39 protein-coding genes are annotated in these 45,079 nt (G+C 70.4%); 23 read left to right on the top strand and 16 right to left on the bottom strand.

Features of this window, described 5'->3' with window-relative positions:
- The first annotated feature begins 8 nt into the window (after positions 1 to 8).
- From FE633_RS39370 to FE633_RS39390, 5 genes are all read left to right on the top strand, one after another.
- The gene (locus FE633_RS39370) at positions 9 to 605 is read left to right on the top strand and encodes a hypothetical protein (RefSeq protein ID WP_138049970.1); all 597 of its coding nucleotides are present in this window, start codon (positions 9 to 11) and stop codon (positions 603 to 605) included.
- Between the two features lie 51 nt (positions 606 to 656).
- Positions 657 to 842 carry a hypothetical protein gene (locus FE633_RS39375; RefSeq protein ID WP_138049971.1) on the top strand — a complete coding sequence of 62 codons (186 nt, stop codon included), beginning with the start codon at positions 657 to 659 and terminating at the stop codon, positions 840 to 842.
- Positions 843 to 963: 121 nt separating this feature from the next.
- Complete coding sequence (locus FE633_RS39380; RefSeq protein ID WP_138049972.1) at positions 964 to 1,449, top strand: BlaI/MecI/CopY family transcriptional regulator; 486 nt, start codon at positions 964 to 966, stop codon at positions 1,447 to 1,449.
- Positions 1,450 to 1,460: 11 nt separating this feature from the next.
- Positions 1,461 to 2,000, top strand: coding sequence for an amino-acid N-acetyltransferase (locus FE633_RS39385; protein ID WP_138049973.1), 540 nt, complete (start codon positions 1,461 to 1,463; stop codon positions 1,998 to 2,000).
- Positions 2,001 to 2,237: 237 nt separating this feature from the next.
- Complete coding sequence (locus FE633_RS39390) at positions 2,238 to 2,573, top strand: histone-like nucleoid-structuring protein Lsr2 (protein ID WP_119101409.1); 336 nt, start codon at positions 2,238 to 2,240, stop codon at positions 2,571 to 2,573.
- Here the strand turns inward: FE633_RS39390 and FE633_RS39395 are convergent.
- Positions 2,552 to 3,202, bottom strand: a complete 651-nt coding sequence (locus FE633_RS39395; protein ID WP_138049974.1) for an SCO3374 family protein — start codon at positions 3,200 to 3,202, stop codon at positions 2,552 to 2,554. The two genes, FE633_RS39390 and FE633_RS39395, sit on opposite strands and share 22 nt — an antisense overlap.
- Positions 3,203 to 3,632: 430 nt before the next feature.
- Between FE633_RS39395 and FE633_RS39405 the strand changes: the two genes are divergently transcribed.
- Complete coding sequence (locus tag FE633_RS39405; protein WP_138049975.1) at positions 3,633 to 6,158, top strand: ATP-dependent Clp protease ATP-binding subunit; 2,526 nt, start codon at positions 3,633 to 3,635, stop codon at positions 6,156 to 6,158.
- An 87-nt stretch (positions 6,159 to 6,245) separates the two neighbouring features.
- Here the strand turns inward: FE633_RS39405 and FE633_RS39410 are convergent, their stop codons facing one another.
- The gene (locus FE633_RS39410; protein WP_171060305.1) at positions 6,246 to 6,884 is read right to left on the bottom strand and encodes an HAD family acid phosphatase; all 639 of its coding nucleotides are present in this window, start codon (positions 6,882 to 6,884) and stop codon (positions 6,246 to 6,248) included.
- Positions 6,885 to 7,100: 216 nt separating this feature from the next.
- Between FE633_RS39410 and FE633_RS39415 the strand changes: the two genes are divergently transcribed.
- The gene (locus FE633_RS39415; protein ID WP_246114034.1) at positions 7,101 to 7,736 is read left to right on the top strand and encodes a maleylpyruvate isomerase N-terminal domain-containing protein; all 636 of its coding nucleotides are present in this window, start codon (positions 7,101 to 7,103) and stop codon (positions 7,734 to 7,736) included.
- A 20-nt stretch (positions 7,737 to 7,756) separates the two neighbouring features.
- Here the strand turns inward: FE633_RS39415 and FE633_RS39420 are convergent, their stop codons facing one another.
- Complete coding sequence (locus tag FE633_RS39420; RefSeq protein WP_138049978.1) at positions 7,757 to 10,321, bottom strand: NACHT domain-containing protein; 2,565 nt, start codon at positions 10,319 to 10,321, stop codon at positions 7,757 to 7,759.
- Between the two features lie 50 nt (positions 10,322 to 10,371).
- Positions 10,372 to 12,933, bottom strand: a complete 2,562-nt coding sequence (locus FE633_RS39425; RefSeq protein WP_138049979.1) for an NACHT domain-containing protein — start codon at positions 12,931 to 12,933, stop codon at positions 10,372 to 10,374.
- 460 nt (positions 12,934 to 13,393) lie between these two features.
- On the opposite strand from FE633_RS39425, the gene FE633_RS39430 reads away from it, so the two are divergent.
- Positions 13,394 to 14,116 carry a M23 family metallopeptidase gene (locus tag FE633_RS39430; protein ID WP_138049980.1) on the top strand — a complete coding sequence of 241 codons (723 nt, stop codon included), beginning with the start codon at positions 13,394 to 13,396 and terminating at the stop codon, positions 14,114 to 14,116.
- 43 nt (positions 14,117 to 14,159) lie between these two features.
- Here FE633_RS39430 and FE633_RS39435 read toward each other — a convergent pair whose 3' ends face one another.
- Positions 14,160 to 14,738 carry a TetR/AcrR family transcriptional regulator gene (locus FE633_RS39435; RefSeq protein WP_138049981.1) on the bottom strand — a complete coding sequence of 193 codons (579 nt, stop codon included), beginning with the start codon at positions 14,736 to 14,738 and terminating at the stop codon, positions 14,160 to 14,162.
- Between the two features lie 163 nt (positions 14,739 to 14,901).
- On the opposite strand from FE633_RS39435, the gene FE633_RS39440 reads away from it, so the two are divergent.
- Positions 14,902 to 16,518 (top strand): MDR family MFS transporter, encoded by a 1,617-nt coding sequence (locus FE633_RS39440; RefSeq protein ID WP_138049982.1) that lies wholly within the window; start codon positions 14,902 to 14,904, stop codon positions 16,516 to 16,518.
- 269 nt (positions 16,519 to 16,787) lie between these two features.
- On the opposite strand, the gene cseC is transcribed toward FE633_RS39440, so the two are convergent.
- The 5 genes from cseC to FE633_RS39465 all read right to left on the bottom strand — a co-directional run bounded on the left by cseC (position 16,788) and on the right by FE633_RS39465 (position 21,431).
- A complete protein-coding gene (gene cseC / locus FE633_RS39445; protein ID WP_138049983.1) occupies positions 16,788 to 18,239 on the bottom strand; it encodes a two-component system sensor histidine kinase CseC in 1,452 nt (483 codons plus the stop codon).
- A 5-nt stretch (positions 18,240 to 18,244) separates the two neighbouring features.
- Entirely contained in the window at positions 18,245 to 18,964 is a 720-nt protein-coding gene (gene cseB / locus FE633_RS39450) for a two-component system response regulator CseB (protein ID WP_138049984.1), read from the bottom strand.
- Positions 18,965 to 19,043: 79 nt separating this feature from the next.
- Positions 19,044 to 19,658 carry a hypothetical protein gene (locus FE633_RS39455; protein ID WP_138049985.1) on the bottom strand — a complete coding sequence of 205 codons (615 nt, stop codon included), beginning with the start codon at positions 19,656 to 19,658 and terminating at the stop codon, positions 19,044 to 19,046.
- Between the two features lie 29 nt (positions 19,659 to 19,687).
- Positions 19,688 to 20,239 (bottom strand): SigE family RNA polymerase sigma factor, encoded by a 552-nt coding sequence (locus FE633_RS39460; protein WP_138049986.1) that lies wholly within the window; start codon positions 20,237 to 20,239, stop codon positions 19,688 to 19,690.
- 280 nt (positions 20,240 to 20,519) lie between these two features.
- Positions 20,520 to 21,431 carry an HhH-GPD family protein gene (locus FE633_RS39465; RefSeq protein WP_119101394.1) on the bottom strand — a complete coding sequence of 304 codons (912 nt, stop codon included), beginning with the start codon at positions 21,429 to 21,431 and terminating at the stop codon, positions 20,520 to 20,522.
- A gap of 394 nt (positions 21,432 to 21,825) precedes the next feature.
- Between FE633_RS39465 and FE633_RS39470 the strand changes: the two genes are divergently transcribed.
- Positions 21,826 to 23,457 (top strand): sensor histidine kinase, encoded by a 1,632-nt coding sequence (locus FE633_RS39470; RefSeq protein ID WP_138049987.1) that lies wholly within the window; start codon positions 21,826 to 21,828, stop codon positions 23,455 to 23,457.
- Positions 23,458 to 23,462: 5 nt separating this feature from the next.
- Positions 23,463 to 24,131 carry a response regulator transcription factor gene (locus tag FE633_RS39475; RefSeq protein WP_138050006.1) on the top strand — a complete coding sequence of 223 codons (669 nt, stop codon included), beginning with the start codon at positions 23,463 to 23,465 and terminating at the stop codon, positions 24,129 to 24,131.
- 18 nt (positions 24,132 to 24,149) lie between these two features.
- Here the strand turns inward: FE633_RS39475 and FE633_RS39480 are convergent, their stop codons facing one another.
- The gene (locus FE633_RS39480) at positions 24,150 to 24,791 is read right to left on the bottom strand and encodes a phosphatase PAP2 family protein (protein WP_138049988.1); all 642 of its coding nucleotides are present in this window, start codon (positions 24,789 to 24,791) and stop codon (positions 24,150 to 24,152) included.
- 175 nt (positions 24,792 to 24,966) lie between these two features.
- On the opposite strand from FE633_RS39480, the gene FE633_RS39485 reads away from it, so the two are divergent.
- A complete protein-coding gene (locus FE633_RS39485) occupies positions 24,967 to 25,782 on the top strand; it encodes a hypothetical protein (protein WP_138049989.1) in 816 nt (271 codons plus the stop codon).
- Positions 25,783 to 25,881: 99 nt separating this feature from the next.
- Here the strand turns inward: FE633_RS39485 and disA are convergent, their stop codons facing one another.
- Together disA and radA are read right to left on the bottom strand one after the other, a co-directional pair.
- Complete coding sequence (gene disA / locus FE633_RS39490; protein WP_138049990.1) at positions 25,882 to 27,006, bottom strand: DNA integrity scanning diadenylate cyclase DisA; 1,125 nt, start codon at positions 27,004 to 27,006, stop codon at positions 25,882 to 25,884.
- A gap of 81 nt (positions 27,007 to 27,087) precedes the next feature.
- Entirely contained in the window at positions 27,088 to 28,497 is a 1,410-nt protein-coding gene (gene radA, locus FE633_RS39495) for a DNA repair protein RadA (RefSeq protein WP_138049991.1), read from the bottom strand.
- A gap of 220 nt (positions 28,498 to 28,717) precedes the next feature.
- On the opposite strand from radA, the gene FE633_RS39500 reads away from it, so the two are divergent.
- Positions 28,718 to 30,487 carry a BACON domain-containing protein gene (locus FE633_RS39500; RefSeq protein ID WP_138049992.1) on the top strand — a complete coding sequence of 590 codons (1,770 nt, stop codon included), beginning with the start codon at positions 28,718 to 28,720 and terminating at the stop codon, positions 30,485 to 30,487.
- Positions 30,488 to 30,551: 64 nt separating this feature from the next.
- Here FE633_RS39500 and FE633_RS39505 read toward each other — a convergent pair whose 3' ends face one another.
- Entirely contained in the window at positions 30,552 to 31,445 is an 894-nt protein-coding gene (locus FE633_RS39505; RefSeq protein WP_138049993.1) for a DUF3109 family protein, read from the bottom strand.
- 71 nt (positions 31,446 to 31,516) lie between these two features.
- On the opposite strand from FE633_RS39505, the gene FE633_RS39510 reads away from it, so the two are divergent.
- From FE633_RS39510 to FE633_RS39530, 5 genes are all read left to right on the top strand, one after another.
- A complete protein-coding gene (locus tag FE633_RS39510) occupies positions 31,517 to 32,527 on the top strand; it encodes a Ppx/GppA family phosphatase (protein WP_171060306.1) in 1,011 nt (336 codons plus the stop codon).
- A 138-nt stretch (positions 32,528 to 32,665) separates the two neighbouring features.
- Entirely contained in the window at positions 32,666 to 33,490 is an 825-nt protein-coding gene (locus FE633_RS39515; RefSeq protein WP_138049994.1) for a sugar phosphate isomerase/epimerase family protein, read from the top strand.
- Positions 33,487 to 34,101, top strand: a complete 615-nt coding sequence (locus tag FE633_RS39520) for a TetR/AcrR family transcriptional regulator (RefSeq protein ID WP_138049995.1) — start codon at positions 33,487 to 33,489, stop codon at positions 34,099 to 34,101. The genes FE633_RS39515 and FE633_RS39520 overlap by 4 nt, the downstream gene beginning before the upstream one ends.
- Positions 34,102 to 34,290: 189 nt before the next feature.
- Positions 34,291 to 36,144: a dihydroxy-acid dehydratase gene (ilvD, locus tag FE633_RS39525; protein ID WP_138049996.1), complete on the top strand. Its 1,854-nt coding sequence runs from the start codon at positions 34,291 to 34,293 to the stop codon at positions 36,142 to 36,144.
- A 217-nt stretch (positions 36,145 to 36,361) separates the two neighbouring features.
- The gene (locus FE633_RS39530; RefSeq protein ID WP_138049997.1) at positions 36,362 to 36,673 is read left to right on the top strand and encodes an SH3 domain-containing protein; all 312 of its coding nucleotides are present in this window, start codon (positions 36,362 to 36,364) and stop codon (positions 36,671 to 36,673) included.
- Between the two features lie 42 nt (positions 36,674 to 36,715).
- Here FE633_RS39530 and FE633_RS39535 read toward each other — a convergent pair whose 3' ends face one another.
- Entirely contained in the window at positions 36,716 to 38,977 is a 2,262-nt protein-coding gene (locus tag FE633_RS39535) for a serine/threonine-protein kinase (RefSeq protein ID WP_138049998.1), read from the bottom strand.
- A 125-nt stretch (positions 38,978 to 39,102) separates the two neighbouring features.
- Here FE633_RS39535 and FE633_RS39540 point away from each other — a divergent pair, with 125 nt between their 5' ends.
- From FE633_RS39540 to proC, 5 genes are all read left to right on the top strand, one after another.
- Entirely contained in the window at positions 39,103 to 39,657 is a 555-nt protein-coding gene (locus FE633_RS39540) for an EamA/RhaT family transporter (RefSeq protein WP_171060307.1), read from the top strand.
- A gap of 29 nt (positions 39,658 to 39,686) precedes the next feature.
- On the top strand, positions 39,687 to 40,460 hold the full coding sequence (locus tag FE633_RS39545) for a class I SAM-dependent methyltransferase (protein ID WP_138049999.1): 774 nt from the start codon (positions 39,687 to 39,689) through the stop codon (positions 40,458 to 40,460).
- Between the two features lie 347 nt (positions 40,461 to 40,807).
- Complete coding sequence (locus FE633_RS39550) at positions 40,808 to 41,617, top strand: ABC transporter ATP-binding protein (RefSeq protein WP_138050000.1); 810 nt, start codon at positions 40,808 to 40,810, stop codon at positions 41,615 to 41,617.
- A gap of 47 nt (positions 41,618 to 41,664) precedes the next feature.
- Entirely contained in the window at positions 41,665 to 42,435 is a 771-nt protein-coding gene (locus FE633_RS39555) for an ABC transporter permease (RefSeq protein ID WP_171060308.1), read from the top strand.
- 118 nt (positions 42,436 to 42,553) lie between these two features.
- Positions 42,554 to 43,366, top strand: a complete 813-nt coding sequence (gene proC / locus FE633_RS39560) for a pyrroline-5-carboxylate reductase (protein WP_138050002.1) — start codon at positions 42,554 to 42,556, stop codon at positions 43,364 to 43,366.
- A gap of 91 nt (positions 43,367 to 43,457) precedes the next feature.
- Here the strand turns inward: proC and trpS are convergent, their stop codons facing one another.
- Positions 43,458 to 44,456, bottom strand: a complete 999-nt coding sequence (gene trpS, locus FE633_RS39565) for a tryptophan--tRNA ligase (protein WP_138050003.1) — start codon at positions 44,454 to 44,456, stop codon at positions 43,458 to 43,460.
- Positions 44,457 to 45,079 lie beyond the last annotated feature (623 nt).

Genomic DNA, 45,079 nt, shown 5'->3' on the forward strand with positions numbered 1-45,079 from the left:
GCGGCGGCATGGCGTTCGGCGCGGAGGAGCTGCGTGTGCTCCGCCGTGCGCTCGCTCTCGCCCTCCATCCCAGCCCCGCTTCGGCCGAGGACGTCCAGGACTGCCTCCGCCTGGCCGAGTCCGTCGACGAGGCGGCCCGCGAGGGCGCCCGGCTGCGCGCCTTCCTGCTGGCCGACCTCGCCCGCTATCGGGCCGCACTGCCCGGCGCCGTCACGGGGTATCTGACGCTTCTGGAGGAGGCGCTCAGCGACGGGTACCGCCCCACCCAAGACGACCTCGCCGCGCTGCGCGCCCTGCGCGGCAATCCCGCGGCCGCCACCCTCCTGAACCGTTGCCGCGCCCCCGCGGAACGCCCCCGCCTGACCGCCCTCCCCGGCGGCCTCGCCCCCAGCGGCCCTCAAGGCGCGTGCGCCGCGACCGAGGAGCCGGAGGAGAAGCCGGCGAAAAAGCCTGCCCCGCGGCCCCAGCCGAAGCCCAAGCCGCAACCCGAGCCCAAGCCGTCACAGCCGCACCGCCCCATCCCCACCCCGGGCGAGGTATTCCCGCCCAAGCGGAAGCCCCCCGCCCCGCCGGCCAAACCCTCGGAGCAGCTCGTGGCCGGATAGGCCACCGCCCCCGATCCGCCCGCCGCGCCGCGCCTGGCTACTCTGGAGCGCATGGACTACGTCTCCGCGCTCGTGCCCCCCGTCGTGATGGCTGTGTTCTTCATCGGTCTGATCGTGACGATCGTGAAGAGCCAGGGCGGCGCCAACAAGGCCAAGGAGGACGCGGTCGTCGACGCCGCCCTCGCCCGCGCCGAGCAGGCCCGCCCGGGTTCCGGCGAGCGCGACCGCGACGCCTGAAACCCCGCGCCACGGCGTACGACTCATCCGCGTTCCGAGTCGTGCGCCCTTTTTGTTGCCATCCGTCACGAAAGCCACGTTCATCACGTAATTAGTGGCAGCTACCACTATGGTTTGAGTTGTGCCTCGGCCATTGGGAGAACTCGAAGACGCGGTCATGACGCGGGTGTGGAAGTGGAACCGCCCGGTGACCGTTCGAGAAGTCCTGGAAGATCTTCAGCAGGAACGGTCCATCGCGTACACCACGGTGATGACCGTTTTGGACAATCTCCATCAGAAGGGCTGGGTACGCCGCGAGGCGGAAGGCCGGGCCTATCGATATGAGGCGGTCTCCACCCGCGCCGCCTACGCGGCCGCACTCATGAACGAGGCCTGGTCGCAGAGCGACAACCAGGCCGCCGCTCTCGTCGCCTTCTTCGGCATGATGTCCCCGGAACAGCGCGAAGCGCTGCGCGATGCCGTTCGCATGGTACAAGGCCCCGAAACCTCGACCAGCGAGAACGCCCCGGCCGAAACCGCCGCCGCCGAAACCGCTGCCGGCGAATCCGCCGGCGAGAACGCCGTCCACGAGAACCCCGCCGCCGCCAAGGGGCGCACCGGGCGATAGCGTCCGGGGTCATGCCAGCAGAGCAGCCCGAAGTCACCACTAAAGCCCTCACCGTCCGCCGGGCCAGGACCAGTGATGTCCCGGCGGTACGCGGCCTCCTTGACGCGTACGTCCGCGGCGGCATCCTGCTCGACAAAGCGACGGTGACGCTTTACGAGGACATCCAGGAGTTCTGGGTCGCGGAACGTGATGCCGGCTCAAGTACTGAGGTCGTCGGCTGTGGCGCACTGCATGTGATGTGGGAAGACCTCGCGGAAGTCCGCACTCTCGCGGTGAACCCCACGCTCAAGGGCGCCGGCGTCGGCCATCACTTGCTGGAGAAGTTGCTGGAGACCGCCCGCTGGCTCGGCGTTCGCCGGGTATTCTGCCTGACCTTCGAAGTCGACTTCTTCGCGAAGCACGGCTTCGTCGAGATCGGTGAGACACCCGTTGACAGGGATGTCTACGCGGAGCTACTCCGTTCCTATGACGAGGGCGTGGCGGAGTTCCTCGGTCTCGAACGAGTGAAACCGAACACCTTGGGCAACAGCCGGATGCTTCTGCATCTGTGATCGCCGACGGGTAATACGGCGGACACCCTTGCCCAGGGGGCCTATGTCCGAAACGCGCACGTTTCCGGTCTTCCCGGCTCCCCTCGGTCTCTCCCGGTCTCTGTCAGGGGTTTGTGTTTTTCCAGCAAAAGCGGTTTGCTTTCCGACGTACTGCAGTACTGCATATAACAGGGGACGTGAAACAGCGGCACCCGCCGCGGACCCTCGGCCCTGAAGATATCGATGAAAGGAAATCCGGTGGCACAGAAGGTTCAGGTCCTTCTTGTCGACGACCTCGACGGCGGCGAGGCGGACGAGACCGTGACGTTCGCGCTGGACGGCAAGACGTACGAGATCGATCTCACGACCGCTAATGCGGACAAGCTCCGTGGTCTTCTCGAGCCGTACCTGAAGGGCGGTCGTCGAACCGGAGGCCGTGCTTCGGGGGGTCGTGGAAAGGCGCGCGCCGCTTCCGGTGGCAGTCAGGACACCGCGCAGATCCGTGCCTGGGCGAAGGAGAACGGTTACGAGGTCAATGACCGCGGCCGTGTTCCGGCGTCCATTCGCGAGGCCTACGAGAAGGCCAACGCCTGAGCGGCTGTCTGCCGCAGGCGGATGCGATGGCACTGCGTTGCCATCGTGTTCACGAGTCGTACGAGTTCGGGGGCGCCCCCACCGCCCCCGCCGAGCGCCGACAGGGTCGGCAACGCAGGCTCCACCTCGCAGCAGGTCCCGGGGGGTCGCAACCACACGGCGGCCCCCTGCGAGCTGTCCACGGCGGGGTTCCGGGCACCACGCGGAGGCAGCGGCGCCTCGATGCGCCCGCCCGCGCCGATCGCCCGGAGGTCCAGCGAGAGGGACCCCCACTCCAGCCAGTCGAGCAGCCCCGGCAGCTCGTCCGCGCTTCCCGCGGCCACCAGCAGCCACATCCGGTCCGCCCGTACGGCCACCGGAGAGCCCGGCCCCAGATGCCGCAGCGCCGCGTAACCCGCCTCCGCGGGCACGTCCAGGACGTCGAAGCGCAGCCCTGTCAGCAGCTCGACCGGTGGTCCGGGCACTGTCGGCCAGCCCAGTTCGTTCTCGTACCACTGCCGCACCGGCGACTGCTGTCCCGGGGCACCGGCGTCGAGTGGTCGGCGAGGAAGAGGAAGGGGTACGACGGCAGATGCGTGTGGCGCGCGGCGTCCCGATGAGGGGCAGTGGCCGGCAGACGGGTGGGACATGCCAGGAGCAACTGCCCGTGGAGCGTTCGAGTTACGCTGGGTGCCATTTCGTACGCACAGAGTGCCGGAAATGGGGGCGCTCGGAGGCGTTCGGCGGCGCAAGGATGTTCGCCCATAGCGGAGGGAACCGGTGCACGCGGCATGGAGTGTCAGTGCGTACGGGTAAGACATCCCTAGTGAGAGGGGCGACACGCAACGTCTGGGCATCTCACGTTCGCCATCGGCGTACAGATGGTGAGGGTATCTGCCTGGCCTGCGGGAACATCGTCTCCCACCATCGGGTTGGAGCAGATGTCGGCGTTCGCGGTCAGGAGGCCATGGACGGTGTCGGCAGTTGGAATGAGCGGTCCCCGCTTGCGGGACTAAGCTGCGGAAGGACAGGGAGGGGAGCGTCCCCTTACTGCCTGACCGCTCTGAGGAGCGATTAACGATGTTCGAGAGGTTCACCGACCGCGCGCGGCGGGTTGTCGTCCTGGCTCAGGAAGAAGCCCGGATGCTCAACCACAACTACATCGGCACCGAGCACATCCTCCTGGGCCTGATCCACGAGGGTGAGGGTGTCGCCGCTAAGGCCCTGGAGAGCCTCGGGATTTCGCTCGAGGCGGTCCGCCAGCAGGTGGAGGAGATCATCGGGCAGGGGCAGCAGGCCCCGTCCGGGCACATCCCCTTCACCCCCCGTGCCAAGAAGGTCCTGGAGCTGTCGCTCCGCGAGGCCCTTCAGCTGGGCCACAACTACATCGGCACGGAGCACATCCTGCTCGGCCTGATCCGGGAGGGCGAGGGCGTCGCCGCCCAGGTCCTGGTCAAGCTGGGCGCAGACCTCAACCGGGTGCGGCAGCAGGTCATCCAGCTGCTCTCCGGTTACCAGGGCAAGGAGACCGCCGCCGCCGGTGGTCCCGCCGAGGGGACTCCCTCGACGTCCCTGGTCCTGGATCAGTTCGGCCGGAACCTCACGCAGGCCGCTCGTGAGTCCAAGCTCGACCCGGTCATCGGGCGCGAGAAGGAGATCGAGCGGGTCATGCAGGTGCTGTCCCGCCGTACGAAGAACAACCCCGTGCTCATCGGCGAGCCCGGCGTCGGCAAGACCGCCGTCGTCGAGGGCCTGGCGCAGGCCATCGTCAAGGGCGAGGTGCCCGAGACCCTCAAGGACAAGCACCTCTACACCCTGGACCTGGGCGCGCTGGTCGCCGGCTCCCGCTACCGCGGTGACTTCGAGGAGCGCCTGAAGAAGGTGCTCAAGGAGATCCGCACCCGCGGCGACATCATCCTGTTCATCGACGAGCTGCACACGCTGGTCGGTGCGGGTGCCGCCGAGGGCGCCATCGACGCCGCTTCGATCCTGAAGCCGATGCTGGCGCGCGGTGAGCTGCAGACCATCGGCGCCACCACGCTCGACGAGTACCGCAAGCACCTGGAGAAGGACGCGGCCCTGGAGCGCCGCTTCCAGCCCATCCAGGTCGCGGAGCCGTCGCTGCCGCACACCATCGAGATCCTCAAGGGTCTGCGTGACCGGTACGAGGCGCACCACCGCGTCTCCATCACCGACGAGGCCCTCGTCCAGGCCGCGACGCTGGCCGACCGGTACATCTCGGACCGCTTCCTGCCGGACAAGGCGATCGACCTGATCGACGAGGCCGGCTCCCGGATGCGCATCCGCCGGATGACCGCGCCGCCGGACCTCCGCGAGTTCGACGAGAAGATCGCGGGCGTGCGCCGCGACAAGGAGTCCGCGATCGATTCGCAGGACTTCGAGAAGGCCGCGTCCCTCCGCGACAAGGAGAAGCAGCTCCTGGCCGCCAAGGCCAAGCGGGAGAAGGAGTGGAAGGCCGGCGACATGGACGTCGTCGCCGAGGTCGACGGCGAGCTGATCGCCGAGGTCCTCGCGACCGCCACCGGCATCCCGGTCTTCAAGCTGACGGAGGAGGAGTCCTCGCGTCTGCTGCGCATGGAGGACGAGCTCCACAAGCGGGTCATCGGCCAGAAGGACGCCGTCAAGGCGCTCTCGAAGGCGATCCGTCGTACGCGTGCGGGCCTCAAGGACCCGAAGCGGCCGGGTGGTTCGTTCATCTTCGCCGGCCCGTCCGGTGTCGGTAAGACCGAGCTGTCCAAGGCGCTCGCCGAGTTCCTCTTCGGTGACGAGGACGCGCTGATCTCCCTCGACATGTCGGAGTTCAGCGAGAAGCACACCGTCTCGCGTCTCTTCGGTTCGCCTCCCGGATACGTGGGCTACGAAGAGGGCGGTCAGCTGACCGAGAAGGTCCGCCGCAAGCCGTTCTCCGTCGTCCTGTTCGACGAGGTCGAGAAGGCTCACCCGGACATCTTCAACTCGCTGCTGCAGATCCTGGAGGACGGTCGCCTGACCGACTCCCAGGGCCGGGTCGTGGACTTCAAGAACACGGTCATCATCATGACGACCAACCTCGGCACGCGTGACATCTCCAAGGGCTTCAACCTCGGCTTCGCCGCCGCGGGTGACACGAAGTCCAACTACGAGCGGATGAAGAACAAGGTCTCGGACGAGCTGAAGCAGCACTTCCGCCCCGAGTTCCTCAACCGTGTGGACGACGTCGTCGTCTTCCCGCAGCTCACCCAGGACGACATCCTCCGGATCGTCGACCTGATGATCAGCAAGGTCGACGAGCGACTCAAGGACCGGGACATGGGCATCGAGCTCTCCCAGTCCGCGAAGGAGCTGCTGGCCAAGAAGGGTTACGACCCGGTGCTCGGCGCGCGTCCGCTGCGTCGCACGATCCAGCGCGAGGTCGAGGACTCCCTGTCGGAGAAGATCCTCTTCGGCGAGCTGCGTCCCGGCCACATCGTGGTCGTCGACACGGAGGGCGAGGGCGAGACCAAGGTCTTCACCTTCCGGGGCGAGGAGAAGTCGGCACTGCCGGACGTCCCGCCGATCGAGCAGGCCGCAGGCGGGGCTGGTCCCAACCTGAGCAAGGAGGCGTAGCCTCCGGGCCACGCTGTGACGACGGGGCCGGTGCCTTTGGGCACCGGCCCCGTCCGCGTGTCCGGTGGACGTCAGTAGGCCAGTGCGTCAGGACAGCTGGCCGTCGTAGTCCGGCAGCTTGTACGTCTTCTCTGCGTGCCCGCCCGAGAGGTCGGTGGCGCTGTTGCCGATGTTCGCGATGATCGTGTAGCCCTTGGCCTCGATCTCGGCGCGCTTGGCGGTCTTGTACTCGGCGACGTCCCTGAAGAGGTCGCCCAGGCTGCGGACGTAGAGCCCGGACACCTTGTAGCCGACGTGCTTGAGGTTGTAATCGGTCGCCGAGTAGATGATGCCCGGGCGCGCGGTCACGAAGAAGATCGCGACGCCGTGCTCCTGGGCGTACTTGGCCACTTCGAGCACGGGAGCGTTGGCGGGGCTCGGGTAGCTGAAGCCGAAGTCGGTCTCCAGCGTGGTGTTGTCGATGTCGAAGACGATCGCCTGCTTCTCGCCCGCTCCGGCGCCGGCGATGCGCTGCTTGAGGTACGGGAACGCCTGGTCCATGACCGCCTGGCAGTCCTTCTGCCAGGTGTCGTAGTCGACGTCCGCCGCCGCGGCGTTGGTGGTGGCCGTGGCCACGGCCGGAGCGGCGGCCGGTGCCGCGGCCGCGGCAGGAGTCACCAGCGCCGCGGTGACGGCCGTGGCGGCGGCCGTCACACCGATGAAGCGCTGCCAGCTGCTTCCTGTCATGGGGGGTTCCTCTCGCGTCGGAACACTGAGGGAGATGGGGTCGCGCTGCATCGTCACGGGCCTGTGAGGCCACAGGGGAGCGGGGACGTTACCGAGGGGTAACTGTAAGGCGCCCAAGTGGGGTTGGGCTAGAGAGCGCTCACGGTCTTACGGCGTCGATCGCGTGCTGGACCACACGGGCCGCATACTTGGGGCGGTCGATCATGGGGGGGGCTGATGAGTCTCAAGGACGCGTATCTGGACGTTGCGGCTCAGGCGGTCACGTTGCTGGGTGCGCCCGAAGTCGGGGCGTTGTGGGAGGAGTCCAGCGCGCTGGCGGAGATGACCGTCGGCGGTTTGGCTGGTCACCTCGCGTACCAGGTCTTCAGTGTGAGCCCCGCTCTGCGGGAGCCGACAACCGACGCGGCGCCGATCCCGCTGCTTGAGCACTACGCGCGTGCCGCGTGGATCGATGCGCCGCTCGACGGCGAGGTCAACGCCGGCATTCGGGCGAAAGGTGAGGGGATCGCCTCCGAGGGTGCTCAGGCCTTGTGTGCGCGGGCCCGCGCCATGCTCGCCGAGCAGGAGGCCGCCCTCCCGGCGTTCCGGGATGACTGGGTCGTGTTCATGCCCCAGACAGGTTGGGCGCTGAGCCTCGACGACTTCCTCGTGACGCGGATGATGGAGCTGGCCGTTCACACGGACGACCTGGCCGTCAGCGTGGGAATCGCCGCGCCGGAACTCCCGGCCGCCGCGTTCGATCCCGTGCTCACGCTGCTGGCCCGACTCGCCGCCCGTCGGCATGGCCAGGCCGCGTTACTGCGAGCCCTGGCCCGGACGGAGCGCGCACCTTCGGCGATCAACGCCCTCTGATCCACACTCCGTGCTTGGGCCTACGCCGTGATCCTCACCCCCTCCGGCACGTTCCGTACCCGCGGCAGGCGGGGGTTGACGCGGAGGACGCGGAGGTGGGGGAAGCGGGAGAGCCAGGACATGTCCGGGTCGGTCGGTTCGGCGTTGAGCCAGAGGTGGGTGAGCTGGGTGTGGTCCAGGCCGTCCATGAGTTCGGCGTTGGGCATGATGCCGGCCAGCTGGACACGGGGGCGGCCGCCGAGGTTGCGCAGGGCCGCGAGTTCGGCGGTGTCGGAGACGGGGAAGTACAGGCCGTCCGGATCCAGATGGGCGATGATCTCCCGCGCGTACCGCTCCGTGTCGAAGTGCCGCCAGGGCCGGGCGAGTTCCGTGCGTATCGCGAGGGAGGAGCGCCCGCGCAGGCGGGACAGGTAGTCGATGGCGGCGTCGTCCTGGACGCGGGTGGCCGTGATGGCGAGGAGCAGGGCCTGCTGGTCGTCCGGCACCTGCTCGGGGTCCGGGAGGAGCTCCAGGACGATGGGCCCCACCCAGCCCAGACCGCGGGCGGCGAGCTCGGTCGTGGGGCGGACGAGGTTCTTCGTACGGTCGTGGACCAGCCGCTGGACCGACGGGTCGAGCTCGGTGACATGGTCCAGGCAGGCCGCGGCCATCAGCCGCCGGTGGTTCACCTGGGGCCTGCGCAGCCTGGGCGCGGCGGACAGCAGGAGTTCCAGGAAGTCGCCGCACTCGTCGGGGCGGGCCTGGGCGGCGGCCATGCGGATGACCTCCTCCCACTCGGGCTGGTGGGCGTGGTCGACGAGGGTGCGCAGGCGGCCCCGGGCCACGATCTCCTTGGCGGCCAGATAGTCCTGGAACGTGCGGTGGATGAAGTCCACCGAAAGGCCCGCCTGTTCACGCAGCAGCCCGGTGCGGTGCAGCAGATGGCGGAAGATCTTCTCGCCGTCGCCCTCAGCGCGCGCGGCGGGGATGGCGGGCAGCGCGCCGTCCAGTATGGCGACCGCCCTGCGGCACGGCATTTCCGAGACGCCGTCCTCCACCATGGCGTGCGCGAGTTTCTGCAGCAGCCGCTCCCGGGGTTCCTGCTGCAGGCGCACGTCGTCCGCGTACAGCACGTCCCGCTCGGGGTCGCGGCGTTGCAGCAGCATCTCCAGGGCCGCTTCGTACAGCTCCTTGCGGCCTTGGGGGAGGGAGCCGGAGCGGTCCCTGTTGAGCGCGCAGATCAGGCCGCACATCAGGGGGTTGGTGGCGAGCTGGCGCAGCTCGCGGGAGATCCGTACGGAGTGCAGCAGCCGCTGTTCGTACTCCTTCAGCTCGTCCCGGTCCCGCTGCTCCCGGCAGTGCTCGTCGCTCATCGCCGCCGAGTGCCAGTCCCGGATGAACCGGGTCACCTGGTCCCGGGACATCGGCGCGAGCGACAGTTCCACGAACCCCTCGTCCGAGAGGCGCTCGTCCGTGAGCCAGCCGTCCGCCACCGCGGAGGGGCGGGAGGTGACCAGGCATCCGTTTCCGGAGAATATGCGCAGCAGGCGTCGGAGCTGGTCGCGCAGCTTGCCGCGCGTCTCTTCCGGGGCCTCGTCGATCCCGTCGACGAGAAGCAGGGCACGGCCCGCGAGCAGCGTCCGTACGACCCACCCCTCGGGCGCCCGGTCGGCGAGCGGATGACGGATGGCGTGCAGGAAGTCGTCGGGCGCGGGAAAACCCTCGCGGGCGAAACGGCGTACGGGCAGGACGAAGGGCACCCGCGCCCCCTCGCGGGCGGCGGCCACGGCGAGCCACTGGACGAGGGTGGTCTTTCCGGAGCCCGCGACGCCGCGCAGCAGGACCCGCTCGTGCCCCTCCAGCGCCCGGTCCGCGAGGAGCACGGTCCGCTGCTCGGCCGTGTCCCCGCGGCCGCTGCTCTCCTCGGCCTCCAGGCTGAGATAGGTGTCCTCCAGGAGCCAGCGGTCCGGCGCGTTCGGGAAGTCGACGCCGACGATGGTCAGCCAGCCGTGCTGACGCACGACCTCCTCGACGTAGGCGGCCTCGAAGTCCGCGTCCTGCTGGGAGCGTTCGGGCTGGAGTGCCGCCGCCTCGGTGTCGTTGAGGTCGACGAGCTGGCGGATGCGGCTGCAGCGCTCCGGCAGATGGCGCTGGATGTGCGGGGAACGCCGGATGAAGTGGTGCAGGACGTGCAGGCATATGTTCACGAGCAGTGCGTCGTGGAACCAGGCGGCGTCGGGGGACAGGTCCCGGTCCGCGCCCTGGACGGCCCCGCGCAGGCGCCGCGCGTAGTCCTGCGGACCGAGGCGTACGGCGTCCACGTCGGTGAGGTCGAGTTCGCCGATGGCGAGGAGGGTGCAGGCCAGGACGTCGACCACTGCGGGCAGTTCGGCCGTGGGGGTGGTGTGCGTCTCGGCGGCGAGCTGGATGAACTCGGCGGCTGTGCGGTGGACTTCGTCCGGGTGTGCGGGGGCTTCGGGGCCGCGCCAGGTGGTGAAGGCGGCGATCAGCTCGGGGAGGGTCGGCAGTTGCCTTGGCGTGGTGCGGAAGAGCCGTTGTACGAGGGGTGCGGCGAGGGGGGAGGGAATGCGGACAACGGGCTCCATGGGCATCTGCGTCCCTGGTGGTGGGGCTGTTGTGGAGAGTCAAGGGTAGGTCAACTTGGCCTGGACTGAGGGGTGATGAGTTCGATCCAGGCGGGGATCTGCTGTTCCACGGCCGTGCTCACCCCTGTCTCCACATAGACGTCCACGAGGCTCGGGAAGGCCGCGAGCCAGGCGAGCCCTTCCACCGGATGGGGTGCTTGCAGGGAGAGATGGGCGAGTCGCTCGGGCACGATGAGTTCGGTCAGGTCCTCGACCCGGTAGGTGCCCCGGACCCGTATGTCCTCCCAGCCGCCGATGGAACGGAGCGTGCGGAGGTCCTCGGCATCCCGTACGAAGACCTGACGCTGCTGGGGCAGGTGCGCGAGGATGTCGCGCGCGTAGAGCTCGCGGTCGAAGCGCTGCCAGGCCGCTGCCAGGGTCTTCTGGACCGCCTCGGCCGGATGGTCCCGGAAGCGGGCCAGGAAGTGCAGTGCGCTCTCGCTGCCCAGGCGGGCCGCCGCCTCGACCACCCGGTACGCCGTCGTCTTGCTGTTGATGTCCTCCGGGCCCGGCAGGAGCGCGAGCAACAGATCGCCCCCGGCCAGTGCCAGCCTGTCGGCCTCCGCGAGCGACTGCGGCGGAACGAGTGACCCCACCCCCTCCTCCACCTGCGCCCGCACCGCCGGCTCCACCTCCGCCGCATACCGCAGCCCCGCCGCGGCGAGCAGTTTCCCGCGTGGCGTGTCCTGCCCCACCAGCCGACGCAGCATCTGCTCGGCCTCCTTCGGCCGCGCGTGCGCGATGGCCAGCAGGATGACGTCCTCCCACTCGTCATCCTCCGAGTGGTTCACCAGCAGGTCGAAGTCCAGCTCCTGCACGGCCAGCCGTGCCCCGAGATAGTCCTGGAAGGTCCGGTGGAGGAAGTCCACCCGCCCGTCGGCCGGTTCACGCAGCAGCCCGGAGCGCAACAGCAGCGACGCATAGACCGCCTCGGCGGTGCCGTCCAGGTTCACTGCGGGTACCGCCTGCCCGATGATGTGCAGCGCGTCCGAACGGTCCATCTCCGAGCGGGTGTTGCGGATCAGCCACCAGGCCAGCTTCTGCAGCAGCTGCACCTGGGTCGCGTACGGGATGCGCACCCCGTCGGGATGGTCCAACTCCCGCTCACGGTCCCGCCGTTCGAGGAGCATAGTGAGGGCGGCCTCGTACAGGGACTTCCTGTCCTGGGGCAGAAAGCCGCGCCGGTCGCGGTGGAGCGCGCAGAGCATGCCGCACATCAGCGGGTTGGTGGCCAGCCGGTTCAACTCGGACGTGGTCCGTACGGCCTGCAGCAGGGATGTCCCTTCGGCCTCGTCCGCTCCTGCGGCGCGGTGCCAGCGCCGTACGAAGGTGGCGACGTCGTCGCGTGCCATCGGGGAGAGCGTGAGCTCGTGGAAGCCCGCCGAGTCCAGCCACCGCTCCGGAACGGCCGAGGGGCGCGAGGTGACGAGCCACAGGTTTCCCGGGAAGGTCCGGGTCAGCTCCCGCAGCCAGCGCCGGGCCGCTTCCCGGCGGTCGCCGGCGATCTCGTCGATCCCGTCGACCAGCAGCACACCCCGCTGGGCCCGGAGTACACGCTCCACCCAGCCGGCCGGCTGCTCCCCGGCGACGGGGCTGCCCGCGGCTTTCAGGAAGTCCCCCGGAATGGGGAACTCCGCCCCCGGGCGCACGATCCTGCGCATGGGCAGCACGAAGGGCACCCGCCCGATCAGCTGCGTCAGCCCATGGTCGTACGTACGACTCGCCGCCGTCACCGCGAGCCACTGGACCAGCGTCGTCTTCCCGGATCCCGCGACGCCGCGCAGCAGTACCTGGTCGTGCTGCGCCAGCACCTGCTCGGCGGGCACCTGGAGCCCGCCGCTCCGCCCGTCGCGCTCCTGCTCCCGGGTCGCCTCCAGGCTGAGGTACGCCGTGTCGAGCGACCACTCGCTCGTCCCGGTGTCCAGCCCGTAGATGGTCAGCGTTCCGTACCGCCCGGCGATGTGGTCCGCGTACCGAGCCTCGAACCCCGTGTCCTCGGCCGTCTGGGACGGCAGGCGTTCCAGCAGTACGTCCACGGCCTGCACCAGCCGCGCCAGCTGCCGGCTCTGCGCGGTCTGCTGCCGGGCGATGTATGTGGAGCGCTGCGTGAAGAAGTTCAGGATGTGCAACGAGGCGGTGCGCAGCAGCTGTTCGTAGAGGAGTTCGCCGTCGCCGCTGAGGCCGAAGGAGATGACGGCCGCGTGGGAACGGAGACGGCGCGCGAACTCCTCCGGTCCGAGGGCCACGGCCTCGTAGTCGTCGATGGTGATCGTCCCGAGTGCCGCGAGGGAATGCGCGAGGGCGTGCCGGACGGCCACCGCCTCCTCGGTCCTCACCGGCCGTTCCCCCGGGCCGGCGGCCTTCAGCGCCCTGCGGACCAGCTCCTCCGCGACCTTCTCGACGTCCTTCGGCGTGACGTCCCGCTTCTCCCGCCCGAACGACACCAGCGCCGAGATCCGCACCGGCCTGCTCACCAGTCCGGCCCCCGGCTGATCCTTCACGAAGAGCTTCTTCACGAGCGGCGTGACCGCACTGGAAGCGATACGGGCCCCTAGCACTCCGGCGTCGACCATGTGCCGAGCGTAGGCGAACCACCAGCACCTTTGTGCGGGCCCCGTCACATTCCCAGGTCTCTGGATCTTGCCTCCCGGTGACATGACACACAGGCGATTTGTCCGGTACTAGGGCGAGTAGTGGCCGTACCGACTTGGGCAAATCGGACTATTTGGTCTGGGGGCGGGGGTGGTGCGAGCGTCGGGCGCTCCGCCTTCGAGGTGGTCGAGTCGACGCGCAAGCGGATGGCCGTGAAGTGGGGTTAAACCAGACTTTCAGCTCTAAAGGCGACGAATTCAGTACCGGCTGTATCTCTTGTCAAGAAGCTGGAGGTTTTGGCGTCAAGTACGACTTTGAGTCGTAGATGGCGTTTTTGTGTGACTGAGGGAGCGCGGGTTACCAAGGGATGCCTCGCCCGGCGCATGGACAGCGCGCCGGGTGCGTTCATGCCCGTCATCCCCGTCCCCCGGAGGTATCCCCATGTCGCAGCGCACCACCAAGTCCCGCCACCTCGGTACGTCCCCGCTTCGTGCCCGGGCAGCCGTTCTGGCCGCCGGTCTGGGGATATCGACCCTGCTGGGTGCCGGGGTCGCGGCCGCCGCCGACAGTCAGGCGAGCGTCGCGCTGCCGGATACCACCGCCACCTCCGTGAAGGCCCAGGCCGCGGCCCAGGCGAAGGCCGCCGAGAGTGCCAAGCGGACCGCCGCCCAGCAGGCCGCCGTGAAGCAGGCCGTCGCGAAGCAGGCCGCGGTCGAGAAGGCGGCCGCCAAGAAGACCGTGAAGCCTTCCTGGGTCGACCCGGTCGCGAAGTACAAGCTCTCCGCGAGCTTCGCCCAGGCCGGCAACATGTGGTCGCACAAGCACTCCGGCCAGGACTTCGCCGTCGCCTCCGGCACCAAGGTCGTTGCCGCGCACGGCGGCACCGTCGTGAAGGCGGGCGGCAACGGCGCCGGTGACGGGCCCGCGTACGGCAACGCCATCGTCATCAAGCACGGCAACGGCACCTACTCGCAGTACGCCCACCTCTCGCGGATCAACGTGAACGTCGGGCAGGTCGTCGCCACCGGTCAGCCCATCGCGCTCTCCGGCAGCACCGGCAACTCCAGCGGTCCCCACCTGCACTTCGAGATCCGTACGACGCCCAACTACGGCTCCGCGATCGACCCGGTCAAGTTCCTGCGCTCCAAGGGCGTCACGGTCTGACGGTGCCTTCCGGCCCGGCAGTGCCTCCCGGCTCCGGCGGGCGTCACGGCTTGGGTGTGTTGGCCTGGGTGATCAGCTCGGTGGCGACTTCGAGGATGGCCTTGCGCTTGTCCTCGGGGTCGCCCTCGATGTCCTTGAGGGCGAGCATGCCCGCGTGCATCGAGAACAGGGCGCTGACGCAGCGGACCTGATCGGTCATCGTGGCTTCCGGCTCCCTGAGCAGGTCCAGCATGCGGATCATGCGGTCCTTGAAGTCCTCGCCGGTGCGCAGCTCGCGCACGGTGGCCTGGTTCTCCTGCATGAAGCGGAAGAAGGGGGTCGCGCCGATCAGTGCCTCGCTGTAGCGGTTCAGGATCTCCTGCTTGGTCTCCAGTGTGCGCGGCTGCCCTTTGCCCCACTCGATCAACTCGTCCATGGGCCTGCTGAGGTCCTCCTGGAGGCTGGCGAGGATCTCTTCCTTCGTCTTGAAGTGGTAGTAGAGCGCCGCCTTCGTGACTTCCAGCCGCTCGGCGATCTCGCGCAGCGACGTCTTCTCGTAGCCCTGCTCGGCGAAGAGTTCGAGGGCCACGTCCTGGATGCGCTGACGGGTGTCCCCGCGGCGCTGCTGCCTGCTGCCGCCCATCGTGGCTGCTCCTCGGGCTCGTGTCGGGTCCGTGTTCGGGTAAGGAAAAAACTTACTTGACGACCGGCTAGTTGCGGGTCTACCTTCCCAGTGTAGCTAGCTTGCCGGGCGGCAAGTAAGTATGAGCCGGTACCAGTAGCCGGTACCGGGGGGAGTGGGGACAGTGGCGGGCACCAAGACAGCCGAGGCGGACAACAGAGGCGGCGGGAGTAGCGAGAGCGGCGGGGGCAAGCAACCCAGGAGCGTGCGCGTCGTTCTGCTCGCGCTGATGATCGCGATGCTGCTCGCGATGCTCGACAACATGATCATCGGGACGGCCATGCCCACGATCGTGGGTGAGCTGGGCGGACTGGAGCACCTGGCGTGGGTCGTCACCGCGTACACGCTCGCGACCGCCGCGTCGACCCCGATCTGGGGCAAGCTCGGCGACATGTACGGGCGCAAGGGCGCCTTCATGACCTCGATCGTGATCTTCCTGATCGGGTCCGCGCTCAGCGGCATGGCCCAGGACATGGGGCAGCTGATCGGCTTCCGTGCCGTTCAGGGGCTCGGCGCCGGCGGTCTGATGGTCGGCGTCATGGCGATCATCGGTGATCTGATTCCGCCGCGGGAGCGCGGCAAGTACCAGGGCATGATGGCCGGTGTGATGGCGCTCGCCATGATCGCCGGACCGCTGGTCGGCGGCTCCATCACCGACCACTGGGGCTGGCGCTGGTCCTTCTACATCAACGTGCCGCTCGGTGTGATCGCCCTGATCGCCGTCAGTGCCGTACTGCATCTGCCCAAGAAGCGGTCGCGGGGACGGATCGACTACCTGGGCGCCGCACTGCTGACGGTCGGCATCACCTCGATCGTGCTCGTCACCACCTGGGGTGGCACCGAGTACGCCTGGGGCTCGGCCATGATCATGGAGCTCATCGGGATCGGCGTCGCCGCGCTCGTCGGCTTCCTCTTCGTGCAGACCAGGGCCGCTGAGCCGGTCATGCCGCTGCACATCTTCCGCAGCCGGAACTTCAGCCTGATGTCGGTCATCGGCTTCATCACCGGCTTCGTGATGTTCGGCGCGGTGCTCTTCCTGCCGCTGTACCAGCAGTCGGTGCAGGGCGCGTCCGCGACCAACTCCGGGCTGCTGCTTCTGCCGATGCTCGGTGCGATGCTGGCCACCTCGATGGTCGCCGGGCGGGTCACCACCGGGTCGGGCAGGTACAAGGTCTTCCCGATCGTCGGCAGTGCCCTGATGACCGTCGGTCTGTTCCTGCTCGCGCAGATGGACACCGAGACCACCCGGCTGACCTCGGGTCTGTACATGGCCGTTGTCGGCGCGGGCATGGGCTGCCTGATGCAGATCACCATGCTGGTGGCCCAGAACAGCGTCGAGATGAAGGACATGGGCGTCGCGTCCTCGTCCACCACCCTGTTCCGTACGCTCGGCTCGTCCTTCGGTGTCGCGATCATGGGGGCCCTGTTCAACAACCGCGTGCAGGACGTGATGGCCGAGCGTGCCGGTGCGCTCGGCTCCAAGGTCACCGAGAAGTCCGCGCAGCTGGATGCGGCGAGTCTGGCGAAGCTGCCGGACGCGGCCCGCGAGGCCTATCAGCACGCGGTTTCCGCCGGTACGCATTCGGCGTTCCTGCTCGGCTCGGTCGTGGCTGTGGTTGCTCTGGTCGCCGCCGTGTTCGTGAAGGAGGTGCCGCTTCGGGGTGCGGGTGGGCCGAAGTCGGCTGAGGACGCCGGTGGGGGCCCTGTGGACGCGAAGCCGGCGGTTGCCGAGGCCGTCTGAGCGGTTCGCGTCCGCTGCCTTGACCTGGAGGCCCTCCGGCTGGTGTCCGCCGCCGGGGGGTCTTCTGCGTTTGTTTCGCCCCCGCCGCCCCTACCCGTCCCATCCCGAACCTGGGGGCTCCGCCCCCAGACCCCCCGTATCGGCCTGGACGGCCTCGTCCTCAAGCGCCGGACGGGCTGAGGGTGGAGGAGCTGCTGGTGGCGACCATCTGAGGGGTGGCGACCGCCTGAGTCCTGGCCGCGACGCACTTCCCGGTGACCAGGAAAACGTCAGTCGTCCGGCAGCATCGGGTAGCTCCCCGAGCGCGTCGGTGCGTGCTCCGGCAGCCACAGCACCGCCACCGCGCCCTCGGCGGGCACACCCTCCGGCGCGCCGGCGGGGCGTACGTTGCGGAAGGTGAGCCGGGCGCCCAGCACCCGGGCCTGGCCCGCCGCGATGGTCAGGCCAAGACCGTGGCCGTGGCCCGCGCGGTCCTTGCTGCCCGTGCGGAAGCGGCTCGGGCCGTCGGCGAGGAGCTCCTCGGGGAAACCGGGCCCGTGGTCGCGCACGCGGATGACCCGGCCCTCCACCGTGACCTCGATGGGCGGCCTCGCATGCTTGGCGGCGTTGACCAGCAGGTTGATGAGAACCCGCTCCAGGCGGCGAGGGTCGGTGGTGACCTCCGACTCGTGCACCACCCGCACCTCGATGCCCGCGTCCTTCGCCGCCACCCGCCGGGTCACGAACTCGCCCAGCATGATGTCCTGCAATTCGGCCCGCTCGGACGCGCTGTCCAGCCGCGCCACCTCCAGGACGTCCTCGACGAGCGTGCGCATCGCCTGCGCCCGGTCCCGTACGAGCTCCGACGGCCGGCCCGGCGGCAGCAGCTCGGCCGCCGTGAGCAGCCCGGTCACCGGGGTGCGCAGCTCGTGCGCGATGTCGGCGGTCACCCGCCGCTCCGCCTCGAGCCGCTGGCTCAGCGCCTCCGCCATCGCGTCCACGGCCCGTGCGAGGTCGTCCGTCTCGTCGCGTACGACACCACCGATGGCGTCCCGCACCCGTACATGCGTCTCGCCCTCGGCGACCTGCTGGGCCGCCGTGGCCGCCTTGCGCAGCCGCCGTGAGAGCTGGCCGCCGACGAGGACGCCGAGCGCGCAGCCGCCGAAGACGACGGCGATCGAGCCGATGAGCAGCGCCTGGTCGAGGTCCTTCATCACGGTGGCGCTGCGGTCGGTGAACCGTGTGTGCAGCGACAGGACCCGGCCGTCCTTGAGGGGCACGGCCGCCCAGATGTCGGGCACGCCGTTCGAACGCTCCGACACATACGTGGCCCGCCGGCCGGCCCTGGCCTTCGCCAGCAGGTCCTTCGGCACGCCGGGATCGTCGATCTTTATGCCGGGGAAGGTGGTGCGTCCGGAGATCTCGTAGTTCCGCTGCGCGATCTGGGCGCGCTCGTCCGCGAGGTCGCGCGCGTTGTCGAGCATCGAGACCCGGGCGGCGTTGTGCACGACCAGGCTCAGCGCGACGGCCACCAGCGCCCCGACCGCCGCGATCGCGGCGGTCAGCTTCCACCTGATGCCCGTACGCAGCCGTGCCGCACGGCGCTTTTCGTTACGGCGCTTTCCGGTACGGAGTTTTCCCGTGCCGTCCGGCTCGTCGGTACGCGGTCCCGCCTGCTCGGCGCGCCGGCTCGGGCGCCCGGATCTGTGGCGCCGGTCCTGGTTCGTAGGGGTCCCCCGCATGTCCGTCAGGCCTTCAACTTGTAGCCGAAACCGCGGACCGTCTCGATCCGGTCCTGGCCGATCTTCGTACGCAACCGCTGCACATGGACATCGACGACGCGGGTGTCACCGCCCCAGCCGTAGTCCCACACCCGTTCCAGGAGCTTGTCGCGCGACAGGACGGTACCGGGCGCGGAGGAGAACTCCAGGAGCAGCCGCATCTCCGTGGGCGTCAGCGCCACCGGCGCACCGCGCCGGCGGACCTCCATGCCCTCGGTGTCGATCTCCAGGTCACCGTCGCCGAACGACAGCACGCCTCCGCTCCCGACAGCTGACGAGCCCTCCGCCTCGGCGGCGGAAAGCGGGCGGCCCGCGTGCCCGAAGCGCCGCAGCACCGCGCGGATCCGGGCGACCAGGACGGCCCCGTCGAAGGGCTTCGTCACATAGTCGTCGGCGCCCGCTTCCAGGCCCAGGACGACGTCGATCGAGTCGGCGCGGGCCGACAGCATGATCACGGGGACCGTGGACTCGTCGCGGATCCGGCGGCACAGCGAGACACCGTCCAGGCCCGGCACCATCACGTCCAGCAGCGCGATGTCGGGCCGCTTCGCCCGGAACGCCTCGAGGCCCGCGAGGCCGTCGGGCATGGCGGTGACCACGAAGCCGTCACGCTCCAGCGCGAGCTGGGTGGCCTCGCGGATGACGTCGTCGTCCTCGACGAACAGGACATGGGTCTGCTCTGCCATCCGGTGCTCTCAGTCCTAGGTTTTCTCGCCAGGGCCGGTCAGGGCCGATTCAAGTGTGGCCAGGGGTGGTCAGTATCGGTCAGTTCTCGGCCGGGGTCGGCGTCTCGCCGCCGACCACCTTGCTGTAGTCGTTGCGCGTGCGGGCCTGCTCCGTGAAGCGGTTCGCGGCCCAGTGATACGTGATCACTTCCTCGCCGGACGGATACTCCAGGGAGTCGCCGTTCTCGTACAGCTGCTGCGTGATCACCAGATCGCCCCGGTCGATCTCCGCATAGACCGGAGGCTCCTCGGCCTGGAAGACGTTCCGGTACGCGTCGCCCTCCTCGCGATAGACGTACGAGCCGACGCCGACCGCGTCGCCGCAGGTCAGCACGTTGATGACGATGTCGCTCGCGGAGCCTCCGGTGAGGTTGCCGTACGACACGTCGACCGGGTACTCGTCGCCGACGCACGGCTTCAGGCCGCGTTTGACCGCCGCACTGACCTTCGGGTCGTCCTTGACGAGCCGGACCGCGTTCACGCGGGGCGCGGCCTTGGAGGCCGAGGGGGAGGGAGAGGGGGAGGCGGCGTCCACCGCCACCGAGTCGGAGTGGGCCGGGCCCTCGTCGCGGGCGCCGGTGCCGCCCGTGCCGCAGGCGGAGACCAAAAGGCCGAGGGCGGCGAGCACGGCCACCGCCGTGATCACCGCCTTCATGGCCCCACGGCCCTGTGGGGCCATCGTGCCTAGGCCGCGCAACGCTCCCGCTCCTTTGTCGGTTCGAGCGCGCGAGCGCCGCGCTCTTCGTAGTCCCGGCTTTCCAGCTCCTCGCGGAGCCGGGCCAGCGCCCGGTGCAGCGTGCTCTTGACCGTACCGGCCGACATGCCGAGGGCGGCGGCCGTCTCTTCCGTGGACATCTGCTCCCAGTGTCGCAGCACCACGACGCTGCGCTGCTTCGGAGCCAGAACCTTCAGGATGTCCATCAACAGTGCGCGGTCGGCGTGCTGTTCGGAGGAGTCGTCCACGCTCGCCTCCGGCAGCTGCTCGGTGGGGACCTCCTCCAGCTTGCGGGCCCGCCACCACTCCGTACGCGTGTTGATCATGACGCGGCGCAGATAGGCATCGGCGAGACGCTTGTCGGCTATGCCGTCCCAGCGGCCGTACGTCCGTACCAGCGCGGTCTGCAGCAGGTCCTGCGCGTCGACCGGGTCCGGGACCAGACGGCGGGCACTGCGCAGCAGCGCGTCCTGCCGTGTGCGGACGTACTCTTCGAACTCGAGCACCTCGCCGTGCGCCATGTCCAACCGCCTCCGTTCCCCGTTTCCGACCTATTGCTGTCGGCTCTGCTTCGCTTGCCGTGCCGCACTTCCGCGGTACGGCAATGAAGTTACGGAGGCGTTGTCACGGGGCTGTCCGAGCGAGCCTGCGGCGAGCGCTCGGCTGTCCGTCGGTTGTGTAACGGAAGTAGGGCGGGGGTAAAGGGGCGTGGGGGATCGGGTGGGAATGGGGGGATTTGCCTGCCGGGTTGGGTATCAGTGGGCTGAGTGGGGCCTGTGTGTCGCCGCGCGAAGCTGTGCGTCAGCTGAGCGGAAGTCGGTACAGACGGCCCGGGAGGGGTTCGACCAGACCGTCCGCGACCAGGCCGTCCAGGGCGCGGGCGCGTTGGACCGGCTCGTTCCAGACGCGGTCGAGCGCCGCCTGCGGAACGGGACCGACCGCGTCGCGCAGGACGGCGAGCAGCCGGCCGCGCACCTGGCGGTCCGTGCCGGCGTACGTCTGGCCGCGGCGCGGCGGGCCCTCGTGCTCGGGTTTGCCGGCGAGGCGCCAGGCGCACTGGGCCGCGATCGGGCACCGTACGCAGCTCTCGTTCTTCGCCGTGCAGATCAGCGCCCCGAGTTCCATGGACGCGGCCGCCCAGCGCGAGGCCGTGTGCTCGTCCTCCGGCAGCAGGGCGCGGGCGAGCTTGCGTTCGGCGGCGGTGGTGGCGTTCGGGGGGTACTGCACGCCGGTGACCGCTCGCGCGAACACGCGGCGCACGTTCGTGTCGAGGACGGCGTGGCGCTGCCCGTACGCGAAGGAGGCCACGGCCGCCGCGGTGTACTCGCCGATGCCGGGCAGCGCGAGCAACTGGGCGTGTTCCGTGGGTACGTCACCACCGTGGCGCTCCGCTATGGCGACCGCTGCGCCGTGCAGGCGCAGCGCGCGCCTCGGGTAGCCGAGGCGGCCCCAGGCGCGGACGGCTTCGCCGGGGGATTCCTTGGCGAGGTCCGCGGGGCGGGGCCAGCGGGCGAGCCACTGCTCGTACACCGGCAGTACGCGGCTCACCGGTGTCTGCTGCAGCATGAACTCACTGACCATCACCCCCCACGGCCCGGCGGCGGCCCGCCGCCATGGCAGGTCGCGCGCGTTCTCCTCGAACCAGTCGATTACGGGGCCGTGCAGGGCGTCGGCTGAGGGGCTGCTGGGGTTCGGCTTCGTGGGCGCAGTCATGGCGGTTCCGATCCTGCCATGCGGGGGGCGTGGGGCGCGTTTAGCGGTGCGGGTGTGGGGGCGGGTTTTCTTTCCCCAACCCCACCCCTTCCCGAAACAGGGGGCTGCGCCCCCAGACCCCCCACACGGGTCCTGTCTCGGCTGCGGGCCCGTCGTGGCTGGTCGCGCAGTTCCCCGCGCCCCTGGCTGGGGGCTGCGCCCCCAGGCCCCCAGCCCGGCCGTCTTTCGGGTGCGGGCCGGTTGTGGCTGGTCGCGCAGTTCCCCGCGCCCCTGGGCGGGGGCTGCGCCCCCAAACCCCGCAGTCTCGGCCGTGTCTCGGCTGCAGGCGCGTCGTGGCTGGTCGCGCAGTTCCCCGCGCCCCTTAAGGGCGCGCCCGCCGCGTAGCGTCAGGGAGGTGGAACGTCGTAGTAGGAGGGTCAGAGGCGCGGACGTCCTGCTCTGGGTCGGTCTCGCGGTGCCGGTCGTCGCTGTCGACCGCATCGGGCTGAACGAGCCGCGCAGTGGAGTGGAGCAACTCGCCGGCCTCGTGGTGCTGGCGGCGGCGGCCGCACTCTGGCGCCGATGGCCGCTCGTGGCCTTCGCGGTCACCGCGAGCCTCAGCCTCGCCTCCGCACCCGCGCTGCTCACCCTCTCGTACGGCACAGCCCTCGCCGTCTTCGCTCTCCTCCTGGGCCTGAGGGCACCGGGGACCCGCCCCGCGTCGGTGGCGTTCGCCGCGGTCGGCCTCGCCGGAACGATCAAAATCGCGGTCCGCGGAGTCGACCCGGCCACCGAATGGCTCGTCCTGGCGGGCACCTTGCTCTTCGGTGTCGTATTCCCCTGGCTCGGCGGCCGGTACTGGCGCCAGAGCCGGGAGCTGGCCGCCGCCGGCTGGGCCCGGGCCGCCCAGCTGGAGCGCGAGCAGCTGATCGCCGAGGACCGGGCGCGCCTGCGCGAACGAGCCCGTATCGCCCAGGACATGCACGACTCGCTCGGCCACGAACTGAGCCTGATCGCCCTGCGCGCGGGCGCCCTCCAGCTCGCCCAGGACCTCGCGGACCCCCACCGCCGGGCCGCGGCCGACCTCCGCGCGGCCGCCTCCGACGCCACCGAGCGCCTCCACCGCATCATCGGACTCCTGCGCGAGGACGATGACGAACCGGCTCCGCTGACCCCGGCGGGGGAGACGGTCGAGCAACTCGTGGCCCGGGCGGCGGAGTCGGGCCTCCCGGTGCGCTGGGAGACGGAAGAACCCGGCGGTGAGCCCGTGCCGCCGGATGAGTACTCGCTCGTCGAGCGGACCGTTCACCGCGTGGTACGGGAGGCGCTGACCAATGCCGCCCGGCACGCACCCGGCGCAGCCGTCACCGTCGCGGTGCGGCGCGATGCCGGGGGTACGACGGCGAGCGTGACCAATGGGCGGGCCACGCAGACGAGTGCGCCATCGTCCGGCGGTACGGGGCTGACGGGGCTCCGGGCAGCGGTCGAGGGCGTGGGCGGCCGCTTCGAGGCCGGACCGCACAAGGACGGGTTCCGCGTCACGGCGTACGTGCCGGACGAGGAAGAGGAAGCCGCGCACCTCCAGGCGAACCCGCACCCGCACCCGCACCCGTACGCGCAACCGTCCGAACCACCTAACAAGCCCAGCCCCCTCAACAAGCCCAACAAGCCCAACACGCTCCTGGTGCTCGGCGGCGCCCTCGCCGTGGGAGTCGTGTTCCTCTGCGGAGCCTTCGCCTGGTACGCGTACACGAAGACGCACTCGGTCCTGAAGCCCGGCGACTACGCGGAGTTGCGCCTCGGCACCTCGCTCGACGAGGCCGAACGAATACTGCCCGACCGCACGGTCAGCGATCCGCCGGTGGACCGCGCCCCGGCCGCGCCGAAGGGGGCCGACTGCCGCTACTACCGCGCGAGCGGTGAACTCCTCGTCTCTGTCGAGCACTTCAGGCTGTGCTTCGACCGTCGGGGGACACTGGTCGCCAAGGATGTGGTCCCCAAGGCGGGTGCGGTGGGGCAGCTGCGTGAGGAGGGGGAGACGGAGTGAGTGCGGTGATCCGCGTACTGCTCGCCGATGACGAGGCGATGGTCCGAGCCGGTGTGAAAGCGATCCTCGACGCCGGCGGCGGGGGCGGCATCGAGGTCGTCGCGGAGGCCGCCGACGGGCGGGAGGCCGTCGCGCGCACCCAGGAGCACCGGCCGGACGTGGCGTTGCTCGACATTCGGATGCCGTTCCTGGACGGGCTGGCGGCCGCCGAGGAGATCGTACGGACGGCACCCGGCACGGCCGTCGCGATGCTGACGACGTTCTCGGAGACGGATTACGTGGCACGAGCCCTCGGTGGCGGAGCCATGGGGTTTCTGCTGAAGTCCGGTGACCCGTATGAACTCGTCGCGGGCGTCAGGGCGGTCGCGGACGGTGGGGCGTTTCTCTCGCCGAAGGTTGCCCGGCACGTCATCGACGGCTTCGGCGCCGGCCGGCGGCTGAGCAGGGAGGCCGTCGCCCGCGAACGCGTCGCGCCTCTCAGCCCGAGGGAACGCGAAGTGCTCGGGCTGCTCGGAGCCGGTCTCTCCAACCCCGAGATCGCCGCCCGTCTGCACCTCGTCGAAGGCACGGTGAAGGCGTATGTGAGCGCGGTCCTGGAACGATTGGCGGTCAGGAACCGCGTACAGGCGGCGATCGTGGCGTACGAGGCGGGACTGGTGGAGCAGAAGGAGTAGGGACGGGCGGAACCGGGCTCAGTCCCGATGCGCCGGAGTCCGCCGGGCCTCGGAGGAGAAGCCCGCGGGCCCCGAGCCCGCGAACCACCGCGCCGGCCCCGCCCCCGACCCCCGCATCGCCCTCGCCACCCGTGCCGCCGCACCCGTCGAGACGCGTACGAACGCGACCGCGACGACCCCGCCGAGGACGAGGCCCGCGACGACGTCGTGCGGGTAGTGCACGCCGACGAACACCCGCGAGAACGCCATGAGCAGGGCCATCGGCCCCGTCAGCCACAGGATGCCTCGCCAGGTCAGCGCCAGCGCCACCGCGGCGGCGCCCGCGATCGTGGCGTGGTTGCTGGGGAAGGACCAGTCACCGTGCGGTGGGCAGTCGACGAGCGGGGCGGGAGCGTTGGCCACGGCCCGGCACGGGCGCTCCTCGTCGACGGCGGACTTGAGCAGCTCACTGCACACGTACGCCACAGCCGTGGCCACAGGTGCCAGGACGGCGATCGCGAACACCCGGGCATCGCCCCGACGTTGTCTCCACCAGGCGGCGACGAAGAGCGCGCCGAAGAGCAGCAGCCCGGCCTCCGTCCACAGTTCGGCGACGTGTTGTACCCACGAAGGGGTGTCGTCGGCGCGGTCGGTGATGTCTCGGTAGAGGTCGGAATCCATGGTGACGGACGGTAATTCAGCGCCTCCGATCGTCACATGATGCGATCGTCAGGTAGTCGACCTGACGAAAGACAGGGGTGACCGGCGCTAGCCCGGGATGATGATCCGGAAAAGTTGAGGCGCAGGGCGGCGGGTGGGGCCAGCGAACTCACGGATCTCTCGTACAGTGTGCGCCGTGGGATCTCTGCGCAATCCGGTCGGGCCGCTTCCCTCCTCCATCTACTGGCGACGGAGGGCCGTTCTGCTGTCCTTGGTCGCGCTGTTGACACTGTTGATCACCTGGATCGTCGCCACCGGCGGCGGAGGCGGCAACAACAACGCGGACGGGTCCAACGGCAAGAATCCCGCGCCGTCGATCACGCCGGGCCCCTCCGGTTCCGGTCCCGCGATCAGCCAAGCCCCGGGTGGGCGCGACGAGTCGACCAGCGGGGGCGGCGGGGGCGACGGGTCCGGGGACTCCGGCGGCGGCTCCGAAGGATCCGACGGGGCGGACGGCTCCTCCGGCGGTTCTGACAGCGCGGGCGGCGGCTCGGGCGACGCGGAGGGTGGTGCCGGTTCCGGTGACACCGTTCCGGCCGGGTCCAGCCTGCCCAACTGCGCACCGGGATCTGTCGCGTTGACGCTGCGCAGCGTCCAGAACGCGTACGCGCCCGGCGAGGAGCCCAAGCTGGAGCTGATCGTCAAGAACTCCTCGTCCAGCGACTGCAAGCTCGATCTCGGCCCGAAGAAAGCGGTTCTGACGATCACTCAGGCGGGCAGCGACGACGAGATCTGGTCCTCGGCCGACTGCCCGACGGGCGCCGGCAGCATCCTGTACCGCATCCCGGCGAACGACCGCATCACCCGCACCGTGGAGTGGGACCGTGAGGCGAGCGCCCCGGAGTGCGCGACGCCTCGGGCGGGAACGGCGACCGCGGGCACGTACTTGGTCGAGGCACAGGCCCCGGGCCTCGAGAAGACCCAGGCGTCGTTCGTGCTGAAGAAGGACTGAGGAAGGGCTGAAGAAGGACCAGGGCCTGTCCGGCGGATCGGATCGGACAGGCCCTGGCCTCGCAGTCTCTCTGGTATGTGCCGCTCCGGTACGTCCGCTCTAGACGTACCGCTCCAGGATCGACGACTCCGCCAGTCGCGACAGCCCCTCCCGGACGCTGCGTGCCCGGGCCTCGCCGACGCCGTCCACCGTCTGGAGGTCGTCGACGCTCGCGGCGAGCAGCTTCTGCAGGCCGCCGAAGTGCTCGACCAGCCGGTCGATGATCGCGCCGGGCAGGCGCGGCACCTTGGCGAGGAGCCGGAAACCGCGGGGTGACACCGCGGAGTCGAGGGTCTCGGGGGAGCCGGTGTAGCCGAGGGCCCGAGCCACCGTGGACAGTTCGAGCAGCTCGGCGTGGGTGAGCGCGTCGAGTTCGGAGAGCGCCTGGTCGACCGTGCGGGAGCGCTTGGCGGTCGGCTCCGGTACATAGTCCCGTACGACGAGCTCACGCTCGGGCTCGACGCCCGCGATCAGCTCGTCCAGCTGGAGCGCGAGGAGGCGGCCGTCGGTGCCCAGCTCCACCACGTACTCGGCGATCTCGGTGGCGATCCGGCGCACCATCTCCAGGCGCTGGGCCACGGCGGAGACGTCACGGACGGTGACCAGGTCCTCGATCTCCAGCGCCGACAGCGTGCCCGCGACCTCGTCGAGACGGAGCTTGTAGCGCTCCAGCGTGGCCAGGGCCTGATTGGCCCGGGAAAGGATCGCGGCCGAGTCCTCCAGGACGCGGCGCTGTCCGTCGACGTACAGCGCGATGAGGCGCATGGACTGGGAGACGGAGACGACGGGGAAACCGACCTGCTTGGAGACCCGGTCGGCCGTGCGGTGCCGGGTGCCCGTCTCCTCGGTGGGGATGGTGGGGTCGGGCACCAGCTGCACGCCCGCCCGCAGGATCTTGGTGATGTCCTTGTCGACGACGATGCCGCCGTCGAGCTTGCACAGCTCACGCAGCCGGGTCGCCGTGAAGTCGACGTCCAGGACGAAGCCGCCCGTGCACATCGACTCGACGGTCTTGTCCCAGCCGAGCACGATCAGCCCGCCGGTGTTGCCGCGGAGGATCCGCTCCAGGCCGTCGCGAAGACCCGTGCCGGGTGCCACGGCGCTCAGTGAGGCGCGCATCAGCCCATCGGCACCGGAGCTCCCACCGGACTTTCCGGGAGCTGCCGCCCGGTCGTTGGCTGCCACTGCACTCCTCCGGTCGCAGGTTCTGGGGCGCTCCCGTCTCGCACACTTGGTTCGTACGGACGGGCGAGACCTGGGCAAAGTCTACCGGCGGTCCTCCTCGTCCCGTGGGGCCTCTCGACGACGCGACCTCGGGAGCACGCGCAGAGCGTCTCCCATGTCGGCCACTTCCAGGACCTTCATGCCTGGAGGGATCTTGCCGGGATCGCCCGGTACGAGGGCGTGCGTGAAGCCCAGACGGTGGGCTTCCGCGAGTCTGCGCTGGACGCCGGTGACGCGTCTGACCTCGCCCGCAAGGCCCACCTCGCCGATCGCGACGAGGTTCTTCGGAAGGGGGGTGTCGCTCGCCGCGGAGGCCAGGGCGAGCGCGATCGCCAGGTCCGCGGCCGGCTCGGAGAGCTTCACGCCGCCGACCGTCGCCGAGTAGATGTCCCGCTTCCCGAGCGCGCTGATCCGGCCGCGCTGCTCCAGGACGGCGAGCATCATCGAGACACGGGAGGTCTCCAGGCCCGAGGTCGTACGCCTGGGGGAGGGGATCTGGGAGTCGACCGTGAGCGCCTGGACCTCGGCGACCAGCGGACGGCGGCCCTCCAGCGTGACCGTCAGGCAGGTGCCGGGGACCGGCTCGGCACGGCGGGTGAGGAACAGGCCACTCGGGTCGGTGAGTCCGGTGATGCCCTCGTCGTGCAGCTCGAAGCAGCCGACCTCGTCCGTCGTCCCGTACCGGTTCTTGACGCCGCGCACGAGCCTCAGGCGCGCGTGCCGGTCCCCCTCGAAGTGCAGGACGACGTCCACGAGGTGTTCGAGGAGGCGAGGGCCCGCGATGGCGCCGTCCTTGGTGACATGTCCCACAAGGAGCGTGGACATGCCGCGCTCCTTGGAGGCGCGGATCAGGGCGCCGGCCACCTCGCGGACCTGGGCCATGCCTCCGGGGGCGCCGTCGATCTCCGGAGAGGCCACGGTCTGCACGGAGTCGAGGATGAGCAGGGACGGCTTCACCGCGTCCAAGTGGCCGAGCACGGAGGCCAGGTCGGTCTCCGCGGCGAGATACAGGTGGTCGTCGATCGCCTTGATGCGGTCGGCCCGCAGGCGGACCTGGCTGGCCGACTCCTCGCCGGTGATGTAGAGCGTGCGGTGCTCGTCGCTCGCCGCCCTGGCCGCCACGTCCAGCAGCAGCGTGGACTTGCCGACGCCCGGCTCGCCCGCGACGAGCACGACCGCGCCCGGCACCAGACCGCCGCCGAGCACCCGGTCCAGCTCGGGCACGCCGGTGGAACGAGCGGTCGCCTGGCGGCCGTCCACCTGGCCGATGGGCACGGCGGACGTCGTGACCCGGCCCGGTGCCGTCGTACGGACCGCGGGCGCGCCGTACTCCTCGACCGTCCCCCACGCCTGGCACTCGGGGCAGCGGCCGAGCCACTTGGCCGTCTGCCAGCCGCACTCGGTGCAGCGGTAGGACGGCCGGTCCTTCGCGGTCTTCGTACGGGCAGCCATGGACGAAACCGTAGCCGCCACCGCTGACAACGCGTTCCCCGCCCGGTGCCGGGCCCGGGACCAAGATCAGGGCACCCTTCGCAAACCGCCCGCAACCGATCCGGAACGCGCTGCGGAATTCGGGGCTCCTGTCCCCTTATGAGGGATGGTTTCACCCGTATGGATTAAAAGTGCTCCGCCAAGAAGGGGAGGCCGCCGCCCGGCGCCTACGGTCGCACGGGTGATGAGCAGCAGGCCGCAGACCACCACGCACACCACCGGCGAGCATCAGCCGTACCCTGCGGCACGCGACCGGGCGGCGACGCGCGCGTCGGCGCGCACCTCGGCGCAGTGCCCGCCCGCGCGCTACGAGCCGTACCTGGACGGCCTGTTCACCTACTGCCTGTCCGTGCTGTGCGACCACGACGCCGCGATCGCCGCCGTCGGGCACGCCCTCGCGCTCGCCGAGCGCCGCGGCCCCCGCGGCCCTGCGGCGCCCGACGACCGCAGGGCCTGGCTGTACGCCCTCGCCCGCTGGATGTGCCTGCGCAAGCTCACCGAGGCGAAGGACGCCGAGGCCAAGCTCACCGAGGCCAAGGACAAGGTCGAACCGACCCAGCAGAAACGTCATGGCACCGCGGCGGAAGACGACCGTCGCCGTCGGGAACTCGCCCTGCTCGCCTGGCCGGAGGCCGCGGGCACCACGCCCGAGCAGCGCGAGGCGCTCGAACTCGCCGTGCGGCACCAACTCTCCGCGCGCGAGGTGGCCGCCGTTCTCGGCATGGGCGCGGTCGCCGCCCGCGAACTCCTCGGGGCGGCCGCCTGTGAAGTCGAGCGCACCCGCGCGGCCCTGGCCGTCGTCGAGACGGGCACCTGCCCGAGCGTCGCCCGGCTCATCGGCGACGACCAGCTGGTGCTCGGTTCGGCCCTGCGCCGCGAGCTCGTCCGGCACGTCGACGACTGTCCGCGCTGCCGCCGTACCGCCGAGCGCGCGATCCCCGGCTCCTGGCCCGGCACCAGCGTCACGCCCGCGGCCCTCCCCGTACTGGAAGCCCCGCGCGCGGCGCTCCACACGGCGATGGCGCATGTCCCGCGCGCGCGGGGCGGCGGCCCGCGCTTCGACCGGCGCGGCTTCCCGATGGACCCGAAGGACCGCGCTGCCCGCCGTGACCGCCTCCGCGCGCGTGCCGTCACGACGACGGTCGTCGCCACCGTCGTGGCGGCCCCCGTGCTCGCCCTGTGGGCGGCCTACCGCGGCGCACCTCTCACCGGCGAGGGCTCGGACGGGCGCCCGGTCACCGCCAGCGAGGCGCGCGGACCCATCGGCCTCGGTGGTGAGGAGGCCGGCGCCTACGAGAACTCGGGGAAGGCCGGCGCGCGGCCCGACTCCCGCTCCACCAGGAACAAACGTTTGTCCGACGTCTCCGTGGAGGTCATCGGCGTGGCCTCCGGCCACAGGAAAAGCGCCCTCTCCGTAGAGGCCGATTCCAGCGGTGACACGACGCTCATCACCCTCACCGCGTCCAAGAGCTCACCGCGCCAGGTCCGCTGGTCCGCGCGCACCGGCGCCTCCTGGCTGTATCTGAGCCGTTCGTCGGGCACGCTGCGCCCCGGGGAGTCGTTGACGATCAAGGTGTACGTCGACCACCTCCGCGAGCCGACCGGCCACTGGAGCGCGAGGGTGTCGATCTCACCCGCGGGCGCCGCGGTCTCGATCGACGGATACGGAACGGCGGGCACCCCTGACCCGTGGGACCCGGGTCCCGGCCCCGGCCCGACCCCGAGCGGCCCGACACCGCCCGACCCCACGCCGGCCGATCCCGGACCCGGTCCGGAGCCCACGCCGAGCGACACGACACCGACCCCCGCGGACCCGGAGCCCACCCCCACTCGCAGTGACCCGCCTCCGTCCGAGCCCGGCCCGACCCCCATGGGCGGGCCCGCATCGGGCCCCGGTGGCCAGCCCTCGCCGCGCGGCGACGGCGGCGCCCAGAGCCCCTCGGGAAGCTGAGCGCGCGCCGCTCCGCGGGACGTGCCTACGCAATGCGGGACGTGCCTACGAAATGTGCGAGCTGTCAGGTGACCGGGTCCGCCGGGTGCGGTGCCACCAACGGCAGCTGGGACGCCAGCCGCTGCTCGCACAGCTCGGCCAGCCGGTCGTATCCCCCCTTGCCCATCAACTCGATGAGCTCGGGCCGGTACGTGACGTACACGGGCTCGCCCGCACCGTGCGCGGAGGTCGCCGATGTGCACCACCAGTGCAGGTCGTGCCCGCCCGAACCCCAGCCGCGGCGGTCGTACTCGCCGATCGAGATCTGCAGCACACGGGTGTCGTCGGGCCGGTCGATCCACTCGTACGTCCGCCGCACCGGCAACTGCCAGCAGACGTCGGGCTTGGTCTCCAGCGGTTCGCGGCCCTCCTTCAGCGCCAGGATGTGCAGCGAGCAGCCCGCTCCGCCCTCGAAGCCGGGACGGTTCTGGAAGATGCACGAGCCCTGGTACGGGCGGGTCTGCCGGGAACCGTCCTCGTCGGTCGCGACCCAGCCGGTCCGGGTCCCGACGTCATGGTGCTGCCAGATCTCCGGCGTGAGCCTCGCCACATGCTCGGCGACGCGCTTCTCGTCGTCCTCGTCCGAGAAATGGGCGCCGAGCGTGCAGCACCCGTCGTCCGCGCGGCCGGCCTGGATGCCCTGGCAGCCGCTTCCGAAGATGCAGTTCCAGCGAGAGGTCAGCCATGTCAGATCGCAGCGGAAGACCTGCTCGTCATCGGCGGGATCAGGAAACTCCACCCACGCGCGCGCGAAATCGAGCCCCTTCTCGTCCGGCACGGACTCCGGGGCAGGGGGCCCTGGGACAGAGGGCTTCGGGGACTTCTTGGTCTTGGTGGACGCCTTCGCCTGCGAAGAACCCTTGGCGGACGTGGCTGACGCTGCCGACTTGTCGGCCTTTGCCTTGTTCGTCTTTCGCACCCGTCCAGGGTAAGTCGCTCACGAGCACTCCGGGGACCAGCGAGCGGCCTGCTCGCAGTAGCGTTCCGTACATGAGACTCGGTGTCCTCGACGTGGGTTCGAACACGGTGCATCTACTGGTGGTGGATGCACACCCAGGCGCGCGCCCGTTGCCGGCGCATTCACACAAGGCGGAGCTGCGGCTCGCCGAACTCCTCGACGACAGCGGGGCGATCGGCCCCGACGGGGTCGACAAACTGATCGCCGTCGTCCAGGAGGCCCTGGAGGCGGCCGAGGACAAGGGCGTCGAGGACCTGCTGCCGTTCGCGACCTCCGCCGTGCGCGAGGCCGACAACGCCGATGACGTACTGGCCCGGGTGCGTGCCGAGACCGGCGTCGAGCTGCAGGTCCTCACCGGCGAGGAGGAGGCGCGGCTCACCTTCCTCGCCGTCCGCCGCTGGTTCGGCTGGTCGGCCGGGAAGCTGCTCGTCCTCGACATCGGCGGCGGCTCCCTGGAGATCGCGTACGGCATGGACGAGGAGCCGGACGCGGCGGTGTCGCTGCCGCTCGGTGCGGGGCGGCTGACGGCCGGGTGGCTCCCGGGCGACCCACCGGACCCGGCGGACATCAGGGCGCTGCGTCGGCATGTACGCGCCGAAATCGCACGTACGGTCGGGGAGTTCAGTCGCTTCGGGGCGCCCGACCACGTGGTCGCCACGTCCAAGACGTTCCGGCAGCTCGCCAGGATCGCGGGAGCCGCGCGCTCGGCCGAGGGCCTCTACGTGCAGCGCGAGCTCAAGCGCAGGTCCCTGGAAGACCTGGTTCCGCAGCTCGGCGCGATGACCGCCGAGCAGCGCGCGGAGCTGCCCGGAGTCTCCGAGGGCCGTGCGGGCCAGCTCGTCGCGGGCGCGCTCGTCGCCGAGGGGGCGATGGACCTGTTCGGCGTAGAGACGGTGGAGATCTGCCCCTGGGCGCTGCGCGAGGGCGTGATCCTGCGGCGGCTGGATCACATGGGGCTGGGCCTCATCCCCGAGCAGCCCCGAGAGGCCCCGAGGAGCGCCGAGAGGGGCCGAGAAGACCTGAGAAGCCCCGAGGAGCTCTGAGGAGTCATGAGCGCGTCGGCGCGCGGTGCCGGGGAGGCGTCCGCGCGCGGCCGGATCCGGTCGGTTCCCGTGTCCCGCCCGAGCGGCACGCAGGAACCGCCTCCCCGGCGCCGAGCGCGGCCCCGTACTCTGTCCCTCGTGGCAGAACCAGTGGTGCGCATCCCGGATGCGAAGGTCGCGCTGTCGACGGCCTCTGTCTATCCGGAGTCGACGGCGACGGCCTTCGAGATCGCCGCCCGCCTGGGATACGACGGCATCGAGGTCATGGTGTGGACCGATCCGGTCAGCCAGGACATCGAGGCGCTGCGCAGACTGAGCGACTACCACCAGATCCCGGTCCTGGCCATTCACGCCCCTTGTCTGCTGGTCACACAGCGCGTCTGGTCCACCGACCCCTGGGTCAAGCTCCAGCGCGCCCGCGCCGCCGCCGAGAAGCTCGGCGCCTCGACGGTCGTCGTGCATCCGCCCTTCCGTTGGCAGCGGCAGTACGCCCGCGACTTCGTCACCGGGATCTGGCGGATGGCCAACGAGACGGACGTACGGTTCGCCGTCGAGAACATGTACCCCTGGCGCTACCGCGACCGCGAGATGCTCGCGTACGCCCCCGACTGGGACGTGACGAAGGACGACTACCGGCACTTCACGATCGACCTGAGCCATTCCTCCACGGCCCGCGCCGACGCCCTGCAGATGCTCGACCGCATGGGCGACCGGCTCGGCCACGTCCACCTCGCGGACGGCAACGGCTCCAACAAGGACGAGCATCTCGTCCCGGGGCGTGGCAATCAGCCCTGCGCGGCGCTCCTGGAGCGGCTCGCCCTGAGCGGCTTCGACGGCCATGTCGTCATCGAGGTCAACACCCGCCGGGCCATGTCCAGCGCCGAGCGCGAGGCCGACCTGGCCGAAGCCCTCGCCTTCACCCGGCTCCACCTCGCCTCGGCGGTCAGGGTCGCGGGCTCATGACCGACACGGCCCCCCGCCGCCGCGGACGCCCCTCCCGTACGAAGTCGGGCGACGCTCCCGCGACGCGCGACCGCATCCTGACGGCGGCCCGCGAGGAGTTCTCCGAGCGCGGGTACGACAAGACGTCCGTACGCGGCATCGCCAAGGCCGCAGGCGTCGACTCCGCCCTCGTCCACCACTACTTCGGCACCAAGGAGCAGGTGTTCCAGGAGGCGGTGGAGGCCGTCTTCGCGCCCGCGCTGAAGGCCCCGGACGTGATCTTCGAGGGACCGCTGGAAGGGGTCGGCGAGCGCTTCGCCCGCTTCCTCTTCGGCATCTGGGAGAACCCGGTCACCCGCACCCCGCTGCTCGCGGTCGTGCGCTCCGCCGTGAACAACGAGGTGGCGGCTGCCGTCTTCCGCCGCCTCGTCGCCGCCCAGCTGATGCGCCGGGTCGCGTCCCAGCTCGGTCTGCCGGACGCGGAACTGCGCGCCGAGCTGGCCGCCGCCCAGCTGGTCGGCGTCGCCATCCTGCGCTACGTGATCAAGCTGGAGCCGCTGGCCTCGGCGGACATCGAGCAGATCATCGCGCGGGTCGCTCCCGTCGTTCAGGGGCATCTGACCGGGCCCTGAGCCGGGGCGTGGGCGCGAGTCCGTGAGCCGGGGCGTGGGCGCGAGAACGCGTCCCTCGGCACGGCCGCCGATCGAGACGTACATCCCGTAATCCGGACGAGGTGTCCGGATCCTGGAGCACCGGCGTAGGCTCGAGGTCTGTCAGAACTCTCTGAAAGTCTCTGAAGGTCCCCGAAGGAGCGAGCGACGATGCCCGAGCTGAGGTCCCGCACAGTCACCCACGGCCGCAACATGGCGGGCGCCCGCGCCCTGATGCGCGCCTCTGGTGTACCCGGTGCGGACATCGGCCGGAAGCCGATCATCGCGGTCGCCAACTCCTTTACGGAGTTCGTGCCCGGCCACACCCACCTCCAGCCGGTCGGCCGGATCGTGAGCGAGGCGGTCAGGGAGGCCGGCGGCATCCCGCGCGAGTTCAACACGATCGCGGTGGACGACGGCATCGCGATGGGCCACGGAGGCATGCTGTACAGCCTCCCGTCCCGCGACCTGATCGCGGACAGCGTGGAGTACATGGTGGAGGCCCACTGCGCCGACGCCCTGATCTGCATCTCCAACTGCGACAAGATCACGCCGGGCATGCTGATGGCGGCCCTGCGCCTGAACATTCCGACGGTCTTCGTCTCCGGCGGCCCCATGGAGTCCGGCCGCGCGACGCTGGTCGACGGCACGGTCCGTACGCTCGACCTCGTCGACGCGATCTCGGACGCGGTCAACGACAAGATCTCCGACGCGGACATCCTCCGTATCGAGGAGAACGCCTGTCCGACCTGCGGTTCCTGCTCCGGCATGTTCACCGCCAACTCCATGAACTGCCTGACCGAGGCCATCGGCCTCTCCCTCCCCGGCAACGGCTCGGTCCTGGCCACGCACACGGCCCGCAAGGCGCTGTACGAGGACGCCGCGCGCACGGTGGTGGACATCACCCGCCGCTACTACGAGCAGGACGACGAGACGGTCCTGCCGCGCTCCGTCGCGTCGATCGCGGCCTTCGAGAACGCGATGGCGCTGGACATCGCCATGGGCGGCTCGACCAACACGATCCTGCACCTGCTGGCCGCCGCCCAGGAGGCGGAGGTTCCGTTCGGCCTGGAGGAGATCGACGCGGTCTCGCGCCGCGTCCCCTGCCTGGCCAAGGTCGCGCCGAACGTCGCCAAGGACCGCACGTACTACATGGAGGACGTGCACCGCGCCGGCGGCATCCCGGCCCTGCTCGGCGAGCTGCACCGCGCCGGACTGCTGAACGAGGACGTGTACTCGGTGCACAGCCCGTCGCTCGCGGACTGGCTGAAGACCTGGGACGTGCGGGGCGGCTCGCCCTCCGCCCAGGCCGTGGAGCTGTGGCACGCCGCCCCGGGCTGCGTGCGCTCGGCCGAGGCCTTCTCCCAGTCCGAGCGCTGGGAGGCCCTCGACGACGACGCCGAGAACGGCTGCATCCGCTCGGCGGAGCACGCGTACTCCAAGGACGGCGGCCTCGCGGTCCTCAAGGGCAACCTCGCGGTGGACGGCTGTGTCGTGAAGACGGCCGGCGTGGACGAGTCGATCTGGACCTTCGAAGGTCCGGCGGTGGTCTGCGAGTCGCAGGAGGAGGCCGTCGAGAAGATCCTCGCGAAGCAGGTGAAGGACGGCGACGTCGTCGTCATCCGCTACGAGGGCCCCAAGGGCGGCCCCGGCATGCAGGAGATGCTCTACCCGACGTCCTTCCTCAAGGGCCGCGGTCTGGGCAAGACCTGCGCCCTGATCACCGACGGCCGCTTCTCCGGAGGCACCTCCGGCCTGTCGATCGGCCACGCCTCGCCCGAGGCCGCGTCCGGCGGCACGATCGCCCTCGTCCAGGACGGCGACCGCATCCGCATCGACATCCCGAACCGCACCATCGAGCTCCGCGTCCCGGACGAGGAGCTGGCGTCCCGCCGCGAGGCCCTCGGCGGCACGTACGCCCCGGCCGGCCGCGAGCGCAAGGTCTCGACCGCGCTGCGCGCCTACGCCGCGATGGCCACCAGCGCGGACAAGGGCGCGGTGCGGGACGTCTCGAAGCTTGGCTGACGCCCCTGGCGCGGGGGTCTCGTACCCAACCTCCATAAACCTCCTGCGATCCCCACAACCCCCCTACGAAGAACGTCCCCGTACGTCTCGCGTAAGACGTAGGTAAAAGACGCCCCTCGCAGCGCAACTGTGCCGCTGCGGGGGGCGTCCAATTACGTGCAGAACATGCCAAGAGACGGCACGCCCGCGCGTACCGTCCGCAACGGGGGAGAACAGAATGAGTGAGCAGCTCGCCGGGACAGACGCCGAGCAGACGTCCGCCGCCGCGACGTCCACCGAGGCGACGGCCGCGGCCACCTACACCGTGGTCGCCGACGTGAACGTGCGCTCCGGCCCCAGCACCTCGTACGCCATCGTGGGGCGCGTGTCCGCCGGCTCCAGGGTCACCATCTACTGCCAGACCCCGGGCCAGACGATCACGGGCCCGCTGGGAACCTCCAACCTCTGGGACCGCATAGGCAGCGGCCGCTACATCACCGACACCTTCGTCCGGACCGGAAGCGACGGCTACGTGGCGCCGCGCTGCTGACACCGGCTGTCCAGCTGTCCTGACGTGCGGGCCGCCGCCCGGTCACTCCGTCCTCGGCGGCTTCCGCACGTCGAAGCCGAACACCGTGTTGCCGCTCGCGGTCCCGATCAGCGCCCGCCCGGAGAACGCCACGCGCCCGGTGGTCGCGAATCCGCCGAGGCCGCCGTCCGCCTGTGGGTCCGACGTCCACAGGACGCGGCCGTCGTCCGGATCGAGGGCGGCCACACGCCCGCTGGCCGAGCTGAAGTACAGGACGCCGCCGGAGACCACCGGACCGGACGCGTTCTCCACGCTCGTCTGGCGGGCCCACACCTTCTTGCCGGTCGCCGGGTCCACCGCGGTGATCAGACCGGCGTTCCCGGAGAAGTAGACCCTGCCGCCGGCCAGCCCCGGAACCGCGCCGGTGTAGCGCGTCGGCAGCGCCGCGGACGTGACCCGGCCGGTTCGCGGATCGAGGCGCTTCACCTTCGAGAAACCATCGGTCTCGGCGCCCGTCCGGTGCACCTCCAGCAGGACGAGCGAGCCGTCGGCCGTGCCCAGCGGCAGCACATCGCCCGTGACCCGCATGGCCTTCCCGAGCCGTCCGGTCGCGGCGTCGACCGTGTGGAAGGTCTTGTGGGTCACCTCGACCGAGTCGGCCTCGGACCGCGCGGCGCACACCGCGTAGACGCCCTTGCCCGCGACCAGCGGCGTACACGTGGAACCGGCCGGGAAGGGCGTCCGCCATGCCGTCTTCCCGGTGGTGGCGTCGCGGGCCACCAGCCGGGACTCGGAGGCGTCGGCCGAGTACACCGAGAAGCCCTGGAGCACGGCCTCGTCGGGCCGTCCGACGAGAACGGTCGCGTCGCCGCCCAGCGGCGCCGACCACACCTCCTCGCCGTCCCCCGCGGTCAGGGCGACCACCTCGGTCCCGCCACCGTCGTCCTGGGTGCGGTAACCGAGCACGGTGTCCCCGGAGACACCGACGAAGTGCATGTCGCTCGTGGGCACCCCGGGATTCGGGCGGTTCCACACGCGGGTGCCGTCCGCGACCCTGATCCGCGTGGCGATGACCCCGCCGCCCCCGCAGAACACGGACTCGCCCCGCGCCGCACAGCGCATCTCGTCGGGGATGTTCCGTCCGCCGCGCACGGTCACCTGCCACGGCCGGAACCCGTCGGGCAGCCGCGCGGTGGACGCGCTCACCGTCCGGCGGTCGCCGTCGGGGGTGTTGTTGTCCTGCCCCTGCGGCGTCCCGGTGCCGGCCTGCAGGACGGCGACCCCGCCCGCGATGGCGGCCACCGCGGCGGCGCACGCGACGGCGGTGCGCCAGCGGCGGCGCAGCGTACGGCCGACGAGAGAGTCGCCCTCGCGGGTGTGCGCCGGCGTGGGCTTCCCGGGATGGTCGGGGTGCGCGGGCTCTCTGGTGCCTGCGGGCTCCTTGGGGCGCGCGGAGAGCAGCCGGGTGTCGGTGTCCGTGTCCGGCCCGGCGGAGCCCTGCGACGCCGGCTGTCCCAAGTCCTCCGGAAGGGTGCGCAGTTGTCTCAGCAGCTCGTCGGCGGAGGGGCGCTTCTGAGGCTCCTTGGCGAGACACGGTTCGACGATCTCGCGCAGCGCGTCGGGTACGCGGCCCAGCGCCGGCGCCTCGTGCACGACCTGATACGCCGTCATGTACGGGCTGTCGGCGTCGAAGGGTCCCTGCCCGGTCGCCGCGTAGACCAGCAGCGTGCCCAGCGAGAACACGTCCGACTCGGGGCCGACCTCCCGCGGCGCCTGCAACTGCTCCGGCGACATGTACGGGGGAGTGCCTATGACACGGCCCGTCATGGTCAGCGTCTGGTGGTCGGCGGCGCGCGAGATGCCGAAGTCGATGACGCGGGGCCCCTCCGGCGACAGCACGACGTTCGACGGCTTGAGATCGCGGTGCACCACCCCGGCGCGGTGGATTTCGCGCAGGGCCTCGGCCAGCCCGATGGCGAGCATGCGCAGCTCGGCCCCGCCCAGCGAGCCGTCCGCGCCGATGCGCTGGGCCAGTGTGGGGCCCGTGATGTACGCCGTGGCCATCCACGGGTGGTCGCTCTCGACGTCCGCGTCCACCACGGCCGCGGTGAAGACACCGCTGACCCGCCGGGCGGCCGACACCTCCTGCCGGAAGCGGATCCTGAACTCCTCGTCGCCCGCGAACTGCTGATGGATCAGCTTGATCGCGATAGGCCGGCCCGATGCTGTACGCGCCAGGAAGACCGCGCCCATCCCGCCCGCGCCCAGGCGCCCCTCCAGCGGGTAGCCGCCGATCTCCTCCGGATCTCCTGTGCGGAGCTGCACCGTCGCTCCACCTCCCCCGTACGTCACCTCGTGCCCACACAAGCTAGCGCCCCCGTCGGCCGGAGGCGCCGTCGCCCGCGCCGGAGAGTGGCCTCGGCCTCCAGCTGTGGGACGATAATCGGCCCATGAGTGACGAAACCGGGCCCGGCGTCTTCGCGGGCCCTCAGCCCGAATCCCTCCGCTTCTTCGGCACCACCTGGGTGCGTCACGACGGCGGATACGCGGCGCGCCGCGCCGGGGTCGCCACAGGGGCGCTGGCCGCGGCCGTCGCCGCGTGCCTGGTGCTGCGGTTCGCCTACGAAGGGCTGCAGATCGCGGCCGTCGGCGGACTGGTGAACCTGCTCCTCGTCGTGATGTTCACGGCGTGCAGCGCGATCGCCTTCCGCCGCACCTGGGAGGGGTTCCGCGAGCGGGCCGACCCGGAGACGCAGGCGCGCCTGCGCAGTCTGATGGCCATCGGGTTCGTCGGCTCGCTCGTCGCGTACTTCTTCCGCTCCCTGGGCGAGGCCCCGGGTGAGAAGCTGCTGCGCACCGAGTACGAGGAGGCCCGCGAGCGGTACGAGCGGCGCAGCGTGCGACGCACCGGCAATCCGGCGAAGTCGAAGAGCAACACATCAAAGAGCAACGGGTCGAAGAGCCACGCGTCGAAGGGCAACGCGTCGAAGAAGCGCAAGCGCTGATCCGCCGCCGTGATGGGCACGATGACGGTATGACGTCGACACCACCCAACTCGCTTGCCCGCCGCGCCCATTCCTTCAACTCGGCCGCCGCCCAGTACGCCGCCAACCGTCCCTCCTATCCGCCCGCCCTCTTCGAAGCGGTCGAGAATCTCGCGGGCAGCACCCTCACCGGCGCCCGGGTCGTCGATGTGGGCGCAGGGACCGGCATAGCCACCACCCTGCTGCGCGAGCGCGGGGCACACGTCGTGGCTGTCGAGCCGGGCGAGGGCATGGCTGCCCAGTTCCGCCGGACGCTCCCGGACGCGCCGCTCGTACGTGCCGACGGCAACGCGCTGCCGTTCGCCGACGCGTACGCCGACGTCGTGACGTACGCCCAGGCCTGGCACTGGACCGACCCGGCCTGCTCCCTGCCGGAGGCGATGCGCGTGCTGCGGCCGGGCGGAGCGCTGGCCCTGTGGTGGAACATGGACGCCGAGGACGTGCCGTGGCTCGCCGCGCAGGCGGAGCGCGTGGAGCGGTACGTCGGCATCGGCAAGAAGAACGGCGGCTTCCGTGCCGAGGCCGCGTTCGCCGGGGCGCCGTATGTCCCGCGGTTCGCCCACCGCCAGGTCCGGTGGAGCCGCACCGTCCCGCTCGACACCCACCTCGCCAACATCGGCAGCCATTCGGTCTTCCTCGTCCTCGGCGAGGAGAAGACCACGGCCTTCCTCGCCGAGGAACGCGGCCACCTTCTGGAGACCTTCCCCGACGGGCTGGTCGAGGAGGTCTACAACGTCGACGTGATCGTGGCGACCCGCTCCTGAGCCCCGCCGGCACACCGGCAAGACGGGCCACGACTACGGGCCGCCGCCGAACGCGAGCCACGAGGCCGCCACCGAACGCGAGCCGGGAGCACGCGTCGCGGATCCCATGCTCCCCCTCACCCCACCTCGCTCCCGCGCGCGGGAGCGCCCGGCGGCCGCGCCGCTCCCGTTCCCGCGCCGCGCCGTTCTCGTGCCGCTCCCGTTCCCGCGCCGCGCCGTTCTCGTGCCGCTCCCGGTTCCCGCGCCGCGCCGTTCTCGTGCCGCTCCCGCGTGCCCGGCGGCAGCCCCGGCCGCCCACTGCCCTCCCACGCTTGACGAGGCCCTCGGGCAGGAGCATTATTCATCGCATGATGAATTACTCGACGGACCCACCGAGCACCAGCCCCTCGCCCTCCACAGCCCCAGCGATCCGCGCAGCCGACCTCACCGTGGTTCGAGGAGGCCGTCAGGTCCTGCGCGGGCTCGATTTCGAGGTGCCCCACGGCCAGATCACCGGACTGCTCGGCCCGTCGGGCTGCGGCAAGTCGACCCTGATGCGGGCGATCGTCGGCACGCAGGCCAAGGTCACCGGCACCCTTGAGGTCCTCGGCAGCCCCGCGGGCGACGCCACACTCCGCTCCCGCATCGGATACGTCACCCAGGCCCCGTCCGTCTACGACGACCTGACGATCCGCCAGAACCTGGACTACTTCGCCGCGATCCTCGACCCCGGCCGTACGTCCGCCGAACGCCGCCACGAGAACGTCACCCGTGCCATCGCCGACGTAGACCTCACCTCCCGCGCCGGCGCCCTCGCGGGCAACCTCTCCGGGGGCCAGCGCAGCCGTGTCTCCCTGGCCGTCGCGCTCCTGGGCACACCGGAACTCCTCGTCCTCGACGAACCCACGGTCGGCCTCGACCCCGTACTCCGCCGCGACCTGTGGAACCTCTTCCACACCATCGCCGCCGAGCGAGGCGCCACCCTCCTCGTCTCCTCCCACGTCATGGACGAAGCCGAGCGCTGCCACCGTCTGCTCCTGATGCGCGAGGGCGAGATCCTCGCCGACGACACCCCTGACGCCCTGCGCCTCGACACCGGCAGTGACACCGTCGAGGACGCCTTCCTCCACCTGGTCGACGAGGCGATCGCGGCCGGCAACCAGAAGGAGACCGTCTGATGAGCCCAAGCACCAGCACCAGCACCCGCACCGGCACCACGACGCGTATGAGCCCGACCACGCCCCCGAGGCCCAGCGCCATGAACTACTCCCGCACCATCGCCACCGCGACCCGAGTCCTGCGCCAACTCCGCCACGACCCGCGCTCCATCGCACTGATGGTTCTCGTCCCCTGCGTGATGCTCCTGCTGCTTCGCTACGTCTTCGACGGCAGCCCGCGCACCTTCGACTCCATCGGCGCCTCGCTCCTCGGGATCTTCCCGCTGATCACCATGTTCCTGGTGACCTCCATCGCCACCCTCCGCGAACGCACCTCCGGCACCCTGGAACGCCTCCTGGCCATGCCCCTGGGCAAGGCCGACCTGATCGCGGGCTACGCCCTCGCCTTCGGCGCCGTCGCCATCGTCCAGTCCGTCCTCGCCACCGGCCTCGCCCTCTGGGCCCTGGGCCTCGACGTCACGGGCTCGGCCTGGCTCCTCCTTCTCGTGGCTCTCCTCGACGCCCTGCTGGGCACGGCGCTCGGCCTCTTCGTCTCGGCCTTCGCGTCCTCGGAATTCCAGGCCGTCCAGTTCATGCCGGCGGTGATCTTCCCGCAGCTCCTCCTCTGCGGCCTCTTCACTCCTCGCCCCAACATGCACCCCGTCCTCGAGGGCATCTCCAACGTCCTCCCCATGTCGTACGCCGTCGACGGTATGAACGAAGTCCTCAAGCACACCGACGTAACGGCCGACTTCATCCGCGACGCCCTGATCGTCGCGGCCTGCGCGCTCCTGGTCCTCACCCTCGGCGCCGCAACCCTCCGCCGCCGCTCCGCATAGCGGGGCCGGCGCCCCCAGGTACGGCATCCGTCCCGGCGGGTGGACATCTCGGCCCACCTGGTGTCCCTCGGTGCGAGGATGGACCTTGGACGACGCATCCACCGGAGGGCAACGGAACATGACCCAGAAAGTCGCAGTGCTCGGCACCGGCAAGATCGGCGAAGCCCTGCTCAGCGGAATGATCCGAGCCGGCTGGTCGCCCGCCGACCTCCTGGTCACCGCACGCCGCCCCGAGCGAGCCGAAGAGCTCCGCAACCGCTACGGCGTCACCCCGGTCACCAACCCCGAGGCGGCCAAGACCGCCGACACCCTGATCCTCACGGTCAAACCCCAGGACATGGGCACCCTTCTCGACGAGCTTGTCCCGCACGTCCCCACAGACCGTCTGGTCATCAGCGGCGCCGCGGGCATCCCCACCTCCCTCTTGGAGGAGCGCCTCGCCGAGGGCACGCCCGTCGTCCGCGTCATGACGAACACCCCCGCTCTCGTCGACGAGGCCATGTCCGTCATCTCCGCCGGCACCCACGCCACCGGCGAACACCTCGCCCACGCCGAGGAGATCTTCGGCGCCCTCGGCAAGACGCTCCGCGTCCCCGAGTCCCAGCAGGACGCCTGCACCGCTCTCTCCGGCTCGGGTCCGGCGTACTTCTTCTATCTGGTCGAAGCCATGACCGACGCGGGCATCCTCCTCGGCCTGCCCCGCGACAAGGCCCACGACCTGATCGTCCAGTCCGCGATCGGCGCCGCCGTGATGCTCCGCGACAGCGGCCAACACCCCGTGACGCTCCGCGAGAACGTCACCTCTCCCGCCGGCACCACCATCAACGCGATCCGCGAACTGGAGAACCACGGCGTGCGCGCCGCGCTCATCGCCGCCCTGGAGGCCGCCCGCGACCGCAGTCGCGAACTGGCCAGCGGCAAAAGCACCTGACGCCCGCCCGCCGACCCGCCCCGCCTCGACGCCGGTGCCTGGAGCCCGCCCGTCCAGACACCGGCGCCGCCGCGTCACAGCGACCCAGCGGTCAGGCGGGCGGGAGCAACCCGATCGCCCTATACGCCGCGTCCACCCTCGGCCTCGCCTTCTCCCTGGCCTTCTCCGCACCATCCCGCAGCACCCCCTCCACATACGCAGGATCCGCACACAACTCCTGGTGCCTCTCCTGTACGGGCCTGAGGAGCTCGACCACGGCCTCGGCGGTGTCCTTCTTCAACGCTCCGTACGATTCATATACACCGCTCAGGGCTTCGGGGTTCCCCCCTTCACAGGCCGCGAGGATCTCCAGCAGATTCGAGACTCCGGGCCGCGCCTCCCGCTCGTAGACGACGCCCTGCCCGCTGTCCGTCACCGCCCGCATGATCTTCTTCCGGATCACGTCCGGCTCGTCGAGCAGATAGATGATCCCGGCCCCGACGTCGTGCGACTTCCCCATCTTCGAAGTCGGCGCCTGCAGATCCATGACCCGCGCCGCCACCGCCGGAGGCGTGGCCCGCGGCACCACGAACGTATGCCCGTAGCGCTGGTTGAACCGCACCGCCAGATCCCGTGTCAGCTCCACGTGCTGCGTCTGGTCGTCCCCCACCGGCACCTCGTCCGCCCCGTAGGCCAGGATGTCCGCCGCCATCAGCACGGGATACGTCAGCAACGACAGCCGTACGCTCCCACCCCGCGCCCGCTCGACCGCGGCCTTCTCCTTGTACTGGATCATCCGCCGCATCTCCCCGTCCGATGCGACGCACTCGAGCAGATACGACAGCCGCGCGTGCTCATCGACATGACTCTGCACGAACACGGTGCACAGCTTCGGATCGAGCCCGGAGGCCAGCAACAGCGTGGCCGCTTGCCGACTGAGCCTGCGCACCCGGCCGGGATCGTGCTCCACGGTCAACGCGTGCAGGTCGACGATGCAGAACAGCGCGTCGGCCCGGTGCTGATCGACATCGGCCCACCGCCGTACGGCCCCCAAGTAGTTCCCCAGCGTCAGATGCCCGGTCGGCTTGACCCCGCTGAAGATGCGCGTCATCTCTCCACCTCCTGGTCAGGACCACCGCTGCCCGACGGCCGGGCTCTCCAGGAGGGAGATACGAGAAACGGCCGCCGAGGCGGCGGCCGTTGAGTACATACGTGAGCACGGCCGCCCTCAGGCGGCCCACCACTGCTGGGTGCACGTATGCGTCGTCATGAGTCCGAGAGTACGCCTCCGGGGTGCCCTCAGGTGCGGAGTTGACACGCCTCTACCCGGTCCGTAGTGTGCTCCGGGTTGTCCGACGTGAGCGCCGACTCCGGTCGGTCCCCGGACAGCCATTCCGCAGCAAGCATCTGAGGATCGACGACCTGTCGTCGGCCCGTTTTCATGCGCGTTTGCGAAATGAGGAATCCGCGTTCGAAAGGACGCGACCCCGATTGGCTTCGGGGGCGGGGATTCCGCTAAAGTCTCACTCGTTGGAACGGCCCAACAGCCGTGAAGACACCCCCCTCCGACAGGGAAATCGGACGCGAAAGAGTCTGATAGAGTCGGAAACGCAAGACCGAAGGGAAGCGCCCGGAGGAAAGCCCGTGAGGGTGAGTACGAAGGAAGCGTCCGTTCCTTGAGAACTCAACAGCGTGCCAAAAATCAACGCCAGATATGTTGATACCCCGTCTCCG

Source organism: Streptomyces montanus (assembly GCF_005786655.1).
Taxonomy (GTDB): Bacteria; Actinomycetota; Actinomycetes; order Streptomycetales; family Streptomycetaceae; genus Streptomyces; species Streptomyces sporangiiformans.

Bases quoted from the DNA above. Each gene is read 5' to 3' on its own strand.
- FE633_RS39370 (WP_138049970.1), top strand. From the start codon at position 9: ATGGCGTTCGGCGCGGAGGAGCTGCGTGTGCTCCGCCGTGCGCTCGCT.
- FE633_RS39375 (WP_138049971.1), top strand. From the start codon at position 657: ATGGACTACGTCTCCGCGCTCGTGCCCCCCGTCGTGATGGCTGTGTTC.
- FE633_RS39385 (WP_138049973.1), top strand. From the start codon at position 1,461: ATGCCAGCAGAGCAGCCCGAAGTCACCACTAAAGCCCTCACCGTCCGC.
- FE633_RS39395 (WP_138049974.1), bottom strand. From the start codon at position 3,202: ATGTCCCACCCGTCTGCCGGCCACTGCCCCTCATCGGGACGCCGCGCG.
- FE633_RS39405 (WP_138049975.1), top strand. From the start codon at position 3,633: ATGTTCGAGAGGTTCACCGACCGCGCGCGGCGGGTTGTCGTCCTGGCT.
- FE633_RS39410 (WP_171060305.1), bottom strand. From the start codon at position 6,884: ATGACAGGAAGCAGCTGGCAGCGCTTCATCGGTGTGACGGCCGCCGCC.
- FE633_RS39415 (WP_246114034.1), top strand. From the start codon at position 7,101: ATGAGTCTCAAGGACGCGTATCTGGACGTTGCGGCTCAGGCGGTCACG.
- FE633_RS39420 (WP_138049978.1), bottom strand. From the start codon at position 10,321: ATGGAGCCCGTTGTCCGCATTCCCTCCCCCCTCGCCGCACCCCTCGTA.
- FE633_RS39425 (WP_138049979.1), bottom strand. From the start codon at position 12,933: ATGGTCGACGCCGGAGTGCTAGGGGCCCGTATCGCTTCCAGTGCGGTC.
- FE633_RS39430 (WP_138049980.1), top strand. From the start codon at position 13,394: ATGTCGCAGCGCACCACCAAGTCCCGCCACCTCGGTACGTCCCCGCTT.
- FE633_RS39435 (WP_138049981.1), bottom strand. From the start codon at position 14,738: ATGGGCGGCAGCAGGCAGCAGCGCCGCGGGGACACCCGTCAGCGCATC.
- cseC (WP_138049983.1), bottom strand. From the start codon at position 18,239: ATGCGGGGGACCCCTACGAACCAGGACCGGCGCCACAGATCCGGGCGC.
- cseB (WP_138049984.1), bottom strand. From the start codon at position 18,964: ATGGCAGAGCAGACCCATGTCCTGTTCGTCGAGGACGACGACGTCATC.
- FE633_RS39455 (WP_138049985.1), bottom strand. From the start codon at position 19,658: ATGAAGGCGGTGATCACGGCGGTGGCCGTGCTCGCCGCCCTCGGCCTT.
- FE633_RS39460 (WP_138049986.1), bottom strand. From the start codon at position 20,239: ATGGCGCACGGCGAGGTGCTCGAGTTCGAAGAGTACGTCCGCACACGG.
- FE633_RS39465 (WP_119101394.1), bottom strand. From the start codon at position 21,431: ATGACTGCGCCCACGAAGCCGAACCCCAGCAGCCCCTCAGCCGACGCC.
- FE633_RS39480 (WP_138049988.1), bottom strand. From the start codon at position 24,791: ATGGATTCCGACCTCTACCGAGACATCACCGACCGCGCCGACGACACC.
- radA (WP_138049991.1), bottom strand. From the start codon at position 28,497: ATGGCTGCCCGTACGAAGACCGCGAAGGACCGGCCGTCCTACCGCTGC.
- FE633_RS39510 (WP_171060306.1), top strand. From the start codon at position 31,517: ATGAGACTCGGTGTCCTCGACGTGGGTTCGAACACGGTGCATCTACTG.
- FE633_RS39520 (WP_138049995.1), top strand. From the start codon at position 33,487: ATGACCGACACGGCCCCCCGCCGCCGCGGACGCCCCTCCCGTACGAAG.
- ilvD (WP_138049996.1), top strand. From the start codon at position 34,291: ATGCCCGAGCTGAGGTCCCGCACAGTCACCCACGGCCGCAACATGGCG.
- FE633_RS39530 (WP_138049997.1), top strand. From the start codon at position 36,362: ATGAGTGAGCAGCTCGCCGGGACAGACGCCGAGCAGACGTCCGCCGCC.
- FE633_RS39540 (WP_171060307.1), top strand. From the start codon at position 39,103: ATGAGTGACGAAACCGGGCCCGGCGTCTTCGCGGGCCCTCAGCCCGAA.
- FE633_RS39545 (WP_138049999.1), top strand. From the start codon at position 39,687: ATGACGTCGACACCACCCAACTCGCTTGCCCGCCGCGCCCATTCCTTC.
- FE633_RS39550 (WP_138050000.1), top strand. From the start codon at position 40,808: ATGATGAATTACTCGACGGACCCACCGAGCACCAGCCCCTCGCCCTCC.
- FE633_RS39555 (WP_171060308.1), top strand. From the start codon at position 41,665: ATGAGCCCGACCACGCCCCCGAGGCCCAGCGCCATGAACTACTCCCGC.
- proC (WP_138050002.1), top strand. From the start codon at position 42,554: ATGACCCAGAAAGTCGCAGTGCTCGGCACCGGCAAGATCGGCGAAGCC.
- trpS (WP_138050003.1), bottom strand. From the start codon at position 44,456: ATGACGCGCATCTTCAGCGGGGTCAAGCCGACCGGGCATCTGACGCTG.